Source organism: Streptomyces sp. NPDC015139, assembly GCF_043079785.1.
Taxonomy (GTDB): domain Bacteria; phylum Actinomycetota; class Actinomycetes; order Streptomycetales; family Streptomycetaceae; genus Streptomyces; species Streptomyces albidocamelliae.
Window position 1 is genome coordinate 1 of sequence record NZ_JBIBUW010000033.1, and the last position, 41420, is coordinate 41420.

Sequence of the window (41420 nt, forward strand, 5' to 3'; positions counted from 1 at the left end):
TGGGCGGGCTCGCGGGCGGTGATGCGCAGGACGCCGTCGTCGTAGCTGACGTCGATCCGTTCGGCGGCCTTGATGTCGCGGCCCTTGGAGGGGTCTGCGGGCAGGATCTCGACGGTGGTGTCGGCGCGGTCGGCGGCGATGAGCCGGATGCGTCCGGCGGGGATGTCGAGGTGGGCGGTCACGGGGGCGGGGGTGGCGAACTTCGGCATGGCGGAACTCCTCGGTCTTCCGGTGCGGGCCCCTGCGGCCCGCCGTTTCTGACACCGGAAACGCTACGTTGCATTCACCTGATGGGCAACATCCTTGTTGCCTCAAATCCCCGTAGCCGCAGGGTAATGCAGGGAAATCATTGCAACGGGTGGGAATCTAACGCAACAGCGCTGACATGCTCTCGTTGCAATGGAATGAAGGTGAACGCTATAGTGCGGGCGTCACGCACCACGAAGGAGGCCGCGATGCCGGGAGGCAGGCTCACCCAGCAGGAACGTCAGCGGATCGCGCTGGGACTGGCCGACGGCCTCGCCTACGCGGAGATCGCCAGGCGCCTGGACCGCCCGACCTCGACCGTCACACGCGAGGTCATGCGCAACGGCGGACCCACCGGCTACCGCGCCGACCTCGCCCACCGGGCCACCGAACGACGCGCCCGGCGCCGCGGGCAGACCGCCCCGCGGGACCCCGGCACCACCGCGCAGCCGCACGGTCGGGACGCCGAGGCCGTCCGTGCCTACGAGGAGCTGCTCACCGCCGTCTTCATGGGCTCGGGCCTGCCCAGGATGACGGCCCGTGTGCTGGTCTGCCTCTACACCACCGACGCGGGCACCCTCACCGCGTCCGAACTCGTCCAGCGCCTCCAGGTCAGCCCGGCGACCGTCTCCAAGGCGATCGCCTTCCTGGAGAGCCAGGGCCTCGTCCGCCGCGAGCGCGACGAACGCCGCCGCGAGCGCTACGTCGTGGACGACGACGTCATGTACCAGTCGACGATGGCCAGCGCCCGCGCCACCGCCCACCTCGGCGAGACCGCACGGCAGGGCGTCGGTGTCCTCGGCCCCGGCACCCCCGCCGCCACCCGTCTGGAGAACATCGCCCGCTTCGTGGACTTCGTCTCCGAGAGCATCGCCCGCGCCGCGGAGCAGGCCCGGGAGATCCTCCACACGAAGCCCGGCGGGGCGCCGGACGGCACCACCGGGACCCCCGCGGAGCACGGCTAGCCGCCCGCCCCGCACCCGGCGGAGGCGGAGTCACGCGTCGGCGGCCCACTCCCTGAGCGCCGCCCTGCTCGCGAAGTTCGCCACGTCCTTGTCGTGCGGTTCGCTGGTGTACTGGTGGAACCGCCACTTGGCCTTGATGCGGGGCTTGCCGGCGGTGACGTAGTCCGCGATCCACAGGCCGTCGCCCGCGTACGAGGTCGTGTCGATGTTCAGCCAGAAGTCCCGGTTCGCGTACAGCACGACCCGGTTGTCCGGCCGCAGTTCCTTCAGCTTGCGGATGAAGCGGTCCTTCTCCGCGTTGCTCGCGTGCGTGCCCTCGCCGGTCGTCTCCCAGTCGACGGCGAGGAGATCCCCCGGGCGGTCGGGGGCGTGGCGCAGGAAGTACTCGGCCTGGTCGCTGAGGCTGCCCGGCCACAGGAAGTGGTAGAAGCCGACGACCAGTCCGGCGTCTCGGGCGGTCTTCGTCTGGGCGGTGAGCCGGGGATTGACGTACGAACGGCCCTCCGTCGCCTTGATGAAGACGAAGGAGAGACCGTCCGTGTCGTACGCGGAGGCCTGGTAGGCGCTGACGTCGATGCCGTGGAGCATGCAGGAGTTGTGCCCCCTGCGGCCGCGTCCGGAACCTCAGCCTCGGTTCGCGACCGCCCCCAGGACCGACGCGGGCTTCGCCGACCAGTCGGAGGTGATCAGACTGGCGTGGTTCTTGGCCAACAGGGCCAGCCGGGCGGCGACTTCCGCGTCCGTGGGACCGGTCGAGGAGATCGCCGGGGACACGCCGTCGGCGCCCGTCGTGATCAGGATGTAGTGGTTCGCGGCGTAGAACGACGTGTCGTAGCCGTTGTTGACGTAGGTCGCCGCGTCACCGTCGAAGAACACGAACCACGGCCGGATCGACGCGTCGTAGCGGCCGGCGCGCGGGTCGCCGTTCTCGGCGCCGAGCACGGCCGGGAAGGCCTGGGCCTGCCCGAGCTGCCCGGCCCCGGACAGGTCCCGCAGATGGTCGCCGTACTCCTCGTCCGTCCAGTAGTGGTCGAAGGGGTTCGCCTGCTCGACCGTGCCCGGGATCAGCTCGAAGAGGAACTTCCCCCGCAGGGAGTCGCGGGCGGGCCAGGCGTCGGCCCGGGCGGCGGCGTCCAGCGTGCCGTAGGTCCCGCCCAGCAGGTCGGCGGGCTTGTACACGCTGCCGCCGAGCTTCTGTGAGACGAGCCGGTCGAATTCGTCCGGGCCCAGACCCGCCCGGTCGTTGAAGCCGACCTTCATCTCGACCTTGAACACGATCGGCGGGTGGTCGGGGTGCAGCCGGTTCCAGGCCGCGATGTTGTCGAGGCAGCCGCCGAGATCCTGGTTGCGGCTCTTGCCGTACAGCTCGTCCGGGGACTTCGCCGCCTCGCAGTTGTTGTTGTTCCCGAACGGGTTGCTGTGGCTGACCCGCCACCGGTGGGTGATGCTGTCCACGTACACGTCCAGTTCCAGCAGCGAGGCGCCGGAGTCCAACGCCTGTGCGAAGTACGTGTACTTGGCCTTGTCGTACGCGTTGTGCGTGCCGATCGCCGTCGTCTCGGAGAACTTCGGCGACGCCGCGTGGGCGTTGCCCGGTGCCACCGCCAGTAAGGCGGCGGCGCCCACGAGCGCCGCCGTTCGTCTGATGCCGCGCATGCGTCAACTCCCCTTCGCTGTGGTCGAGTCGACGGCAGCGTAGGGGGCATCGGTTACCGTGCGGTAGCCCCAGGAGGGACATCGGCCCTCGGGGCCGCGGTCCGGTCAGCCGCGCAGGATCCGCGCGGCGCGCACCTCGCCGACCGGTTCGCCGTGACCGAGCACGGGGGCGGTCGCCAGTTCCGCGAGGGTCCCGCCGTCGTCCACCGGGACGCCGAGCCTGCGCAGCGCGGCGACCAGGACGACCGGACGGGCCCTGGCGGAGCCGTCGGCGATCTTCAGGGCGACGGCCGAGCCGTCGGGGAGCGCCATCGCGTAGACGCCCTCCGCGCCGTCCTTCGCGACCGCACCGGGCAGCGCCCGCAGCAGCCGGGTCACGTCCCGGCCGGTCCCGCCGACGTACTCGGGATGCCTGCCCATCGCCCGTACGACGCGCCGCTCCGGGGACCCGGGCGGGCTCGTCGCCAGCCGGGCGAACGCGCGCGCCAGTCCCCGGTAGCCGAGGGCGAACAGGGGTGCCCCGCAGCCGTCGACCCCGGTCGCGGCGACCTTCTCGCCGGCCAGGTCCTCGACGGTCTCCCGCAGGGCGCGCTGCAGCGGGTGCCGCGGGTCGAGATAGCCGGCCGTGTCCCAGCCGTTGACGACACAGGTGGCGAGCATCGCGGCATGCTTGCCCGAGCAGTTCATCGTGAGCGGCGCGGGGGTGCCGCCGGCCGCGAGGTGGGCGCGCAGCGCGGCCTCGCCGATGGGCAGCCCGGGCGTGCAGCGCAGGGCGCCGGTGCCGAGCCCGGCGCCCTTCAGGATCCGGCGCACGCCGTCGAGGTGGAAGGTCTCGCCGGAATGGCTGGCGCAGGCCAGCGCCAGCAGCTCGCCGTCCAGGGCGAGCCCGGCGCGCAGCATGCCGAGCGCCTGGAGCGGTTTGTTGGCCGAGCGGGGGAACATCGGGCGGTCCGGCTCACCGACGGCGAGCACGGTCCGCCCGTCGGGCCCGGTCGCGAGGACCGTCCCGTGGTGCACCGACTCCAGGAAGTCACCCCGCCGGACCTCGGCCACCAGTGCGTGCACGGCCCGCCCCCTTCCCGGCGCCCGCCCCTCGGCCCGCGCCCGTCAGCACTCGATGATGTTCACCGCGAGCCCGCCCCGCGCCGTCTCCTTGTACTTCACGGACAAGGGTGCGCCAGGCACGGACATCCCCTTAACCTGCGGTTTTGAGGGGATTTCCTTGATCCAATCAGCCAGCAGGGACTTCTCAGGGACTTTCGGCTGGTGGCGGTCCTCCAGCCAGGCGTCCATGGCAGCGAGACCGCGCTGACCTGCGCCGGGCATGAAGTGAGCGTAGTGGTCGAGAGTGACCTTCGGCGTCGAGTGCCCGAGCCACTTCGACAGGCTGACGATCGACTCGCCGGCCTCCAGCTGCACGCTCGCGTAGGTGTGCCGGAGGACGTGGAACATGTCCTCCCGCGGGGCGGCGTAGAGGGGGACGCGGCGCACGCGGCCTCCGTCACGCCGCACCTTCTCCCCGACGGGCTTGATGATGCCGGCGGCAGCGAGGGCACGCTTCCAGCTGCGGTCGTTCCAGGTGCGGTAATAGATCCGGTTGCCGTGTGACGTGGTCAGCACCAGGTTCACCGTGATCGGCTTCCGCTGGCGTTCCTCCAGGGCGGTGGTCGGTGGCTCGGGGTTGCGCCAGGGCAGCGTGCAGGGCGTCGACGGGAACCGGCGGAAGTGCGCGCGTGCCCGGATGGCGAGATTGGGCGGGAGGGGCGCCTCGCGGGTCTTACGTCCCTTGGGGAGCGAGAAGTAGGGGCGTCCCTTGATGTCCCACTTGAGCTGGCGTCGCACGCGGACGACACCTGCTTCGAAGTCGAAGTCCTCTTCTGCGAGGCCGAAGGCCTCACCCTGGCGCAGCCCGAGCCCGATACCCAGATCGACAGCGAGCCGGTAGCGCTCTTGGAGGCCTGCCCGAACGGCGTCGACGACCTCACGAGCCCACGCCTTGGCCTTCTTCTCGGTCGGGCGCGGAGGCTTGACGCTGTTCCTGGCCTTTACGGGGTTTCGCAGCAGTCTCTGGTCGTCCACCGCGCTGCCGAGGATGGACGACAGATGTCCCCAGATCACCTCTGCCGTCGTCTCCTCGACCCGGGAGAGCAAGGCGGCCTTGAAGGAGCGCAAGGCCGCTGCATCGATCTCACGCAGCGAGAGGTCTCCCACCAGCGGGATGATGTGGTTCCAGATGCGGCTGGCCATGGGGCCTGCGGTCGAGGGCTCGTCGGCTCGGGCCGACCACCAGTGGCCCACGATGTAGTCCGCGAGCGAGATCTCGCCCCTGCGTGGGTCGACGAAGTCGCCGCGACTGGAGTCGGTCCTGGCGGTGGCGAGCCACTGCTTGGCGTCCTCGCTCGTGTCGAAGGAACGGTCCTGGACTCCCGGGATTCCCTTGACCCGGTACCGCTTACCTTTGCCGTACAGGGAGGTGCGCTCGCGTTTGCCGGTCTGCTTGTTCGGCCGCTTCTTGAGCCAACGGTCTTCTATGTAACCGGCCATTCAGTTGGTCCTCCGTGCTTTACCTGCGTCACGTGCTGGTTGGTGGCAACGAACTTCGCGGCCGGTGCTTATCCCGGCTGCGGACGCTCTTTTCCTGGTCTTTTCGAAAGGGCGCTACTTGGGGAACTTGGTGCGACGCTGCGGCTTCTGCGCAAGAGGGTTGAGCGTGAGGTTGGACCTGGAGTCGGCCTGCTCCTGGGCTTGCACCCACGCGTCGAGAGCGGTGATGCGGTACATCACCCGGCGCCCCATCCGGAAGCTCGGAGGGCCTTGTCGGCGATGGCGCCAGACGTAAAGGGTGTTGGGGGAGATACCGAGATACTCGGCGGCCCTCGGAAGGTTCAGGAAAGCGGTTTCGGGTGCTCGGCCGGTTTGTGGCACGACTGTTCTCCTGCCGTGATGACTACGACGACAGGACAAGAATCCAGAGAAAGGGCAACTTGGCCGGGCCGGGACTTTCTGTTACTGGCGACGTGCATGGGCGGTGAAGCCTGAGCCGAGTTCGCGGCGTGGCCGGGTCCGTGCCCAGCCTCTCGGTTCTCACAGGCCGTCAGGCTGAAGCGGCATCGGGTAGTCGACTCGCGCGGCGGTGGCTGCAGGTAGCCACGCCCACCCGACACAGGCCCTGCTCATGACCGACGCCGAAGCCGCCGACTGGCTCACCGCCACCGCGGCCGGACAGAGCTGACCCGCCTCGGACACCCCGGGCCCCAGGGAGGTCAGCCATCCCTGGGGCCCAGCATGACGAAGGTGACCAGGGTTGTCAGTGGGACAGGGCAGACTGGATGCCGTGACGACCTCCGACGTTCGGGGCCTGGAGCAGCTTGAGCGCGCCGTCCTAGACGACACTGCCTCACTCGCCGCTGCCCTCCGGCAGTGCCTCATGCTGGCTGGATACGCCCACCATGAGGAACTGCGCGCCTGGGCGCTAAAGGAACTGGAGGGGTACCCGGCGGCCGATGAACTGCCCTCGTACCGGAAGGTGCCGGCAGCGCTCGAAGTGGAGCTCACTCTCTACCTCCCGGGCCAGATCATCGAGGGCAGAACCCGGCGGATCAGCGTGGTCCAACTACCTCAGAGCGCTCGTGAGCGCGGCATCAGGGAGAGTGCACCGATCCGGCAAGGGGTCCGAGAACTCGAAGCTCTGATCGCCCTCAACGACAGGCTGATCCGTCTCAGCCCACCCGGATCAGCCGAGTACGTCCTGGAGATGACCCGCGAGCAGCAGCAAGGCGGCAATGAGTCCACCGAGATTACCGCTCTGAACTGGGCTATTGCCAAACCGAGCATCGAAGGCGTCCTCGATCACATCAGAACCCGTCTGACCCAATTCGTCGCGGAAGTGAGAGCCACCATGCCCGCCGGCCAGCAGAACCCCGACCCCAACCAGATCGACTCGGCCGCACAGCAGGCCCTCAACATCAGCGGAGGGGACAACTCCATCTTCAACATCTCCGCACCGCACGCGAAGGCGGAGCGGGGCGGTACCGCGAGCGCCAACGTCAACGAACCAGCGCCCGTGACTCCTCAGCCCTGGTGGCACCGAACCTCGGTCATCTGGACCGCCATCGCGGCAGTGGCGACGATCGCCGGCGTCATCGCCACCGTGATCGTGGCGAAGTGAGACTCCGCCGAAGCCGCCTGGATCGACTGGAGGACGACGTCCTCAACGAGAGCCGCCCGCTCGCCCCGATCCTGCGGCAGGTGATCGCTCTGGGCGGGCATGCTCACTCCGAAGCGCTACGCACCTGGGCGCTGCGGGAGCTCCAGGGCTACGAGGGCACGGATGTGCCGATCCCCGACTACCGCAGGATCTCGGTACCCTTGGTGATGGACGGCCTCACGGGGAGATTCCAGTTCCGCGAACAGCCGGTCAGCATGTTCGACCTACCGGACTTCGCCCGGGAGAGTCTCGGCGACGTGCTCCGACTCGGGCAGGGTGTCGGCCAGATCGAGTCGCTCATCGCCCGGCAGCCAGGTCAGACGGTGCAGCTCGCTCCACATATGGCAGCCGAAGTAGCCGTATTCATGAGCCAGAACTCTTCCCGGCAGGTGCTCAGGCTGTACTGGGCTGTGCACCCGTCGGCCATGGAGGGGGTCCTGGACCAGGTTCGTACCCGGCTGGTCCAGCTGGTCGGGGAGCTGCGGGCTGCCATGCCCCACGGCCAGCAGGATCCGACCTCGGACCAGGTCGCTCAAGCACTCCAGAACATCAACATCGTCACAGGCGACAACTCCTCCGTGACCGTCACCGCGCCTGTTGCAGTTGCGCACCGACGCGGATCAGCACGTGCCGAGACCGGCGGAACGGCACAGCGCTTCCCACGGATGTCGGTCGTGTGGACTGTGTCGGCCGCCCTCGCGGCGGCCGCCGCGCTGACCGCCTGGGTCATGTGGCTCTGACTCTGCACGAAGCCCAGGAACGGCCATGTGATGCTTCTGAATCGATCCGGCAGACTTCGGTGATGGACAAGGCTCCCCGGATTAGCAGCCCCTGGGGTGGCCGGGACCGGCGGGATCACGCGACCTCGGCGTTGGTGGTCGTGGCGGTCCGCGCGGCCCATTCGGCGCGGGCTGTGGTGAGCCGGGGGTGCATTGCGCGAAGCTCTTCCAGCTGCCCGGCCACCGTCTCGATGAACTCGGCCAGCTGGTCCGGATCCATCGGGCGGGTGTACATGTCGGCGGCCACTTCGACCAGAACGTGCGGGACCCGGTAGGCCGGACTGACTGGCGAGTCCGGGCTCACGGCGAGGTGCGCGGAGAGCAGCTGCCAGGACCTGTAGTCCTCGTATCCCTCGGTGTACTCGGCGTAAGCCACAGCGCCGTACAGCTGGTGGTACACGTCGGCCGGGTGGCGCTTGCCGTCCGTGTCGAGGGTGTGGGCCGTCGTGCACCAGGACGGGCAGGTGACGGTGTGCCGGGTGCCATACATGTCGTTGTACGTCCAGACCCGACCGGGTGTTGCGGCCGCTTCGCTGGTCCGCCTGGATAGCAGACCGGCGATCTGCGTACGTGCCGCCTGCAGCTTCGCCAGGTGCGCGCTCATGTCGCTGATCAGGTCGTCGACCTCCTCGAGGTCGAGCGTCGGCCAGCCACCACCGGCCTCGAACTCGAGTCCGGGCGTTTCGTCGTTGACCTGGGACAGGTGGAAGGCCATGATCCCGTTCCTGTGCCGACCGGCGTATGGGCGGTGAGCGCCCATGGCGATGAGCGGACCGTGGTGAATGTGTTCGCGCGGGTCCTCATGATCGATGGGGTCCCCAGTGCAGAAGGAGACGCCGTCGGGGCAGGTGGTGCTGTCTGTGTCGCGCGGCTGCTCGTGGCTGATGGAGCCGTCCATCTTGTCCGCGAGAATTTCGAGCTTGTCGGCGAACCTGCGTAATTCCGTCGCCTTGACGCGGGCCTCGGCCGCATCGGTGTCTGTCTCGCCCAAGCCGATGACCGGCTGGGAACCGGAGAGGTCAATCAGCCATGCGTTCAACAGTTCCCGGCCGTCGTTGCCCGTAACAGCGTGCAGGACCCCGAAGTGATCGTCGTGATCGCCGGTCTGGGTGCACCAGTCTGGGTGGATGGTGCACAGCTGCCGGTCGCCGAGGTCGCGGCCGGCATCGGCCGGGGTCGCTGCTGAGGCGTCGGCAAGGTGGGAGGTCGAAGCGGCGGAGTCACTGTTGCCGTCGCTGTCCGTCGTCGTTGCGGCGATGGTGCACACGATATTTCTCCTTGCTGCGAAGGGTTGGTCGAAGACCTCGGCCGGTGGGCGCAGCTGCCCGCTTCACGCCCGTCCTGTTGCTTGGGCCTCGCAGTCGCTCACCCTCGTCCAGTTCAGGCACCTGTTTCCTGTTCGCGCAGCACTTGGTCCGAGGTCGCCTGCTTGGCGGTACACTGCGCGCATTTTGCTGGCGGGAGGCCGCGGGTTACGCGACGACGGCGTCGTGTGGGCGGCGAGGCGGCTGCGGGCGGATGATGCCCATGGACCCTGGTCGGCAACTTCGAACGGCAGGACTCGAAGCGGTTGGAGGTGAGAGCCTCGAGACGTGAGATGCCCGTCCGAAGCGCATCTCTCGCGATTGGAAAGGCGACAGCTCCGTACCACAACCCACCCAACTGTCAGATAGGTTTCCGGAGGTGCCTACGGACAGATTGTCTTCATACCGCTGTTGTCGCGGTGGAAGGCTCCCTTCACTGAGGTCACTACCAAGGTGAGGTTGCCGTCATGGCTGGTCGCGGTCCTGAACGTCCGACGTACGGATTCACGGTTGCGGCTGCTGTCGACGCTGTCCCGGCGGCACGCCGGCAAGTCGTTCTGCTGGCCCAGAACTTGGGTCTGCCTATGTCGGACCAAGTTCTGGAGACTGTCGAGTTGTTGGCCAGCGAGGTGATCGCCAACGCTGTTCTGCACACAGCGGCTTCGTGCGACGTCGCTGTGACGCGGACCGATGCACGGCTTCGGGTCGAAGTCACGGACACTGGTCCAGCGTTGCCTGTGCTTGTTGACGCAAGACCGAATGACGAGAGCGGTCGAGGTCTTCTGCTTGTCGACGCCCTGGCAGACGCTTGGGGGACACAGCGGAAACCCCCTGGCAAGAAGACATGGTTCGAGATCACGCCGGGGCCTTCGGCCGATGGTTCGAGCAGCACCAACTCTGCGGATGCACCGTCTCCTCATCCGCGGGTGTAACTGCCGCGCGAAAAACTGAGTCCCAGCCCCGTGCGGCGTCGCCAGCCGGTCTGCGGGCGCCCTGAAATTGCCTACGCGGCTATGTGGACTTCTGCGACAGCGTTGCGCAATGCCCTCCGTCGTCAATGCCAGACTGTTGATGTCATTCGTTCGTGCGGCATCGCGGAGCGAGGGCCCCGCGATGGAGCTCCCGGTGGGTTGCCGCGTCCGGAGCCAAGGCGACACGACGCCCTGCTGCAGCGGGGACTGTCTCGTGGCCCAGGCGGTCTTATCACCGCTCTCTACCCGAGGTCTCCGACGCGACCATCACGCAAAGGGTGCCGACTCATGCTGGATCTGGACTGGGCTAATGTGACCGCCTTCAGTTTGTGCCTGTCCGACGGGGGGCTGGGGAATGGCTGTGCGGAGGCACAACCTTGCCGCGCTGTGGGCCAACTCCATCATTGGTCGTCACACCTATGCCGAGAGCCCCGGTGCCGACTCGCTCGACGTGAATCGACACATTGCGGCTGAATCACGCGAAAGCTGTTGTAAGGCTGTTCCCTCCCGTCTCGTCCAGCATTGCTCTCAAAGGAGACACTTCACTCATGCCAGGTTTCAAGGTAGCAATGTGTACCGGCAACCCAGGCAAGTTCCGAACGGCCCAGGAACACCTTGCCCCGTGGGGTATCGAGGTGGAGCAGGTGGCCTTAGACCTGGATGAGATCCAGACGACGTCGGTCGCGGAGATCGCGCGTCACAAGGCTCGGCAAGCCTTCGAGGTTCTCAGGCGTCCCCTGTTTGTGGAGGACTCCGGCTTCTACATCGAGGAGTTCGGCGGCTGGCCGGGACCGATGGTGAAGCAGGCCCTCGAGGCGTTCGGCCCCGCCGGCCTTACGCACCTCGCGGATCTCACGGAGAAGCGTACGTGCCGGTTCGCCAGCGCGGCTGTCTACGCCGATACGGACGGGGCGCTGCATACTTTCGCTGACGATTCCCGGAAGCCCGGCACCATTGCTCCAGCGCCCGATCGTGGGACTGGGCCAAGGGCTTGGTCCGACTTGTGGTCGATCTTCGTCCCAGAGGGCGCCACGTCGACGCTGTCCGCTTTGCCGCCGACCGAGCAGGACCGGATCTTCGCTGAGTGGCGAGGCGAGTCGGTCGTTGCCGCACTGGGTGCCTGGCTGGCCGAGGCGGAAACCGAGCGACGCTAAGCCGTGCCCTGCCTTCCTCTCTTCCGATGCGTGTTCCGGCGCTGGGGCGGTCCGCCGCCGGCGCCACTGAGTGGAAGCAGGGACATGAGGGGTGCCCCGCTGTTCCAGGAACCGAAGAGGTTGCGGTTCAAGGCGACGATGTTGTGCTTGAGAGCGAGGTCCCGAGCGGATCTGCTGAACTCGCAGGTCGCGACGAAGACGGCAACGTCCGCCTTGTGCTCGGCGAACGACATGCCGACGAACTTCTGCATGTCGCCACTCGGCACGACGCGGTGGGGTGCATAGTGCTTCACCTGTACGACCAGGCGACGGGCGTCCGGCAGATTGCCGACAACGTCCGCCGCCAGGTCTCCTGAGCCGCCGACCACAGAAACTTCGGTGCAGCCGTCGCGCCTGCACAGCTCGGCCACGTACCGCTCGAACTCCTGCCAGGTCATGTCGTCGATGACAGCCATGGATCGTTCCAGCGCCATGCGGTGGTCCTGGTGGCGCCACGCGAGATCACCTTGGCGTTCGCGGCGGTGCGCAGTCCACAGGTACCACCCTGCGCCACTGACTGCCGCGGCGCAGGCGAGGCCGAGTAACAGCCATGGAAACCGCCAGAACAGGAACACGGCGGCGACGAGGGTGACGCTGACAAGTCCTGTTTGCCGTCGCCGCCGTGTCCTGTGTCGGCGGCCTGTTCGCTTGGCCATCAGTCCCCCCGCCCTACAAATCTGCTCGCCAGTGTGAAAGCGCTGGATCGTGATGCCAAGAGCGTCTTGTCAGCCACTTCGTCGGCACGCCCAGACGCGTGTGAGACCGCTCCCGCTCAGGCCGTTCGGCGCTCCGTCACCAGATCAATGCGCGGCTACGTGCGCTTCCGACTGGGGGCCGGACTCCGGATGCGGCTACTTGGTCGCGATGACGTAGACGCTGCCCCATTCGCGCTTCGGATTGGCGAGTCGCGGGTCGAAGGCCCAGGGCTCGACCGTCGCGAAGCCGGCCTCGGTGAAGAGCTGGACGAGTTTGCGGTAGTCGTAGGCCCAGTAGTGCGGGTGGTAGGTGGGGTCGTCGTCCTGGTCCCGGAAGACGTAGTTGATCAGGTCGAGGTGGGTGTTGATGTGGGCGAGACAGTCGCGCTTCCCGTACCACTTCTCGATCATCCTCTCGCTGTCCGGGGTGCCGTCCGGGTACTGGGAGAGTACGAACGCGGCGTCGGGCACGCCGGTGATGAGCCGGCCGGCGGGGGCGAGTACGCGGTGGGCCTCGAGGGCGTAGTGCTTGGCGGAGCGGGGGTAGTCGACGTGCTCCAGAAAATGCTCGGAGAACAGCTCGTCGACGGAACCGTCGTGCAGCGGAATCCCTTCGCGGACATCCCACAACAGGTCCGCGGGCGGTACGACATCGATGTTGAAAAAGCCGTCGATCCGGTGGGCGCCGCCGCCGATCTGTACCTTGCGGGGTGTGTCGTCGATCCGGCCATTGGGCCAGGCCTTGTGGCTGGCGAGGTGGGTGAGGTGGAGTTCGAGCTCCTTCTCGGCGGCACGGAGGGCTCGAGCGAGTCCGTGTGTGGTGGTCGGCTGCCGCAGAAGCTCGGCTATCTGCTGCGCCAACCGGTCTGGCGTCGTCGTCTCGGCGTCCGGCTGGACGGTCACAATGGTCTCCTGGGCGATCGTGTGAGGGCGGGCTGTACGGGGCGGTTCCTCAGGCGGCGGTCGAGGACTGGCTCACGGACCGGCTGTTGCGCATCAGCGTGTACTTGATGTCGACCAGTCGCGGAGCGATGGTCACGTTCAGCTGTTCCGTCGGGTGCAGCTGTCCCTCGCCATCCTGTTCGGCGCGCCAGACCCGGTAGCTGAGATCGGGATAGGCGGGGTTGATGCCGATCTCGCCCTTCGGGATCGTGCCGTTGAAAGGCGTGATGATGTCCATGTGGTTCCAGTAGTTCCAGGCCTGGAGCGCCTTGTGCTGGTCGAAGTAGAAGTAGAAGTCCGGGTACCGTCCGAAGGTCCGCAGCTCGCGGTGGATGAGGTGGCCCAGCAGCGGGCCCAGGTGGGTGGCCAGGCTGTCGAACTCCCACCGGGTGTGCCGCCACTCCTCCGGTACCTGCCCGGGCGTGAAGAGACGGGCGGCGACGAGGTAGCTGATCCGCTCCACGAGGTAGTGCCGTGCGTGCTCCGGTTCGATGGTCGAGTCCACCCGCGCAAGGAGGCTGTCGAGCTTGTCCGGTCGGGGGCGGAACTTGGCGAGGTCGAACCTGCCGGCCATGGCCAGCTCCGAGGAGAAGATCATCTCCTTGTAGAGCCAGTTGTTGAACTCGCCGAAGTCGGCCAGGCGCCGGGTCTCGTCGCTGGTGGAATGAAGCATCAGGTACTCGGCGAGTGCCTCGAAGTACACGTACCCGAGTATCGGCAGACGGGGAATGGTCTCGTCGAGCAGCTGGAGGAACAACCCGGCAGCGACAGTGACGCCTGTGTGAGCGATCGTCGAGGCAAGGGCGAGGAAACTGGCGGAGTTCTTCGTCCGGCTGGTGATCGTCTCGCGTAGCCGGTGCCGTTCGGTTTTGGACAGCAGGTATTCGAGATGGCTGTAGATGCTCAGGTGAATGGCGCCCAGCCGCAGGTAGTCGACACCAGCCAGGCCCCGGTACGCCTGGCTTGGCACGTCGATCTCGAAGAGCAGTGGAGTGGGCGTCGCCTCCGGATTGCCGATCCTCTTCAAGAAGGCCGGGGCCTCCCTGTTGAGAACGTACGAGGCGAGGTTGTGCATTCGGAAGCCCGTGCTGGCTGGGACAAGCGGGGCACAGTAGATGCTGCCGACGAGGCAACCGCCCGACGGGTAAAGCACCCCGTGCTCGTTGATCTCCTCCAGAGCGTGGGTGACGTGCAGCAGGTGAAGCTTGGCGCTGCTGCTGAGGGCGTCGAAGAGGGCGTTGCTACGCAGGAGCCGGCCCTGGGGAGTGTGTTCAGCCAGGCGGGACTCCCACGCAGCCGTCTGCTCGGCCAGCGGATCAGTGACTTCCGTTGGGCTGGGGATGATCGAAGCCTCGTAGAACTGGTGGGCGTCGGCCCACAGGTGGTACGCGTCGAGGAAGTCCATCAGTCGATCAGCTCCCGCCGTTCGAAGGCCTTGAGGACGGCGTCCGCACTGTCCAACCCCGCCAAGTGCCCAGCTTCGGACCAGAGGACGAGGTCGAAGGCGGCTGCGCGGAGCTGGTCGACTGCCTCGACCCGTAAGAACTGAGAGTCCGGCCACCAGCTGAGCTTCGGCAGCCGGTAACGGTCCAGCGCGTCTGCCGCCTTCACCAGATCGCTGATCACCCGGGCGCTCGCGTAGTCGGCTTCGTCCTCCGCGGTGAAGTGCAGATACGGAACGTCGTGCAGGCGTATCGACGCGGCGGCTTGAGCGATGGCCGGCTCGGTCGCCTCCACACGGAAGTGCTCCCAGACGACTTCAGCATTCATGGTGAGCCACTGCGCCGCCCGGGCTCCATGTCCTCGGTCGTCCTTGTCGTGGAGACGACGGCAGTCGTGCGTGGCAGCAGCAATGACCAGAACGGCCGTATCCGGTTCGTCGAGACCTGTGGTCTCAGCGAGGAGGGCTGCGAGTGCGGCTGTCCGCATCATGTGGCGGACTCCGTGCAGCGAATCACGCAGCCGGGGTTCTGCGAGCCAGGCCGCCGGTATCGCCGCACGGGTGAGAAGTCCGCGAGAGGCGACCCGGACCTTCGACGGAGCGCCGTCGATCAGGTATGGCCGGTTCTCCTCGATCCAGCGAACCGTCGCATGGTCGGTGAACTGGTGATAGGGGAGCTGCTTGCGTGCGGCCAGTTCCACCAGGCTGGTGGTCGGCGGGATCGTGCTCATCTGGTCCACCCCTCTCGGTGGTCTGTCGCGACGAGTTGACTCAGGTGCTGGGTGCCGCGTCCGGGGCGAGCGATCCGGGAGCCGCCGCTGCCTCGAAGGCCGCAGTGAACGCCGCGAGCTCCTCCTCGGTCATGAGAGGGACACCCAGCTCGCGGGCTACCGAGTTGATGCGGTCGTGGGCCGCCTCCACTGCTGCCGGGCTCGGGTCGTCGCCGAGGAGCACTTCGAATTCGGCGTGGTGCCCCCACGCCTCACTCCACTTGACGGCGATCTCTACTCCGTGGAGGCGGAAGTTGCGGCGCCGGTTGTACGCCTCGTGCATGGTGTTCTCGAAGCCCAGTGCGTTGAAGACGTGGACGGCGGCGGCAACGTCCTCGCGGGCGATGGGTATCTCGGTCTCCGGAAATGCCGTACCGTGCCCGATCTTGCTTGCCTTGAGGGTGATCTTCGCCGTGTTGGTGGCGATGTTATCGGTCACCTTGAGTAGCTGGTGAGGCAGCACGTAGAAGTAGATGTGCTTGTCATCGCGGCCGAGGTCCTCCCCGTCCTGCTCGAGCCGCGAGATGAGCTGGTCGTGGGCCTCTTGGCTGAAGCGAGCACGCATTTCGATCTCGACAGGCACGGGGTCTCCTTGTTCAGACATGGGTGATCCAGCCGAACCAAGTGGGATGGAGCCCGGCTGGTACGGATCGGTCGCGATGTTCAGCTGTTCTGCTGGTGGGCAGCGCGGGGCCCTCCGGCGGCCGCGCTGCCCAGGTGACGTCGGTGCGTCAGACGAGGTCGCCGAAGCGGTCTCGAACGACGCCGTCATGCAGGTAGGTCGGGAGCTGAACGCCTCCCACGGAGAGGCGTCTGGTGGCCACCTGGTCCACGGTTTCGCTCGGGAAACCATCTAGCAGGCGCAGGCACTGCTGCACCCATTCACGCGACTGGTCCCAGTTGCCGTCGCCGCGATGCCGCACGGCCAGCGCGTACGCGCTCTCCGCAGCCGCCCATCGGTCAGTGCCCAGTTCCCGCTGGAAACCGGTCTCCAGTTCCTCTACGGAGGCGACGCGGGTTTCGCTGGTCATGATGCCCTCTCTCATCCGGTGGTTCCCCGGTGGTGTTCAACGAGGCGACGGCCTGCCAGTGACGTGGGGGTCGCCTAGTAGGTGAAGATCTCAGCGAGGGTGCGGTAGTCGTGGAGTTCGTCCTTGTCGAACCAGAGATCCACTTCCTGAGCCGCTTCCTCCTTGTTGCCGGAGGCGTGCACGAGGTTCGCGGCGGCCTTGCCGGAGGTGACGCTGGCGGCCTTGCTGTAGTGCGAGAAGTCGCCGCGGATGGTGCCGGCGGGCGCTTCGTTCGGGAAGGTGCTGCCGACGATCTTCCGGACGGTGGCGACGGCGTCAGCTCCTTCCAGAACGAGCGCGATGACGGGACTCTGCTGCATGAACGTGGCGGTCATGTTGTAGACCTCGGGGCCGAAGCGCTCTTCGAGGTCGAAGTAGTGACGCCGCGTGAACTCGGCGTCCATCTGCTTCATCTTGATGCCGACGATCTTCAGCGCCGCATCCTCGAACCGGGAAATGATCTTCCCGGCGAAGCCACGCACGACTGCGTCCGGCTTCAGCAGTACGAGAGTGCGCTCCACGGGCTGCTCCTGGTCCTTGGCCATGGGTTCCCTTTCAGCATTCAGGTGGGCGATATGTGAGACGCGCAGTGCGCCACGGGCCCGAGATTACCTGCGCTTCGAGGGACCCTCGCGGGACGAGTAAAGATCGAAAATCTATGCAGGGCATTGATCGCGTCATACCGAACACCAGCAGTCCACCGTGCGGCAGACGCCACTGTCTCGCACTCTCCTCTCGCGAATCCCGCCGGTTGTTCGACTAACGCTTTCGCTCGAGCCCTCACACAGGTGAACTACGTATCAGGGCCATCCAGTGACGTGTGGACACTCAGCAGCTCAGCGAGGTGGTCGGCCTCTGGCGGCGAGTAAAGCCTCTCAACCTGCGCAGCCCCTGAGCGGACAGGCTGTCCGCAGGCTGCTCGCTCAAAGCCCAGCACTGGTCCCAGAGTTGTGATAAAGGACCGAACTCTGCATTCCGTGTAGGTCGCCGGGCAAGTGGTCAGGCCCGGGAGGGGCCTGCCAGCGGGACTGCCGAAATTCGGCGACGTGTTTTCGGCCAGGCTGTTCGGGTGTTCGGCCTGCCTTCGCTGGCGAGTAGCGGTACTTGGCCGCATCTGGAAGCCTTTGGCCCTGCGCGAGAGTGCATGCCACGAGTGAACCGGCTCCAGGGCAACCCTGCCAGGCATGCATGACGCAATGAGAGTGCAATCGCGGTGCAGTGATCACGCAAGCTGCTGACGGCGGGGCGCCAGGAGGCCGACATGGACGTAGTGGAGGTTTGGAACGGCCATTACGCGTGTGCCTTGCAGGCGGCTCTGAGGATGACCAACGAGGCCTTCGCCGAGCGTCTCGGTATCGCTCCCAGGACGGTTGCCGTCTGGCACGCGAATCCTGATGTCGTACTTCGCCGTGAGACGCAGCAGCTTCTCGACACGGTTCATGAGGCCGTATCTCCGGCTGTCCGGAAACGGTTCGTGTTGATACTGAAGTCAGACCAGGCTGCGGTCGGAACCGGCGGTTCCTCGGTTCAGATGTTGAGGGTTGCTGTCGCGGTGGTCGTCCGGGAAGACCAGGTCCTGCTTGTATGCCGCCGCGACGACGGATCCTCAGGGATCACATGGCAGTTTCCAGCCGGGGTGATCAAGCCGGGAGTGCAGCCGGCCACTGCGGCTGTACGGGAGACGTTGAGTGAGACCGGCGTGCGCTGCGCTGTGGTACGCGACCTTGGCACAAGGCTTCACCCCGTCACGGCCGTTCAGTGCGAGTACTTCCTGTGCGAGTACCTGGCAGGTGAGGCCACCAACAGCGATGTTGCCGAGAACGAGGATGTGATGTGGGTGCCGAAAACTTCCGTCACACGCTTCATCCCCACCAGTAACATCTATCCGCCCATCCTGGACGCCCTGGAGGAGCCGTATGACTCAGCAGACCGACGGTGACCAGCCGGGGATCGCCGCAGCGGTCATCGTGAACGAGGGGCGCGTCCTTCTGGTGCGGCGACGGGTGAACGAGGGCCAACTCTCCTGGCAGTTCCCTGCAGGCGCAGTAGAGCCCGGCGAATCCGAAGAGGACGCCGCTGTCCGCGAGACGCTCGAGGAGACGGGGCTGGAAGTGAAGGCGCTCAAGTCGCTCGGGAGTCGGATCCACCCGAAGACGCGAAGGCACATGTCCTACACGGCATGCGAGGTCGTCTCGGGGACGGCGTATGTCGCTGACTCGGATGAGCTGGCCGATCTGGCGTGGTGTTCGCACTCCGAGGTTTCCTCGTACGTCCCGTACGGCCTCTACGCCCCAGTTCAGCAGTACCTGGACCACGTCATGGCTCAGTAGCTCGCCTATCCGCTGCGTGCGGTGAAGAGGCGCAGGGCGCCCAAGCGGTCGCACGGTACAGTCACGCCCGCCTGCTGCTCGAATCGGACGCGCCTGCTGACTGCGTGACGAGAGTGACGCGGACAATCTGTCCGTAAGTACTTCTCTGCGAGCTCTTGACAACCAAGTCGGAGCGATCCTCAGAATCTGACCCATATGGGAGGGTTGCCCCTCCTTTGCTGCCGCCCACGGGCGCGGTCTGGAGGAGTGGACGTGAGGCCAGGAGGCTCCGCTCCCCGGTCGCGGCGCTGCCGGCTCTGTTAACACTTGGCGACCCAGGGCACGAATCGGGGCAGTTTCCGTACTCTGATTCGAGTGCTCCGTCGCGAAGGGACAGATCCACTGATGAGTGAAAACCTGACGCTGGGGGACCGTCTCCGTACGGCACGCAGGACACGGAAGCTGTCTGCTGCTCAACTGGCGCAGAAGGTCGCAGTCTCCCCGAGCTACGTGCAGAAGCTGGAGTCCGGCGCGCGGAAGGCTTCACCGTCGCTGGTGCTGGCACTGGCCAAGGCGCTGCGGTTTGGCCCGGAGGTCCTGACCGGCCAGCCGTACTATGGCGAGCCGGAGGCCGAGGACGGCGTCCATGCTGTCATCCCCGAACTGCGTCGCCTCCTCCTCTGCTACGACAGCCCCGACGACCTGGAGATCGCCCCCCGTCCGCTTCCAGTGCTCGCATCGGAAGTTGACCAGGTGGCGGCTCTGCGTCGCGACGCCCGCTATGCCCCGATGGGCCCCCTGCTGCCACCGATCATCACCGAGCTCACGCACGTGGCTCTCGGCGGTAGCAACGGCGACAGGAACAAGGCGTACTGGCACCTCGCGCGTGCCTACCGCGCTGTCAACTCCCTCGCCCACAAGATGGGCCATCACGACCTGTCGAACACGGCGTTGGAGCGTGTCCGGTGGGCGGCCGACCGCTCTGGCGATCCTCTGATGCAGGTCACGGCCGGCTATTTGGTCGCAGGGGCGATGCTCCGTCAGGGCGCCTACACGCCCGCGCGTCGCAGGCTCGTCGCACTGCGGACCGAGCTGGAGCGACTGCAGCCAGAACGGTCCTTCACCCAGGACGCGCTCGCGGTCGACGGTGCGTTGCTGCTGAAGCTCGCGGTGCTGGAAGCCCGCGAGAACAACGCCGATCGTGCCGACGCCTACCTGCGGGAGGCGGAGCAGGTGGCGCGCATGGCGGGCAACCGTGACTCACTGGCGTACGAGATGTCTTTCGGGCCGACGAACATCCGCATCCACGAGGTGCACGCGATGATCGACATGGGCGACACCGAGCAGGCTCTCGCCCGCCTGGCCGCGTGGTCTCCGGTGTCCGGCGGCGAGTGGGCTCCGCCTGCCACCACCGTCGGCGAGCGCTCGAGTCACCACTTCATCGACGTGGCCTCCGCCAAGCTCGCCGCGGGTGACAGGGCCGGCTCGTTCGCCGACCTGAAGCGGGCGCGGAAGGTCGCTCCGAACCACACGCGGTTCCATCCGTCCGTTCGCGAGACCACGGCGGCGCTGCTCAGGATGGACACTCACCCTTCCAACGAGCTGTCAGCCTTCGGCAGTTGGACGGGCATTAGCACAACGTGACGTCGTGTCAAGGGTTCTGGCAAGCGGACCCCACGGACAATCTGTCCGCGCAGAGAACTTGCTGAGTGGAATGGTCTCCTCACACGCAGTGGTGAGGAGGCCTTTTCCATGTCGGACGCCAATCCAGCGGCTCGCGCGCTCCCGCCGCGCTGGATGCCCATCGGCGACGAGCCCGAGTTGTGCTCGGCGGGCGAATGGTGGGATGCCGTGCGCGCCGTCGAGGCTGTGGGTCAACGTGCCATCGAGATACTCGGCGAGGGCGACGAGCCGGTCGGCCCGGTGATCCTGGACCAGGAGGGCCCGGAGCCTCGGATGTACTTCCTGGTCCCGGTGGGAACGGCGGTTCGCTGGGAGGAGCCGGGAACCGTCGCACTCGGCCAGACGTGCCACGTCCTCGTGCCGGCCGCCGAGAGTACGACCCCGCCAGGCGCGCACTGGCACGTATTTCCGAAGGGCCCGCGAGCACTGACCCGGGCCGAAGCTCTGCGCCGTGCGCTGAGCCAGGCCCGAAGGGAGCGACGAGGACCGGCGGAGGACTCGGCCTCCTGATGACTCTGAGCATCTCCGTCGTGTTGCTGCTCGGGGTCGTCGTGGTCCTCCTCATCCGCAGCAAGACCGTGAAGGCCGGCCCCGCGATCGTCTGCGTGCTCTTCGGGTTCTTCCTGGCGAGCACATCGATAGCCCCGAGCATCAACCGGCTCGTGGCTGGCATTGCGGACGCGGTCGGTCGAATCCGCTTCTGAACGCCCACTCCGGTGGCTGGTCCCCCTTCCGGCTCAGGGCGCGATACACCCCCACCACCCGTGGTCCACCCCCCCAACTCGCATGAGGCCCCACGATGACATCGACGTTCAATCCAAGAGGCACGGCGCCATCTCTCGTAGTTCGTAGGCCGACTCTGAGCAGCTCCGGTCTCAGCTTCCGCCCCGGTTTCGTTCGCGTCGAGGGGTCCTGATGCGCCTCGTGTACCACCCGGCCGGTCACGACGAGGAGCTCGGCGTGGCCCTGGTCGAGTTACAGGCGGGCCGCTGGAGGACAGCACGGGACCTGTTGCTGGGTACGGGCACGCACTGGGCACTGCGGACGTCACGTACCCAACTGCTGGCTGTGGCAGCCGCGCGGTCGGACGTGGTCGGCGTGTGGCTCGACGAGGAGCCGGACAGCTATGACGCCCTGCTGATGAGCGCCCGTGTAGCCGTCGAACGAGCTTTGCGCGCGAACCGACAACGGCATCCGCAGAGGATGGAGTTCGAGATCAGGGCGCGGAACGAGGCGCTGATGGCGGCTCGTCGCACGCCATACGATCCCGTGCCGTGGGTGTGTCTCCTGGCGTTGGCGCAGATCGACGCAAGACAGCGGCGTCAGGAACACCGGTTGAAGCCCACCGAACCGATGCTGCCAAGCGGCCCATGGGGGCTGCTGTACGAGGTCAACCGGCGTGATCCGTACAACCGCGAGGCCTATCACCGCGTGCTGCAGTTCATCCTCGCCCTTGAGTCCCCATGGGGGCCGCCCCTGGCCGCGGTGTTCGACTTCGGCCGGTCCGTGGCCTCTCAGCGGCCGGTTGGATCGCCGCTGCTGCTCCTTCCGGCGTACGCGCAGATCGAGCACCGGCGGCGATCGCGTGCCGACCCGCTGTGGCGGCAGCAGTGGGCGCAGGAGTCGACCCTTGAGTACACGCTGAGCGCCTTCCACCACTGGTTCCGCGAGACACCCGCCGCGGAGCGTTCGGTGGCTGACCTGAACCTTCTCGCCTATGCGTTGTGGGCCGGCCACCAGTATCTGGAAGCTGCCGAGGTCTTCGAGGGGATTGGGCCGTACGCGGCCCGTGAACCGTGGACCTCGGTCCAGTGGGGGGTCGCCGGACCGAACCCCGGGGAGTCCCTGCTCCTGCGGGCGCGCGCAGAGTCCCTCTCCTACGCCCGTACCCGTAGGCCGCGCGCAGAACCGCGCCGGTGATCAACGGCTGCCTTCCCTCGATGCGGGATTGGCATGCACCTGCCCTATTTTCTTCTCTCTGAATTCGGAGGCTGACCAATGTCCCGATTGAGTCCGAACCACCGTGCGACGCCGCGAAAGTCCGACGACGCCTACCTCCGGGAGCTGGGCTACGAGCCCGTGCTGACCCGGCGTATGGGGCCGTTCGGGAACTTCGCGATCTCCTTCAGTGTCATCAGCGTCCTGTCCGGCTGCATGACCCTCTACGGCTTCGGCCTGAACACCGGCGGTCCGTCGGTCATGCTGTGGGGCTGGCTCCTCGTCGGCGCCATGGTGATGTTCATCGGCTCCGCACTCGCCGAGGTGACCTCCGCCTATCCGACGTCCGGTGCCCTCTACTACCAGGCGGAGCAGCTCGGCGGCCGGAAGTGGGGCTGGTACACCGGCTGGTTAAACCTGCTGGGCCTGCTCGGTGCGATCGCGGGCATCGACTACGGGGCAGCGCTGTTCACGGGTGCCCTGTTCAACCTGCAGTGGGGCTTCGAGCCGACGCCGGGACGGGTCATGCTGATCTTCCTGTGCATCCTCGCCCTGCACCTGGCGCTGAACCTGTTCGGCGTCCGACTGGTAAGCATCCTCAACAGCATCAGCGTCTGGTGGCACCTGGCCGGCGTCACGGTGATCGTTGGCGCACTGGCGATCGTGCCCTCCCACCACCAGTCCGGCGACTTCGTGTTCGGTGAGTTCGTGAACAACAGCGGCTGGTCCAGCCCCGTGTACGTGGCGGTGCTCGGTCTGCTGCTCGCCCAGTACACGTTCTGCGGGTACGACGCCTCCGCGCACCTTTCGGAGGAGACGACCGATGCCCAGGTGTCCGCGTCGCGAGGGATCATCCACTCGATCGGCTGGTCCTGGCTGGCCGGGTTCGTTCTGTTGGCCGGACTCACGTTCTCCATCCAGGACTACGCGGGGACCGTGGGCACGGCGACGGGAGTCCCGCCGGCCCAGATATTCCTGGACGCCCTGGGCTCGACCGGCGCGAAGGCGCTCCTCCTGGTGGTGATCATCGCCCAGCTGTGCTGCGGCAACGCCGAGACCGCTGCGGCGTCCCGGATGGTGTTCGCGTTCTCGCGTGACGGGGCGCTGCCGGGCTCGCACCTGTGGCGGCAGGTCGACCGCCGCACCGGCACTCCGCGCAAGGCCGTGCTGCTGGCCGTCGTGTGCGCCGCCGTTCTGGCCCTGCCGAGTCTCTACAGCCCGGTCGCGTACGCGGCGATCACCAGCATCAACGTGGTCGGCATCACCCCGGCCTACGCGATCCCGATCTACCTGCGTATCAAGAACCGCCACCGGTTCCAGCCCGGACCGTGGAACCTCGGCAGCTGGGGCGTGACCGTCGGCGCGATTGCGGTCGTCTGGGTGGCGTTCGTGACGGTGCTGTTCTGTCTGCCCCAGACACGCCCCGCAGGCGGCGGCCTGGTGTCCGCACAGACCTTCAACTACGCGCCGGTCGCTCTGGTCGTGGTGCTCGCCCTGGCCTGGGTGTGGTGGCGGAAGCAGGGCAGCTCGTACGAGGTACCGGCCCAGAACTTCGACCGCGCGGCGGCCACGTACGAAGACGAGGTCGTCTGATGCCCGGAAGCACGAGCGGCAACGGCACCATGACACCCCCGACCGCCGCGGTGGGGCCCGAGCAGGACGGCCACTCCGAGAAGGCTTTCTCCCTCACCGACCTGCGGAACCTCGTCAAAGCGGGTGCGATCGACACCGTGCTGCTGGCCGTTCCCGATCTGCAGGGGCGGTTGAAGGGCAAGCGGTACGACGCGAACCACTTCCTCAGGCGCGTCGCGCATCATGGTGCCGAGGTGTGTGCCTACGTCCTAGCCACCGACGTCGACATGAGTCCGGCGGACGGCTTCGCGCTGACCTCGTGGGAGACCGGTTACCAGGACCTGTCCGTGCGGCCGGCCCTGTCGACGATGCGAGTGGTGCCGTGGCTGCCCCGTACGGCCGTCGCGCTCGGCGATGCCGTGACCCGGGACGGAACGCGCATCGAGATCGCACCCCGCCAGATCCTCCAGCAGCAGATGACCCGGCTGTCCAGGCACGGCCTGCACGCCAAGGCGGGGATCGAAACGGAGTTCGTCCTCTACAGAGGCACCTACACGGAAGCGGAACACGCTGGATACCAGGCCATGCAACCGCTGGTTACGGAGAACCTGGACTACGCCCTCGACCATGATCCGGTTTCCGACCGGTTCTTCCGCCGCCTTCAGCGTGCCCTCGCGGGCGCCGGAATGTCTGTCGAAGCGATCAAGACCGAGGCCGGGCCCGGGCAGGTCGAGGTGACCTTCCCATACGGGCCGGCGCTTGGAGCCTGCGACCAGCACGTGCTCTTCAAGCACGCGGTGCGCACCCTCGGTTCACGTGCCCGCCTGGCGCCCACCTTCATGGCGGCCCCGGAAACCGGCCGAGCCAACGGCCTGCATCTGCACGTGTCCCTGTGGTCGAACGGCATCAGCCAGCTCAACGAGCCCGGCGGCGGACTGTCCCAGACAGGCCAACGCGCCGTCGCGGGCCTGCTCGCCGGCCTGCCGGAGCTGGCCCCCTTGTACGCGCCGAACACCAACTCCTACAAGCGGTTCACCCCCGGCTCCTTCGCACCAACCACCTTCACCTGGGGCTATGACAACCGCACCTGCGCCGTCCGCGTCGTCGGCCACGCAGAGGACCTTCATCTGGAGATCCGCGTGCCCGGGGCGGATGCCAACCCCTACCTGGCCTTTTCCGCGGTCTTGGCGGCCATCGACCACGGCATCGAACAGCAGCTCGCCCCTGGTCCCGCGGAGAGCGGCAACTCGTACATGGCGCCCGGCATTCCAGTGCCGTCCTGCCTCGCCGACGCTCTCGGCGCCTTCCAGAACAGCATCCTCGCACGTGAGGGCTTCGGAACGGGGGTCGTTGAGCACTACGCCCGCCTGTGCCAGCTGGAACTGGATCACGAGCGGAGCCTGGTCACCGATGCCGACAGACGCCGGTGGCTGGCTCGTGCCTGACGGCCGCTCCTTCCTGAAGGGACCGACAACTTCAATGAGTGCCGAGCAGCTCCGGCATCCTCGTCCACTGCCGCCAGAGCGCCCAGCTCAGACCGCATTGTCAGTGCTTCCTGGCAAGCTACCCACCCACACAGGACCACCCTGCGCACCCGTGTCGTCACGAGTTGTGGCTCGTCGGGAGGCTCGGCCAGCGGAAGGGCGCACCGACGTGACCGATATGCCCAGCGCATTGCACCAGCTGGAGGGATCCGTGACCAACGCGTACAGCGTCGTAGCCGAACACCCTCGGCTCCGCGACTGCCGACCGTCGGTCTGGGAAGTTGCGGGTCCAGACCGCGAACGGTGGTTCGCCAAGCAGCATGCGGGCCCGAAGCTGCTCCAGCGTGAAGTCGAAGCCTGCGCCCCGCTCTCGCCGCCCCACGACGAATCGCCCGCGGCCGACGCTGAGCCGACGGTGCGTGGAGAGTGGTGACCGGGATGAACGAGTCAGACGCCGGCGCGGAGTTGACGGCTGACGTACTGAAGGACCGGTACGGACTGGTTGTCGACATGGTCGAGCCGGTGCCTATGGGAACGGACACGATCAACCGGCGGGTTCTGACCACCGACGGGGCGAGGCTGTTCGTCAAGCAGTACCGGTCGGTTGCGGACGTGGATGCGGCCCGGGCTGCATGGGATATGTCGGAGTACTGCCGCGTCGCACAGATCCCCGTACCGCGGGTATGGCCCGATGTGGACCGCAACCTCGTCACGATCTCTGAGGGCAGCGCCTGGGCGGTCGTCGACGAAGCGCCCGGTCGCGTCGCCGCCGGGGCGATGACGATTCCCCTCGCCGAGCACATCGGTCTCGTGATCGGACGCATGCACCGTGTGCTGGCCGCGTATCCGCTGCCGAAGCGCGTGCAGCAGTCCCGTTGGCGGACCGGTGCAGTCGAGGACGCGCTCGCGCAGTGCGACACCGTGATGGCCACGGCCATTCAGCAGGAACACGACGGCCTTGGGCAGCTGAAGGTCGATCTCGAACGCCGGCGTGAGGACCTGCATCACGTCAACTGGCTGCGGGAGCGGTTGCCCAACGTCCTGGCGGAACAGGCTCTGCACGCGGACCTCAGCCGAACCAACCTGATCGTCCTCGCCGATGCGGTCACCGGCGTCATCGACTTCCGCTGCGCGACCGGAACGCCAGCCTGGGAGCTGGGCAGGGCGGCGTTCGATCCGCGCACCGTCGCCAACAGTCCGAACTGGATCGCCTGCGCGCTGGTGATGGTGGACGCCTACCGCGCGGAGAATCCCAGCCTTCCCGTGGCAGAGGTACGGTCCTGTGCCCGGGTCGCGCTCCTGTACATGCTGTTCAGCTTCTACGGCGCCACGACAGCCGAATACGACCTTCCGCAGGAGGCCGAGGCAGACCTGAAGCAGCACTGGAGCGAGAGACAGGCCACCATCCGCCGCCTGCTGGGCTACATCGACGATCTCGAAGTTGCCCTCGACCGCCATGGTGCGGAGGGAGGCAGCACGTGACACGCACCGCTCGGCCCGTGTCCGTACCCAACGCACCCCGTCAGCGCACTCGTCCGCACTTCAACCTAAGGGGGAAGTCCTTGCGGCACACACCGATCAGTGGGCACCGGGCGGCCGAGGCCGTGGCGCCGTACGCCGGAACAATGATCGCGGTCATCAGGACCAGGCGCTGGAGCATGGCGGAGGGGTGGAGCCGATGACCACCACGCCGAAACCCGCCCAGGCCACGTCCCCCGACGAGGCGGAGTTACCGGACGAGGAACTGAGGTTCGCCATTCCAGGCGACCGCCGTATCGAGGCCGCCAACGCCATCACCAGCCGCTCCATGGCTCGACGCCTGCCCCAGCTGATCCGCCGCGCACTCGCCCTGGGCTGGCAGGTGGACCGCAACTCGGTCATCGCCCTGCTGGTTGTGCAGGTCCTCTCCGGGGTGCTAGAAGCGTTCGGGCTGATCGCCACCACCGGAGCGATCAAGCCGCTGATCGCCTCCCAGCACATCAGCGGTGACCAGCTCAGGGACGCCGCACCATCCTTGGCTGTGCTGACCGCAGCCATCGGCCTGCGGGCCCTCCTGGGCATCGCCTCGACCTCGCTGTCGGCCCGTCTGGCGCCCCGTATCTCACGCGAAGCGGAACTCAAGCTCCTCGACGCCGCGACCCAGGCAGAACTGTCCGCGTACGACAACCCCGGGTACAACGACCGATGGGATGCGGCCGACCGTGGTGTCGAGGTCTCCCGGGACCTCCTGACCGAGACCCAGTCCATCCTCGCGGCGTTGGCCTCGCTGGTCGCCTCCGCATGCGTCCTGACCGCCGTGCATCCGGTACTGCTGCCACTGCTCCTGCTCGCCGCGCTACCGAAGGGAGTGGCGAGCGTGCGAGCGGCACGCGTCAACTACATCGCCTCCCTCGCCACCTCGAAGGACCGTCGGCTGCTGGGCATGCTGCGCTGGTACATGGTCGACAAGCAGACCGCCGACCAGGTCCGCTCCGGCACCATGGCCCCGTTCCTGCTCGGCAAGTACCGCATGGCCGGTGCGCGGATCGACAAGGCCACCGACCAGGCCACCTGGCGCGCCGCCCGGATTTCCCTGATCGGAGGGGCGGCGGGAGGTCTCGCGCACGCGGTGGTCTGGGTAGCGCTGGCGCTGCTCGTGTCCGCCGGTCGGATCTCGGTCGCCGCCCTGGGCACCGCCTTCCTCGCCCTGGGGCGTGTCAGCTCCGGGCTGGACGGAATCGTCGGCTACGGCGCCCGACTCTTCCGCACCGGCATGTACCTCGACGACTGGGCCGACTTCATCGACGAAGCCGGCGGCCACCGCATCGACCGCGGAAGTCGTAAGCCGACCGGACCCACGGTCGTGTGCGCCGAGGACGTGACGTTCAAATACCCGAGCGCCGACCGCCCCGCGGTCAGCGGCGTGTCCCTGGAAGTGCGGAGAGGCGAGGTCCTGGCCCTCGTGGGCGAGAACGGCTCCGGCAAAACCACGCTCAGCAAACTCCTGTCCTCGCTCTACCTGCCCGACTCCGGAGCGATCACATGGGACGGCGTCGACGCACGGGAGTTGGACGCGCAAGCGGCATGGCAGCGCGTCGCCGTCGTACCGCAGTCCTACGCGAACTGGCCCCTGTCAGCGAGGGAGAACATCACCCTCGGCCAGCCCACCGACCACGGGGACGCCGCCGTGCTCGCCGCAGCCCATGCGGCGGGCGCCGACGAAGTCGTCGACGGCCTGCGCAACGGCCTGAACACCCTGCTGGCCAAGGAGTGGTGGGGCGGACAGGAACTCTCCGGCGGACAGTGGCAGCGCATCGCACTCGCCCGAGCGTTCCACCGCCCCGCCGGCCTCCTGGTCCTCGACGAGCCGACCGCCGCTCTCGACCCGCGTGCCGAGCACCGCATCTTCACCGGTCTCCGCCGCCTCGCCGCAGACCGCGCCGTCGTCCTGGTCACCCACCGGCTCACCAATGTGGCGATCGCGGACCGCATCGTCGTCCTCGGCAAGGGACGCGTCATCCAGGACGGCACCTTCGACGAACTCCTTGCCCAGCGCGACGGCTTGTTCCGCGAACTGTGGGACCTGCAGAACGAACGCACCGGCCGCGTACCCATCCAGGTCGGCTCCGACGAGAACGCCTCGTCGGACCAGCCTGCCCTGTTCTGAACGAGCCGACATGTCGCGAACACCAGGGAGGAGCAGAGGCGGCTGATCATGCCGGCCCCACCCTGGGGCATCCGCCGCATCAAATGCGGTTCAGCGGCTGTTGAGGTCGGCGGCCGCAGTCAAGCCGCCGCCCGAATGCGGTTCTGCTGGGAGCCTTTGAGGGGAGTGGATTGGCAGTGCCCGTTGCGATGCTCTGCACACCCGACTTGATTGAGTTGAGAGGAGTATTCGGTGCTGGACGATCTGCTGGTGGTGGGGTTCGACCTGGAGGCGCAGACCGAGGTCCACATCGGCGACCGCCCCTTGGATCAGTGGCGGATGCTCGGCTACGGGCGCCGGGAGACAGTGGTGTGCTTCTACTGCTGGCGCGGCATCGACGCGCCCATGCAAACGAAGGTGCCGCTGCTGGCCCGCGGCCGGATCGGAGGCCTGGTCCGACCGCACTTCGCGCACCCGGCCGGCACCGCCCCACCCGGCGGACACAGCCGCGAGACGGTCTGGCACATCAACGCCAAACACCGGCTCGCCCGCTGGGCAGCCACGTTACCCAATGTCACCCGCGTGCGACTGGAGCAGTGGACCGAGCAGAGGGACCGGCGTGCGGACGTCCACGTCGTCCTCGACGACGGTGCCCGCCTCGCGTTGGAGGCCCAGCGTGAGCTGATCACGGACGAGAGGTGGCAGGCCCGGCACCGGGACTACGCAGCCGCCGGCGTACGGGATGTGTGGTTTATGCGCCCGGACACGCGTATTCCACATGTGCTGTTTGCCGAAGGAATCCCGGCCTGGACGCTCTACCATCGCGAAGACGCAGCCGAGGCCAGGCTCGGAGAACCTCACCAACGGGGCCCCCAGTGGTGGACGCAGGGCCTGCGCCTGTTCGGGCTGCACCACCCGCCGTGCGCTGGCGACTCGGTCGTCCGTGAACGCTTCGCCCTCGCCGACCTCGGTCTGGACGCCGAAGGCGTGACGTTCCCGCCTTCGATGACCGAGCGCCTGGCCGAACAGGCCGCTCGTGTACGACGGGACGCCGACCAAGCACAGCGTGATCATGAACAGGCTCAGCGATGGCGACACGAAGCCGCCCCCCGGCAGACGAGGCGCCCCTGGGTGCCTACCCCGCTGCCGCCCGTACGGCCGGTGCCCCGACCAGCGAGCGGGGAACCGGTCTGCGATGTTTGCCACCGCCCGCTCGCTGAACCCCTGGTGCGCTATGGGCGGCACATCCTGTGCTGAACGAGGCGGCAAGAAGAGACGACGTCGTACTCGATCTACCTGGTTTCGACAGACGGCGAATGACGACAGTGAGCAAACAAGAGCGAGGCCATCGGGCAACGTGACCTTGCTGCCCGCTCAGAGAGCGGGTTCAGCGGAGGGCGGCGAACACCCCGGCCGCGACCGCGGAGCCGAGGATCGTTCCCGCGATCACCTGCGCGGGGGTGTGGTCCCGCAGAGCGATGCGTGACCAGCCGACGACCGCGACCAGGGAGTAACCGCACAAAGCCCAGGCGCCGTAGGTCTGGACGAGCATGATGACGGCCCCGGCCGACACCGCCTGGTGTACGGATATCTTCCAGGCCAGCGTGATGAGTGCCAGCGCCGCAAGCGTGACGATCATGCTGGCGATCAGGGCGATGAGGATGTGAGGGGCACCGAGCACTGCCATGAGGGCGAAGCACGTCAGCACGGAGGCGAGGATGACCGCCATCACCAGGAGACGTGCCCTCTTGGCCCCGACGTTCCTGTCACCCCATCTTCCCTTCTTGATGCCGTGGTCGATGAACAGGATCGGGATGACGGCGGCGAAGACGACTCCCACGAGGCTCCATGCCACGCCGCTCCACTGGTCGGCGTGCCAGCCGACCGCGAGGCAGACGATGACGATCCATGTCTTCGGATGGAGACGGTCGCTGATGATACGGGCGATGTCGAGGCGGTTGGAGATCGCTGCCGTGGTGGTGCTCATGCTGTCTGTTTCCGGTTCTCTTCTCGGATCGAGGCGGCCTCGGCCGCTGCGAAGGCCGCGACTCGAGGACTGCGGTCGTAGGCGGAGCTGACCTGGCGGATCCATCGCAGTTCCGCCGACGGACTCATGCCGTCGCCGCCGGACTGGGGATGCTCCCCCCTGTATGGCGGGGAGGTCGGGGCGATCAGCGTTGCTGTTTTGAGCCAGGCCGCTTCGACGACGGCCGAGCGCTCCTTGGGCGGGTAGCCGGCGCGCTTCGCCATGTCGAGGGCGCGGGCCTGCAGGTCGGCAGGGACGTACTCACGCAAGGTGAGGGTTGCGTCGCTGATCTCCACCAGCCGCCGGTGAAGCAGGAGACGGGTGCGCGCGGGCCCCGGGCCGATGGACAGTACGACGGACGGCGCGGCCTCGGTGAGCCCCCGCCACAGGGGCTCCAGTTGCCTCAGTGCTCTTCGCTCTCGCAGGGCGGTCGCCGCGATCGAGACGGGCGACAGGCAGCTCCCGGCGCTGATCGCTGCGATGGCCGCGACTTTCAGGACCGTCGACACCCTGGCCGCATTCTGGATGTCCGCCGCCGTGACGTCGCCGCCCGCGACATCGACCAGGTGCATGACGCGCTGCAGGGCGTACAGGACGCCGATCACTCCGCCCAGGCCGAGCAACCCGTGCCCTGCGCGGACCCAGCGGTCGCTGGTGTGGCGGGCTGCATGCGCGAAGAGGACGGCCGTGACAGTCATGGCGACGCCGATGTAGAGAGTGAACACCGCTATGGGCAAGAGCGCCCATACCGAGGGGCCGTAGCCGGGCCGGATGTCGTCGGGGACCCGGCCGCCGCTCGGTGCCAGGGCGAACGCGATGACCATGAACACGAGACAGGCGGCTTCAATGGCGCGACGGGACCGCTGGAGAAAGCCTTCTGGCCGCACCACAGCGATAACGAATTCCAGGACCGATGCTGCCGCCACGAGTCCGAGCAGGTGCTTCAGGAGGTATCCGGTGCTGCCAACGCCCGTGACAGAGTCGATCTGCGCCGAGACGACCGGGATTTCAAGCGTCATCGCGGCCGCAAGGCTCAGGAACGCCAGTGCAATGGCTCTCTGCTTGTGCGAGTGCCGGAGTGATGGTGCTCTCCACAGTGCCACCGCCCAAAGCATGGCCGCGACGAGGACACGATGAATCATCGGCAGTCCCTCCGCGGGTGGATCATCGTGGCGTCGACCCGGGCCAGCAAGCCGTCGCGCGAGGTGGAGGGCGAGGTCGGGAGGGTGTCCGCGATTTCGCCCAGGATGGACGCGGTCAGCTCGGCGTCGTGTTCTTCGTCAGTGGAGTAGTCGGTACGGCCGAAGACCGCCTTCACACGAGCCGACGCAATCTCGGGCGGAAGCGCGGCAAGGAGCGCGGACACCCCTGAATCGCCGCCGTGCTCCAACAACATGTGGCCGATCTCGTGCAGGATGACCTGAGTCCGATGGCGCTGGCTGGTCGCCGGGACGTGCCAGATGTGATCTTCGTCCGCGTACGCGACCCACAGGCCGCACGGAGTGTTCAGGCCGCTGCCCGCAGGGAATTCCCGGAGGACCATCTCGCGACCGCGCTTGATCGACAGCGCCTCACAGAACGACTCGATGCTGAAGGGCCGTTGTATGCGCACGCCCTCCAGCGCTTTCTCGCACGTTCGCCGCAGACGCAGCTCGCGCTCGCTCATTTCTCCCGGGCGCGCATCGCTCTCGCGCCTCCGTCGAAGAAGCATGGGGGTCCTTAAGCACGTGGGGGGTTGGTCGTCTGTTCAGAGCAGGCTGGCGAGGAGCAACACACCAGCCGTCCAGGCTCGAGCGTCAGACGGACGCTAGGAAGAGGAGCCCCGCCGCTTCCGGCTCAGGGCTTCCGCGTGTTGGTGCGGAGTAAGTTCCGGTGCAGCGGCACCGGTAACGATGCTTGGGTAGCGGGGCTTGTTCCGAGACTGATCCTAAGACACCAGGAAGGCTCAATTACCTGCAAGATCCCTCCAAGGGAACTGACAGTTCCCCTTGCACCGTACGAGGAACAGCCGACCGGGCTCTATCTGATCTAGAGGCTGCGGTCGGTCCGTTTTGTGCCGACAAGTCCTCCCGCTGCTAGCCTGGGTGTAAGGGATTTCCCTCCGGAGGAATCGCTATGTGTGACCCATACCTCAGGGTGGACGAGTCATGCCCGCCAACGATTCATCCCAGCCCGCGCCGTACCCGACCATTACCCGCATTCTTCGCCAGGCCAGGCGGCGCGTTGATCCCCGTGACATCCCGGGCGCTGCCGCCGCTCTGGGGGCGCGCAACCGGACCGGGTTGACACAGAACGAGGTCGCCCAATTGCTCGGGGTTTCGGCTAAGTGGTACCGCAATTTGGAACTGGGCAAGCCGTTGTCGTACTCGAAGGCCCTCCTGGAGGGAGTGCGCCGCATTCTGGCCCTGACCGAGGGCGAGTGGGAGACCGTCTGGCAGCTGACCCACGGCCGGCCGGCACCGAATGCCGACCCGGAGTCCGTCACCGTCGACGGTCGCCAGGTGCCACCGCCGCCCGTGCGACGGTTCGTCGAAACCCAGCGCTGGCCGGCGTATCTGTGCGACCACCGTTGGGATCTGCTGCTGTACAACCGGGCGGCCAGCAGCAACTTCCCGTGGATGCTGTACGGGACGAACGTCGTGGTGTGGACGCTGACATACCCGGAGGCCCGCACCCAGCTGATCCGATGGGAGGATGACTGGGCCACCCCGATGATTGCCCAGCTTCGGCTTCACGCCGAGCTCTGGAGCAACGATGTCGGGCTCCAGTCGATCATTCGCACCGTACAGGCTGATCCCGTGGCCCGCAGACTATGGAACTCACCCGCTGTGCCGGCCGTGTCCCACCGTGGCGTCACCGAAACGCGCAAGCTCTATTTGCCGCGACAGGGCACAAAGGAGTTTGAGGTAAGTCTTTTGACCATGAAGGTCGATGACATGCCGTCACATAGGATCGTGATTGCGATTCCGAGTCACGAGGCTGGTCCGTCCGGCAGTTGACGCCAGCAACCGCCTATCGTTCGCGGTGGGGCACTCATGCACCGCAATAAGCGTCCTCTGTCAGCCCGGATTCGGGCCGTCAAGCCCTTCGGCCTTGCGGGCGGTCTCGATGACAGCGGTGATGGTCCGCAGGCTGTCCGCCGAGAGCCCGCTGGCGCGAGCGAACAATCCTTCGACGCCGGCCCTCTCTGCGGCGTCGAGCATCTGCAGGGCGGCGACAATCCGGCTTACGCGCTCGTCGCTCATCCCCTTGGAGAAGTAGTCGGTCGTCACTCCGAAGAAGCCAGCCAGGGCTTCGATCGTTTTCAGCGTCGGATTGGGCTTCGCGCCTTGCCGTAGCTGCGCGATGGCGCTGGCGGAGATCCCGGTCGCGCGCGCCACCTCGGCGTTGGTGTATGCGCGGCCCGTCTCCGGGTTCACCATCGCGAAAAGAGCGTTCAGTCTGTCCGCGACTCTCCCGCCCTCCGGAGGCGTGTGCCGGTCACCGTCGCGCGTCCCTTCCGGCATTAGCGGCTTCGCCTCCGATCTCAGCAACACCGTGCATCGTACTTCAGTGACGATCGCAGCTTCCAGCCTACCCGCAGCAGCACTGAAGTGTTGACAGCGGTCCGACACTGCAGCGTATTGTCGGCGCAGTGGCCGACACTAAAGTGTTGAGCCGCAGGTCGGGAGTCATCCAGGGGAGCGAAGCGCAAGTCCTGGACTCGACGACGGCCCTGCGTATGCCCGTCGCCCCGGCCGCCCAGCGAGCGAAGGAAGGAGGAAGCGCTGCCGCACACCAGGGACGAACCAGGAGCTACACAAGACGCCAAGTCCGCGTTTTCCAGCGGGAAATGAGACCGGCGCCCAGAAGTCAGCAGCTTCCGGGCGCCAGGTCCGCAACCCGAAGAGCGCGGATTCATAACCGGGGCGAGTCGGCTGGCCTTTTCGACGAGAACGGCCGTCTCGCCCCACCTACGAGTGAGGAATTCTCGCATGCCCGAGTCCCAGAGCGGAAGGGCGCACACCGCCCGGCCCGTCCGAGTCCTCGCCCCTGCCATCGGCCCCCGCCGGCGCCGCCTGGCCGCCCTTCTCGCGGACATGGTGTCCGGTGCTCGCACCATCCGTGTCTCGCAGCGTGAGCCCGACCGGACCTGGCCCAGCCCATACGCCCGCGCCTATGACGTGCGGGGGAGCCTTGTCGCCCTCAACAGGGCCCAGGGCCGGACGGCCGCACGCTGGGTGATGCGCGTCCACCCCGAGGTGAACTGGAACGAGGCCTACGAACTCGACCTCGCCACCGGTGTACTGCGCCCCGCCGCCGAGGCGTACGCGGTCGTGGACGGGAGGCGCTGACCGTGGCCCGGATCCGCACGTTCAAGCCCGAAGCCTTCACCTCCGAGTCCCTGGCGCAGGTGAGCGTCTACGCCGAGCGAACCTTCTTCGGCCTGATCAGCCGGGCCGACGACCATGGGCGCGTCCGCGACCAGCCCGCCGCACTCTGCGGAGAGCTGTGGGCCGTTCGGGGCGGACGTACCCCGGTCGACGTCGAGGACGACCTGATCCAGCTTGCCGCCGCCAACCTGATCTGCCGCTACGAGGACGACGAAGGCAAGAGGTACCTGCACGTCGTCACCTGGCACCGGCACCAGAAGATCAACCGCGCGAGCCGCAGCCGCCTTCCCGAGTGCCGGAAGCACAGCTCCGGGGGACCGAAGGCGGATGCGCCGCAGACTCACGGCGACGTACCGGAGCCCTCAGTGAAGGCTCACGGAGGACTCACGGACGACGCACGCATCCCCGCCCAGTCCGCAGGAGACCACGAAGTCGCAGGTCGCGAGGCATTCAGTGAGCCCTCAGTGAACACGCACGGGGGGCTCACTGAGCCCGCAGTGAGCCCTCACGCCCTGGATCTTGGACCTAGGAACCTGGAACAAGGAACTACTTCTCCTTCGGAGGGCGCAAGCGCCCACGCACCGAAGACCACCTCGGCCCAGCAGCTCATCGCCGAGTACACCGCCGCCTGCGTACACCGCCCGCCCAGCGGAGTCCTCGGCCACCTCGGTCGCGAGACGGCCAAGCTCCTCGCGGAGGGCATCGAGCCGAGCCACATCCGGGCCGGCCTGGCGCTCCACCGCGCCAAGGGCCTGCACCCCAGCACCCTGCCGAGCCTGGTCTACGAGGCGATGAACGCCACCCGCGCAGCCTTGGTCCGGCCGGAATCCCGGCATAACGTGCCCGGTCACCGAGCCTGGGCCAACCCCGCCGACCCTGCCGCCGCCTACGCCGAGGAGCTGTGATGCGCGACCACGACGCCCAGCCCGTCGGCGGCATCGCCCGCCGCCTGGCCCACATCCTCACCACCCGGGGCATCGACCCGAACACCAAGCTCACCGACCCGGTCGAGCCCACCCCCGCCCTCCAAGCAGCACAGGCTCGTATCCCGGCCCGTTACCGAGGAGCCGTCGCCGACCACCCAGCCGTCGCGGCCTGGGTCCGCGAGGTCGCCGAGGGCGGACGCCCCGGGCCCGAGGGCGCGCCGGGGCTCGCCGAGGGCCGCTCGCTGCTGATCGTCGGCACCACCGGTACGGGCAAGACGTACCAGGCGTACGGAGCGGTCCGCTCGCTCCTGATCGCCGGGGTCCGGCTGCGCTGGAAGGCGGTCACGGCCGCCGATCTGTACGCGGAGCTGCGGCCCCGCCCCGGACACGACGGCGAGCGCGAGCTGATGGACCTGGCCCGCTGCCCGCTGCTGATCATCGACGATCTCGGCGCGGCGAAGAGCAGCGAGTGGACGGAGGAGGTCACGATGCGGCTGATCAACCGCCGCTACAACGCGATGCTCCCGACACTGATCACCACCAACCTCGGCATGTCCGACCTTCGGGCCCACATCGGTGACCGCGTCGCCTCCCGGCTCACCGAGATGACCGACCGGGTCATCCTCGACGGCCCCGACCGCAGACGAGCCCTCGCGGCCGAGCGACGCGCTCTGGCCGCCACCCTCGTCTGACCATGCCCCACGGCGGCCGGTATCAGCCCGCCACCTTCCCGCACCAACCCCCTGGTCGCTCCTGCCCGAACGCGCCCTGGGGGATACGGAGAATCCCCATGCACCACACCAAGACCTCGCAGCCCCGCACCCTCGGCGACCACACCTGGCGCGACCGGGCCGTCTGCCGGTCGACACCCCACCACCAGGTCGACCCCGAGCTCTTCTTCCCCGAGCCCGACGAGGTCGACCGCATCCGCGAGGCCAAGGCCCTGTGCGCCCAGTGCCCCGTCCGCAGGGTCTGCCTCGACGCCGCCCTCGAGAACGGCGACAGCGTCGGCATCCGGGGCGGGATGACCGAAGAGGAGCGCGAGCCCCTGCACAAGAAGCTGGAGCACCGCCTCGATTACGCCCGCGTCAACGAAGTCCTGGCCGGACGCGACATCCACCTGACCAAGGCCGAACGCCGCGCCGTCGCCCGCGCCGCCTACCAGGCCGAGCTTCCCTCCGCACGGCTCGCCTGGCTGCTGAAGATCACCGACGAGCACGCCGAGAAGCTCTACAGGCGAACCCGACGCGAGATACGCAACCGGGCCGTCGAACAGCAGGAGAAGGCCGAGAAGACGCCCAGGAACCAGCCCGACGCGCTGCAGAAGCCCGAGTTCAAGCGTCCTGTCCGCGACGACCTCGGGACGGCCGCGTGAGCCACGTCGCGCCGATACCGGCGCGGATCAACGGCTGGGACCGGGCCGCCATCGTCGCCCTCGGTGGAGCGGGATGCGCCCTGTCGTACGACGCCTTGCAGCAGATGGCCACGGCGATCCACGTCCGAGGACTCCTGACCTTCGTCTTCCCCCTGGTCATCGACGGGTTCATCGCATACGGAGTGCGAGCCCTCCTGGTCCTGCGCACCGCCCCACTCGCCGCCCGTTGCTACGTCTGGACCCTGTTCGGTACCGCGACCGCCGCCAGCATCTGGGCCAACGCCCTGCACGCCGTACGCCTCAACCAGCAGCAGCATCACGCTGAGGGTCTCCGGCTCGGGAACCTCACCGTCGGTGTCCTGTCCACCCTGGCTCCGCTCGCTCTGGCCGGAGCCGTCCACCTGTACATCCTCATCGCCCGTCGGGTCGTCGAGGCCGGCCTGTCCGGACACCCTGAGACCCCAGGGGTCCGGACGGAGCGGGTCACCAATGACCGTCCGGACACCCACCCGGTCAGGAATGTGCGAGGCCCATCCGCGGTCACATCCGGACGACTCACCGAGTTGCCCGGTCCGGACACCGGCCGCCCAACGGTCACCAAGGGGCCGAACCCCTCGGAGACCAACTCTCCGGACCCCCTGTCCGGAGAGCAGGGGAAGCTGGTCGAGCCGGATCCCGAGCACGACGGCCGTGACGCTGACCAGGGCGGACACCCTGCCCCCAGACCCGGCTCCGTCACCCGCCCTCACCCGGCCAAGCATCCGGACATCACGCTGGGCGCGGCCCGGGAGACCGGTCCCACTGCCCGTCCGGACACCAGTGACCGCAAGTCGGCCCCGGTCAGCGACGAGCAGCTGCTCGCGATCGCCCGCCAAGCGGTCACCGAGGCCGGCGACCTGACCCGGAAGGTCGTCGCGGACGCCATCCGCGGTCACGGACACGGCCTCGGCAACGACCGGCTCACCGTCCTGATGCAGCACCTCCGCAAGGAGACAGAACAAGCTCCGGACACTCGAACCGACTGACCGGACAGCCCACTCGGCGGGCACCCCGGCCCGGTCACTGAGACCGGCGCATCCGCCGAGCACATGACTCCCTGCCAGCCCGCACACGCACTGGAGCCGCCACCATGCGCACCACCTCGGCCACCCGAGCCGAAGCCGACGCCTGGATCACCGTGCTGAGCCGGTACGGACACCTCCATCACGCAGAACCCGGCCCCGACGGAGCCTGGACCGTCCAGCGCACGCCCACGAGCACACCCCGCACCCTCCAGCACCCCGTCATCGCCCTCGACTTCGTCGCGGACGTCCTGCGCGACGTACGCCGTGACGCCTCGGGACTGCCCCGATGACGCCCACCAAACCGCCCGCCGACCCTGCTCCGCTGGGTGAAGGCCACTGCCCGGCACGAGGCCGAGCAAGCTGTACCTTCCGAAACTCCTCCGCGGCCATGGGCTGCGGAGGAGTTTCGGAAGGGCTTGCCCCCGCCCCCAAGAGGGCGGGGGAGGCCCGGCACCAGGGGGAGCCGGGCATTGTGGCTGCGACCGAGGGCGGATCGCAGCCGGAGGGAGAAGAAGCAACGCTCGCCGAGCCGCGTACGCGCCCCCGCCTGCGCCAGAGCGTGCACCGTGACCAAGTCCGCAGCGTCCGCCTGACCCGAGACGAACTCGACATCGTCAAGCGTGCCGCCGAGGCCATCGGTCTGAAGACCGCCGGCTTCCTCGCCGACGCCGCGGTCGCGGTCGCCCAGGCCCAAGGCGGTTCCAGGGCATGGCTGTTGGATCAGCGTGGACGTGTCGAGGAGCTGATGTCTGCCAGCACCCAGCTCGCCCGCGCCGGCAACAACCTCAACCAGGTGGCCCGCATCCTCAACTCCGGCGGCCGTGCCGAGTACGCCGACGACGCGGTCACCCGCGTCCTGCGCGCCGCCGCCAGGGTCGAGGCCGCCGCCATCGAGATGGCGAGGCGCTGACACCGTGGTCCCGGACATCTCCACCGGCGGCCGCACGTACGGACTACTCGCCTACCTCTACGGGCCCGGCCGCCGGGATGAACACACCGACCCGCACATCGTCGCTGCCTGGATGCCGGAACTCGCCCCCGACCCTGGCCGCGACCCGAACGCCACCCTCAAGCAGCTGACCGACCGGCTCGACCTCCCCGTCCTCGCCCTCCCGAAAAACCGCCGCCCGGCCAGGCATGTCTGGCACTGTCCCGTCCGCACGGCCCCCGGCGACCGACACCTCACCGACGCCGAATGGGCCGAGGTCGCCCGGCGCATCGTCCACGCGACCGGCATCGCCGAGAAAGGCGACGACAAGGCGTGCCGCTGGATCGCCGTACGCCATGCCGACGACCACATCCACATCGTCGCCACACTCAAGCGCGAAGACGGGCGAAGCCCCCGCCGCCACCAGGACGGTATCCGTGCACAGGCCGAATGCCGCAGGATCGAAAAGGAGTGGGGCCTGCAGATCCTCAACGAGGGCGACGGCACCGCCGCTCAACGCCCCACCAGTGCTGAACGTGCCAAGGCGGAGCGCACCGGTCGTACGGAGCCGCCCCGTGAAACGCTGCGTGAGCACGTCCGCCAGGCACTGGCGGGAGCCGTTGACGAGGACGAGTTCTTCCGCCACCTGGTCGAGGCCGGACTTCGCGTCGAGAAGCGCCTCGCTCCTTCCGGCGACGTCCTCGGTTACAAGGTCGCTCTGCCGGGCGACCGCAACCGCGACGGGGAGCCCATCTGGTTCCCCGGCTCCCGCCTCGCCCCCGACCTTTCCCTTCCCCGGATCCGCCAACGCCTCGCGACCGGATCGCTCGAAGACGAGTTGGCGTCTGCCTCGGACCCCGCCATACGTACCGCTCGCCCGGCCAGCGCTCGCCGTGACGCCACCCACGTCGCCGAACAGGCCGTCACCGTAGTTGCCGGAGACGACGAGGCGGCAGGCGCCGCGCAACTCATCGGCGTTGGCGAACTGCTCGACGCCGTCACCCAAACCGCTCCAGCCTCCACCCGCAGGGAACTCGCCGAGGCTGCCCGAGCCTTCGAACGCGCCACCCGTTCCCACATCCGAGCCGAGCACGCCGACCACCGCGCCCTCCGCTCCGCCGCGCGCGGCATCGTGCGGGCCGGCAACGCGCTCGGCAAAGGTGAAGATGGCGGCGCCACGGCGATGCTGCTGTCCACGATGGTCCTGGTCGCGATGGCCGCCATACGATGGCACTCCGCCCGCGGCCACGCCCAGCAGGCCGCCGCCGCTCGACGAGCCGCGCAGCACCTGCGTGCCGCCTACCAGACCGCTGCCGCCAAGCCGATGAAGGCGATGCGCGAGCAAGGCCGCCGACTCCCCGCCTCCGTACGTGATCGGTACGCCGACACCGTAGAAGCCGCACTGCCAGGGCGGGCCGACCGTGTCCGGCGCGAGCCCGGCTGGAATGCGCTCACCGCCACCCTCGCCCAAGCCGAACAAGCAGGACACGACCCCGAGGCACTGCTTCAGCAGGCGATCGGGTGGAGCGAGTTGGAGACCGCCGGCAGCGTCACCGACGTACTTGTCTGGCGTCTGCGCCGCAACGGGAAACTGCCGGCCACCGCGGACCTGCCCCGCACGGGCGTGCACTTGCGGACACCCGAGCCGGAGCCCCGATCCCCGAAGCCGCAGACAGAGGAGCCTGCAATTCACAACGACACAGGCAGCTCTCGCAGGTCGAACCCGCGACGCTGACCAGCGCATCAAAGGACTGGACACCCACTGCCGGTCCTGTTAGGGCTGGCTAACGAGCTCGTGCATGGTTGGCGCTGGCACGTCGAGACCTTGATCGTCGATCATGGTCTGTGTGGTGGGGAACCGGACGCGTTCAGCGGTCC

42 protein-coding genes and 1 pseudogene are annotated in these 41420 nt (G+C 67.6%); 25 read left to right on the plus strand and 18 right to left on the minus strand.

What is annotated here, in order from left to right:
- Positions 1–209: pseudogene (locus ACF08B_RS39680) on the minus strand (hypothetical protein); the annotation flags it as partial.
- Between the two features lie 246 nt (positions 210–455).
- Between ACF08B_RS39680 and ACF08B_RS39685 the strand changes: the two are divergent.
- The gene (locus ACF08B_RS39685) at positions 456–1211 is read left to right on the plus strand and encodes a helix-turn-helix domain-containing protein (protein ID WP_392321903.1); all 756 of its coding nucleotides are present in this window, start codon (positions 456–458) and stop codon (positions 1209–1211) included.
- 30 nt (positions 1212–1241) lie between these two features.
- On the opposite strand, the gene ACF08B_RS39690 is transcribed toward ACF08B_RS39685, so the two are convergent.
- The 5 genes from ACF08B_RS39690 to ACF08B_RS39710 all read right to left on the minus strand — a co-directional run bounded on the left by ACF08B_RS39690 (position 1242) and on the right by ACF08B_RS39710 (position 5792).
- Positions 1242–1799, minus strand: a complete 558-nt coding sequence (locus ACF08B_RS39690) for a glycoside hydrolase family 25 protein (protein ID WP_392321904.1) — start codon at positions 1797–1799, stop codon at positions 1242–1244.
- A 36-nt stretch (positions 1800–1835) separates the two neighbouring features.
- The gene (locus ACF08B_RS39695; protein ID WP_392321905.1) at positions 1836–2867 is read right to left on the minus strand and encodes a Ca2+-dependent phosphoinositide-specific phospholipase C; all 1032 of its coding nucleotides are present in this window, start codon (positions 2865–2867) and stop codon (positions 1836–1838) included.
- 105 nt (positions 2868–2972) lie between these two features.
- Positions 2973–3932 (minus strand): asparaginase, encoded by a 960-nt coding sequence (locus ACF08B_RS39700; RefSeq protein ID WP_392321906.1) that lies wholly within the window; start codon positions 3930–3932, stop codon positions 2973–2975.
- A 42-nt stretch (positions 3933–3974) separates the two neighbouring features.
- Positions 3975–5411 (minus strand): tyrosine-type recombinase/integrase, encoded by a 1437-nt coding sequence (locus ACF08B_RS39705; RefSeq protein WP_392321907.1) that lies wholly within the window; start codon positions 5409–5411, stop codon positions 3975–3977.
- Positions 5412–5525: 114 nt separating this feature from the next.
- Positions 5526–5792 carry an AlpA family transcriptional regulator gene (locus ACF08B_RS39710; RefSeq protein WP_229887937.1) on the minus strand — a complete coding sequence of 89 codons (267 nt, stop codon included), beginning with the start codon at positions 5790–5792 and terminating at the stop codon, positions 5526–5528.
- Between the two features lie 409 nt (positions 5793–6201).
- Here ACF08B_RS39710 and ACF08B_RS39715 point away from each other — a divergent pair, with 409 nt between their 5' ends.
- Positions 6202–7035, plus strand: a complete 834-nt coding sequence (locus ACF08B_RS39715) for a hypothetical protein (protein ID WP_392321908.1) — start codon at positions 6202–6204, stop codon at positions 7033–7035.
- Positions 7032–7814, plus strand: a complete 783-nt coding sequence (locus ACF08B_RS39720) for a hypothetical protein (RefSeq protein ID WP_392321909.1) — start codon at positions 7032–7034, stop codon at positions 7812–7814. Before ACF08B_RS39715 ends, ACF08B_RS39720 begins: the two co-directional genes overlap by 4 nt.
- Before the next feature lie 115 nt (positions 7815–7929).
- Here ACF08B_RS39720 and ACF08B_RS39725 read toward each other — a convergent pair whose 3' ends face one another.
- Positions 7930–9120, minus strand: a complete 1191-nt coding sequence (locus ACF08B_RS39725; RefSeq protein WP_392321910.1) for a DUF6907 domain-containing protein — start codon at positions 9118–9120, stop codon at positions 7930–7932.
- 504 nt (positions 9121–9624) lie between these two features.
- On the opposite strand from ACF08B_RS39725, the gene ACF08B_RS39730 reads away from it, so the two are divergent.
- Both ACF08B_RS39730 and ACF08B_RS39735 read left to right on the plus strand, forming a co-directional pair.
- Positions 9625–10089 (plus strand): ATP-binding protein, encoded by a 465-nt coding sequence (locus ACF08B_RS39730; RefSeq protein ID WP_392321911.1) that lies wholly within the window; start codon positions 9625–9627, stop codon positions 10087–10089.
- Between the two features lie 587 nt (positions 10090–10676).
- Positions 10677–11282, plus strand: coding sequence for a non-canonical purine NTP pyrophosphatase (locus ACF08B_RS39735; protein WP_392321912.1), 606 nt, complete (start codon positions 10677–10679; stop codon positions 11280–11282).
- Here ACF08B_RS39735 and ACF08B_RS39740 read toward each other — a convergent pair.
- The 7 genes from ACF08B_RS39740 to ACF08B_RS39770 form a co-directional block, all read right to left on the minus strand.
- Positions 11279–11896 (minus strand): restriction endonuclease, encoded by a 618-nt coding sequence (locus ACF08B_RS39740; protein ID WP_392321913.1) that lies wholly within the window; start codon positions 11894–11896, stop codon positions 11279–11281. The two genes, ACF08B_RS39735 and ACF08B_RS39740, sit on opposite strands and share 4 nt — an antisense overlap.
- A gap of 276 nt (positions 11897–12172) precedes the next feature.
- A complete protein-coding gene (locus ACF08B_RS39745; protein WP_392321914.1) occupies positions 12173–12919 on the minus strand; it encodes a class I SAM-dependent methyltransferase in 747 nt (248 codons plus the stop codon).
- A 49-nt stretch (positions 12920–12968) separates the two neighbouring features.
- Positions 12969–14363 carry a hypothetical protein gene (locus ACF08B_RS39750; protein ID WP_392321915.1) on the minus strand — a complete coding sequence of 465 codons (1395 nt, stop codon included), beginning with the start codon at positions 14361–14363 and terminating at the stop codon, positions 12969–12971.
- Positions 14363–15130: a hypothetical protein gene (locus ACF08B_RS39755; protein ID WP_392321916.1), complete on the minus strand. Its 768-nt coding sequence runs from the start codon at positions 15128–15130 to the stop codon at positions 14363–14365. The genes ACF08B_RS39750 and ACF08B_RS39755 overlap by 1 nt, the downstream gene beginning before the upstream one ends.
- Before the next feature lie 40 nt (positions 15131–15170).
- Positions 15171–15752: a hypothetical protein gene (locus ACF08B_RS39760; protein WP_392321917.1), complete on the minus strand. Its 582-nt coding sequence runs from the start codon at positions 15750–15752 to the stop codon at positions 15171–15173.
- 148 nt (positions 15753–15900) lie between these two features.
- Entirely contained in the window at positions 15901–16200 is a 300-nt protein-coding gene (locus ACF08B_RS39765; RefSeq protein WP_392321918.1) for a hypothetical protein, read from the minus strand.
- A 74-nt stretch (positions 16201–16274) separates the two neighbouring features.
- A complete protein-coding gene (locus ACF08B_RS39770) occupies positions 16275–16784 on the minus strand; it encodes a nucleoside-diphosphate kinase (protein WP_392321919.1) in 510 nt (169 codons plus the stop codon).
- 716 nt (positions 16785–17500) lie between these two features.
- Between ACF08B_RS39770 and ACF08B_RS39775 the strand changes: the two genes are divergently transcribed.
- From ACF08B_RS39775 to ACF08B_RS39825, 11 genes are all read left to right on the plus strand, one after another.
- Positions 17501–18178 carry an NUDIX domain-containing protein gene (locus ACF08B_RS39775; RefSeq protein ID WP_392321920.1) on the plus strand — a complete coding sequence of 226 codons (678 nt, stop codon included), beginning with the start codon at positions 17501–17503 and terminating at the stop codon, positions 18176–18178.
- Positions 18156–18569 carry an NUDIX hydrolase gene (locus tag ACF08B_RS39780; RefSeq protein WP_392321921.1) on the plus strand — a complete coding sequence of 138 codons (414 nt, stop codon included), beginning with the start codon at positions 18156–18158 and terminating at the stop codon, positions 18567–18569. The genes ACF08B_RS39775 and ACF08B_RS39780 overlap by 23 nt, the downstream gene beginning before the upstream one ends.
- Before the next feature lie 384 nt (positions 18570–18953).
- Positions 18954–20192: a helix-turn-helix domain-containing protein gene (locus ACF08B_RS39785; protein WP_392321922.1), complete on the plus strand. Its 1239-nt coding sequence runs from the start codon at positions 18954–18956 to the stop codon at positions 20190–20192.
- A 108-nt stretch (positions 20193–20300) separates the two neighbouring features.
- On the plus strand, positions 20301–20741 hold the full coding sequence (locus tag ACF08B_RS39790; protein ID WP_392321923.1) for a hypothetical protein: 441 nt from the start codon (positions 20301–20303) through the stop codon (positions 20739–20741).
- Complete coding sequence (locus ACF08B_RS39795) at positions 20741–20935, plus strand: hypothetical protein (RefSeq protein ID WP_392321924.1); 195 nt, start codon at positions 20741–20743, stop codon at positions 20933–20935. The genes ACF08B_RS39790 and ACF08B_RS39795 overlap by 1 nt, the downstream gene beginning before the upstream one ends.
- Before the next feature lie 211 nt (positions 20936–21146).
- On the plus strand, positions 21147–22151 hold the full coding sequence (locus ACF08B_RS39800; protein ID WP_392321925.1) for a hypothetical protein: 1005 nt from the start codon (positions 21147–21149) through the stop codon (positions 22149–22151).
- Positions 22152–22229: 78 nt separating this feature from the next.
- A complete protein-coding gene (locus ACF08B_RS39805; protein WP_392321926.1) occupies positions 22230–23762 on the plus strand; it encodes an amino acid permease in 1533 nt (510 codons plus the stop codon).
- Positions 23762–25186, plus strand: coding sequence for a glutamine synthetase family protein (locus ACF08B_RS39810; protein ID WP_392321927.1), 1425 nt, complete (start codon positions 23762–23764; stop codon positions 25184–25186). The genes ACF08B_RS39805 and ACF08B_RS39810 overlap by 1 nt, the downstream gene beginning before the upstream one ends.
- A 477-nt stretch (positions 25187–25663) precedes the next feature.
- A complete protein-coding gene (locus ACF08B_RS39815) occupies positions 25664–26707 on the plus strand; it encodes a phosphotransferase enzyme family protein (RefSeq protein WP_392321928.1) in 1044 nt (347 codons plus the stop codon).
- A 196-nt stretch (positions 26708–26903) separates the two neighbouring features.
- Complete coding sequence (locus ACF08B_RS39820; protein WP_392321929.1) at positions 26904–28871, plus strand: ATP-binding cassette domain-containing protein; 1968 nt, start codon at positions 26904–26906, stop codon at positions 28869–28871.
- Positions 28872–29102: 231 nt separating this feature from the next.
- Positions 29103–30107 carry a competence protein CoiA family protein gene (locus tag ACF08B_RS39825; RefSeq protein WP_392321930.1) on the plus strand — a complete coding sequence of 335 codons (1005 nt, stop codon included), beginning with the start codon at positions 29103–29105 and terminating at the stop codon, positions 30105–30107.
- A gap of 130 nt (positions 30108–30237) precedes the next feature.
- Here the strand turns inward: ACF08B_RS39825 and ACF08B_RS39830 are convergent, their stop codons facing one another.
- The 3 genes from ACF08B_RS39830 to ACF08B_RS39840 are packed head-to-tail and all read right to left on the minus strand — an operon-like array spanning position 30238 to position 32542.
- Entirely contained in the window at positions 30238–30837 is a 600-nt protein-coding gene (locus tag ACF08B_RS39830) for a phosphatase PAP2 family protein (RefSeq protein ID WP_392321931.1), read from the minus strand.
- On the minus strand, positions 30834–32018 hold the full coding sequence (locus tag ACF08B_RS39835) for an MAB_1171c family putative transporter (protein WP_392321932.1): 1185 nt from the start codon (positions 32016–32018) through the stop codon (positions 30834–30836). The genes ACF08B_RS39830 and ACF08B_RS39835 overlap by 4 nt, the downstream gene beginning before the upstream one ends.
- On the minus strand, positions 32015–32542 hold the full coding sequence (locus ACF08B_RS39840) for a secondary metabolite protein (protein WP_392321933.1): 528 nt from the start codon (positions 32540–32542) through the stop codon (positions 32015–32017). Before ACF08B_RS39840 ends, ACF08B_RS39835 begins: the two co-directional genes overlap by 4 nt.
- Before the next feature lie 481 nt (positions 32543–33023).
- Between ACF08B_RS39840 and ACF08B_RS39845 the strand changes: the two genes are divergently transcribed.
- Positions 33024–33875, plus strand: coding sequence for an XRE family transcriptional regulator (locus ACF08B_RS39845; RefSeq protein ID WP_392321934.1), 852 nt, complete (start codon positions 33024–33026; stop codon positions 33873–33875).
- 60 nt (positions 33876–33935) lie between these two features.
- Here the strand turns inward: ACF08B_RS39845 and ACF08B_RS39850 are convergent, their stop codons facing one another.
- Positions 33936–34298, minus strand: a complete 363-nt coding sequence (locus ACF08B_RS39850) for a helix-turn-helix domain-containing protein (RefSeq protein ID WP_392321935.1) — start codon at positions 34296–34298, stop codon at positions 33936–33938.
- Positions 34299–34850: 552 nt separating this feature from the next.
- Here ACF08B_RS39850 and ACF08B_RS39855 point away from each other — a divergent pair.
- From ACF08B_RS39855 to ACF08B_RS39890, 8 genes are all read left to right on the plus strand, one after another.
- Positions 34851–35210: a hypothetical protein gene (locus tag ACF08B_RS39855; RefSeq protein ID WP_392321936.1), complete on the plus strand. Its 360-nt coding sequence runs from the start codon at positions 34851–34853 to the stop codon at positions 35208–35210.
- A gap of 2 nt (positions 35211–35212) precedes the next feature.
- Complete coding sequence (locus tag ACF08B_RS39860) at positions 35213–36154, plus strand: hypothetical protein (protein WP_392321937.1); 942 nt, start codon at positions 35213–35215, stop codon at positions 36152–36154.
- A complete protein-coding gene (locus ACF08B_RS39865) occupies positions 36154–36867 on the plus strand; it encodes an ATP-binding protein (protein ID WP_392321938.1) in 714 nt (237 codons plus the stop codon). Before ACF08B_RS39860 ends, ACF08B_RS39865 begins: the two co-directional genes overlap by 1 nt.
- A gap of 98 nt (positions 36868–36965) precedes the next feature.
- Positions 36966–37550 (plus strand): WhiB family transcriptional regulator, encoded by a 585-nt coding sequence (locus ACF08B_RS39870; RefSeq protein ID WP_392321939.1) that lies wholly within the window; start codon positions 36966–36968, stop codon positions 37548–37550.
- The gene (locus ACF08B_RS39875) at positions 37547–38575 is read left to right on the plus strand and encodes a DUF2637 domain-containing protein (RefSeq protein ID WP_392321940.1); all 1029 of its coding nucleotides are present in this window, start codon (positions 37547–37549) and stop codon (positions 38573–38575) included. Before ACF08B_RS39870 ends, ACF08B_RS39875 begins: the two co-directional genes overlap by 4 nt.
- Positions 38576–38679: 104 nt before the next feature.
- A complete protein-coding gene (locus ACF08B_RS39880) occupies positions 38680–38904 on the plus strand; it encodes a hypothetical protein (protein ID WP_392321941.1) in 225 nt (74 codons plus the stop codon).
- A gap of 182 nt (positions 38905–39086) precedes the next feature.
- Positions 39087–39524, plus strand: a complete 438-nt coding sequence (locus ACF08B_RS39885; protein ID WP_392321942.1) for a plasmid mobilization protein — start codon at positions 39087–39089, stop codon at positions 39522–39524.
- 4 nt (positions 39525–39528) lie between these two features.
- Positions 39529–41277: a relaxase/mobilization nuclease domain-containing protein gene (locus ACF08B_RS39890; RefSeq protein ID WP_392321943.1), complete on the plus strand. Its 1749-nt coding sequence runs from the start codon at positions 39529–39531 to the stop codon at positions 41275–41277.
- The last annotated feature ends 143 nt before the right edge of the window (positions 41278–41420 follow it).

Bases quoted from the DNA above. Each gene is read 5' to 3' on its own strand.
- ACF08B_RS39775 (WP_392321920.1), top strand. From the start codon at position 17,501: ATGGACGTAGTGGAGGTTTGGAACGGCCATTACGCGTGTGCCTTGCAG.
- ACF08B_RS39850 (WP_392321935.1), bottom strand. From the start codon at position 34,298: ATGGTGAACCCGGAGACGGGCCGCGCATACACCAACGCCGAGGTGGCG.
- ACF08B_RS39705 (WP_392321907.1), bottom strand. From the start codon at position 5,411: ATGGCCGGTTACATAGAAGACCGTTGGCTCAAGAAGCGGCCGAACAAG.
- ACF08B_RS39845 (WP_392321934.1), top strand. From the start codon at position 33,024: ATGCCCGCCAACGATTCATCCCAGCCCGCGCCGTACCCGACCATTACC.
- ACF08B_RS39685 (WP_392321903.1), top strand. From the start codon at position 456: ATGCCGGGAGGCAGGCTCACCCAGCAGGAACGTCAGCGGATCGCGCTG.
- ACF08B_RS39755 (WP_392321916.1), bottom strand. From the start codon at position 15,130: ATGAGCACGATCCCGCCGACCACCAGCCTGGTGGAACTGGCCGCACGC.
- ACF08B_RS39840 (WP_392321933.1), bottom strand. From the start codon at position 32,542: ATGAGCGAGCGCGAGCTGCGTCTGCGGCGAACGTGCGAGAAAGCGCTG.
- ACF08B_RS39870 (WP_392321939.1), top strand. From the start codon at position 36,966: ATGCACCACACCAAGACCTCGCAGCCCCGCACCCTCGGCGACCACACC.
- ACF08B_RS39790 (WP_392321923.1), top strand. From the start codon at position 20,301: ATGTCGGACGCCAATCCAGCGGCTCGCGCGCTCCCGCCGCGCTGGATG.
- ACF08B_RS39795 (WP_392321924.1), top strand. From the start codon at position 20,741: ATGACTCTGAGCATCTCCGTCGTGTTGCTGCTCGGGGTCGTCGTGGTC.
- ACF08B_RS39820 (WP_392321929.1), top strand. From the start codon at position 26,904: ATGACCACCACGCCGAAACCCGCCCAGGCCACGTCCCCCGACGAGGCG.
- ACF08B_RS39780 (WP_392321921.1), top strand. From the start codon at position 18,156: ATGACTCAGCAGACCGACGGTGACCAGCCGGGGATCGCCGCAGCGGTC.
- ACF08B_RS39690 (WP_392321904.1), bottom strand. From the start codon at position 1,799: ATGCTCCACGGCATCGACGTCAGCGCCTACCAGGCCTCCGCGTACGAC.
- ACF08B_RS39880 (WP_392321941.1), top strand. From the start codon at position 38,680: ATGCGCACCACCTCGGCCACCCGAGCCGAAGCCGACGCCTGGATCACC.
- ACF08B_RS39855 (WP_392321936.1), top strand. From the start codon at position 34,851: ATGCCCGAGTCCCAGAGCGGAAGGGCGCACACCGCCCGGCCCGTCCGA.
- ACF08B_RS39785 (WP_392321922.1), top strand. From the start codon at position 18,954: ATGAGTGAAAACCTGACGCTGGGGGACCGTCTCCGTACGGCACGCAGG.
- ACF08B_RS39810 (WP_392321927.1), top strand. From the start codon at position 23,762: ATGCCCGGAAGCACGAGCGGCAACGGCACCATGACACCCCCGACCGCC.
- ACF08B_RS39750 (WP_392321915.1), bottom strand. From the start codon at position 14,363: ATGGACTTCCTCGACGCGTACCACCTGTGGGCCGACGCCCACCAGTTC.
- ACF08B_RS39735 (WP_392321912.1), top strand. From the start codon at position 10,677: ATGCCAGGTTTCAAGGTAGCAATGTGTACCGGCAACCCAGGCAAGTTC.
- ACF08B_RS39830 (WP_392321931.1), bottom strand. From the start codon at position 30,837: ATGAGCACCACCACGGCAGCGATCTCCAACCGCCTCGACATCGCCCGT.
- ACF08B_RS39805 (WP_392321926.1), top strand. From the start codon at position 22,230: ATGTCCCGATTGAGTCCGAACCACCGTGCGACGCCGCGAAAGTCCGAC.
- ACF08B_RS39835 (WP_392321932.1), bottom strand. From the start codon at position 32,018: ATGATTCATCGTGTCCTCGTCGCGGCCATGCTTTGGGCGGTGGCACTG.
- ACF08B_RS39815 (WP_392321928.1), top strand. From the start codon at position 25,664: ATGAACGAGTCAGACGCCGGCGCGGAGTTGACGGCTGACGTACTGAAG.
- ACF08B_RS39800 (WP_392321925.1), top strand. From the start codon at position 21,147: ATGCGCCTCGTGTACCACCCGGCCGGTCACGACGAGGAGCTCGGCGTG.
- ACF08B_RS39730 (WP_392321911.1), top strand. From the start codon at position 9,625: ATGGCTGGTCGCGGTCCTGAACGTCCGACGTACGGATTCACGGTTGCG.
- ACF08B_RS39695 (WP_392321905.1), bottom strand. From the start codon at position 2,867: ATGCGCGGCATCAGACGAACGGCGGCGCTCGTGGGCGCCGCCGCCTTA.
- ACF08B_RS39765 (WP_392321918.1), bottom strand. From the start codon at position 16,200: ATGACCAGCGAAACCCGCGTCGCCTCCGTAGAGGAACTGGAGACCGGT.
- ACF08B_RS39865 (WP_392321938.1), top strand. From the start codon at position 36,154: ATGCGCGACCACGACGCCCAGCCCGTCGGCGGCATCGCCCGCCGCCTG.
- ACF08B_RS39770 (WP_392321919.1), bottom strand. From the start codon at position 16,784: ATGGCCAAGGACCAGGAGCAGCCCGTGGAGCGCACTCTCGTACTGCTG.